This is a genomic window from Streptomyces sp. XM4193, assembly GCF_023072595.1.
GTDB lineage: Bacteria > Actinomycetota > Actinomycetes > Streptomycetales > Streptomycetaceae > Streptomyces.
In genome coordinates this window covers 458,236-511,628 of record NZ_JALLGK010000004.1, presented here as the reverse complement: position 1 = coordinate 511,628, position 53,393 = coordinate 458,236, and the positions used below count along the sequence as shown (strand labels likewise).

General features: G+C 72.3%; 50 protein-coding genes and 1 pseudogene (1 of these 51 running past the window's edge). 23 read left to right on the top strand and 28 right to left on the bottom strand.

Annotated elements, in window-relative coordinates; genetic code table 11:
- Positions 1-220 precede the first annotated feature (220 nt).
- The 6 genes from MTQ01_RS15230 to MTQ01_RS15205 form a co-directional block, all read right to left on the bottom strand.
- Entirely contained in the window at positions 221-1,882 is a 1,662-nt protein-coding gene (locus MTQ01_RS15230; RefSeq protein ID WP_247490665.1) for a CdaR family transcriptional regulator, read from the bottom strand.
- Positions 1,879-3,000: a DUF917 domain-containing protein gene (locus MTQ01_RS15225; RefSeq protein WP_247490663.1), complete on the bottom strand. Its 1,122-nt coding sequence runs from the start codon at positions 2,998-3,000 to the stop codon at positions 1,879-1,881. The genes MTQ01_RS15230 and MTQ01_RS15225 overlap by 4 nt, the downstream gene beginning before the upstream one ends.
- Positions 2,997-4,607 carry a hypothetical protein gene (locus MTQ01_RS15220; RefSeq protein ID WP_247490661.1) on the bottom strand — a complete coding sequence of 537 codons (1,611 nt, stop codon included), beginning with the start codon at positions 4,605-4,607 and terminating at the stop codon, positions 2,997-2,999. The genes MTQ01_RS15225 and MTQ01_RS15220 overlap by 4 nt, the downstream gene beginning before the upstream one ends.
- 48 nt (positions 4,608-4,655) lie before the next feature.
- A complete protein-coding gene (locus MTQ01_RS15215) occupies positions 4,656-5,153 on the bottom strand; it encodes a hypothetical protein (RefSeq protein ID WP_247490659.1) in 498 nt (165 codons plus the stop codon).
- A 584-nt stretch (positions 5,154-5,737) separates the two neighbouring features.
- The gene (locus MTQ01_RS15210) at positions 5,738-6,265 is read right to left on the bottom strand and encodes a DUF309 domain-containing protein (RefSeq protein ID WP_247490731.1); all 528 of its coding nucleotides are present in this window, start codon (positions 6,263-6,265) and stop codon (positions 5,738-5,740) included.
- Positions 6,266-6,272: 7 nt separating this feature from the next.
- Positions 6,273-7,043, bottom strand: coding sequence for a TetR/AcrR family transcriptional regulator (locus MTQ01_RS15205; protein ID WP_247490657.1), 771 nt, complete (start codon positions 7,041-7,043; stop codon positions 6,273-6,275).
- Positions 7,044-7,146: 103 nt separating this feature from the next.
- On the opposite strand from MTQ01_RS15205, the gene MTQ01_RS15200 reads away from it, so the two are divergent.
- Positions 7,147-8,700, top strand: coding sequence for an ATP-dependent DNA ligase (locus tag MTQ01_RS15200; RefSeq protein WP_247490655.1), 1,554 nt, complete (start codon positions 7,147-7,149; stop codon positions 8,698-8,700).
- Positions 8,701-8,780: 80 nt separating this feature from the next.
- On the opposite strand, the gene MTQ01_RS15195 is transcribed toward MTQ01_RS15200, so the two are convergent.
- A complete protein-coding gene (locus tag MTQ01_RS15195; RefSeq protein ID WP_247490653.1) occupies positions 8,781-9,212 on the bottom strand; it encodes an HIT family protein in 432 nt (143 codons plus the stop codon).
- A 200-nt stretch (positions 9,213-9,412) separates the two neighbouring features.
- Here MTQ01_RS15195 and MTQ01_RS15190 point away from each other — a divergent pair, with 200 nt between their 5' ends.
- The 5 genes and pseudogenes from MTQ01_RS15190 (at position 9,413) to MTQ01_RS15170 (ending at position 13,577) form a co-directional block, all read left to right on the top strand.
- On the top strand, positions 9,413-9,631 hold the full coding sequence (locus tag MTQ01_RS15190; protein WP_247490651.1) for a hypothetical protein: 219 nt from the start codon (positions 9,413-9,415) through the stop codon (positions 9,629-9,631).
- Positions 9,632-9,697: 66 nt separating this feature from the next.
- Positions 9,698-10,570, top strand: coding sequence for a (2Fe-2S)-binding protein (locus MTQ01_RS15185; RefSeq protein WP_247490649.1), 873 nt, complete (start codon positions 9,698-9,700; stop codon positions 10,568-10,570).
- Between the two features lie 53 nt (positions 10,571-10,623).
- A pseudogene (locus MTQ01_RS15180) lies at positions 10,624-10,876 on the top strand (DUF2277 domain-containing protein).
- 166 nt (positions 10,877-11,042) lie between these two features.
- Positions 11,043-11,846: a DUF6227 family protein gene (locus MTQ01_RS15175; protein ID WP_247490647.1), complete on the top strand. Its 804-nt coding sequence runs from the start codon at positions 11,043-11,045 to the stop codon at positions 11,844-11,846.
- A gap of 279 nt (positions 11,847-12,125) precedes the next feature.
- Complete coding sequence (locus MTQ01_RS15170; RefSeq protein WP_247490645.1) at positions 12,126-13,577, top strand: transglycosylase family protein; 1,452 nt, start codon at positions 12,126-12,128, stop codon at positions 13,575-13,577.
- Here the strand turns inward: MTQ01_RS15170 and MTQ01_RS15165 are convergent.
- Entirely contained in the window at positions 13,567-14,832 is a 1,266-nt protein-coding gene (locus MTQ01_RS15165) for an anhydro-N-acetylmuramic acid kinase (RefSeq protein ID WP_247490643.1), read from the bottom strand. The genes MTQ01_RS15170 and MTQ01_RS15165 overlap by 11 nt on opposite strands.
- Before the next feature lie 51 nt (positions 14,833-14,883).
- On the bottom strand, positions 14,884-15,234 hold the full coding sequence (locus MTQ01_RS15160) for a DUF6343 family protein (RefSeq protein WP_247490641.1): 351 nt from the start codon (positions 15,232-15,234) through the stop codon (positions 14,884-14,886).
- 400 nt (positions 15,235-15,634) lie between these two features.
- Here MTQ01_RS15160 and MTQ01_RS15155 point away from each other — a divergent pair, with 400 nt between their 5' ends.
- The 4 genes from MTQ01_RS15155 to MTQ01_RS15140 all read left to right on the top strand — a co-directional run bounded on the left by MTQ01_RS15155 (position 15,635) and on the right by MTQ01_RS15140 (position 20,536).
- On the top strand, positions 15,635-16,447 hold the full coding sequence (locus MTQ01_RS15155; protein WP_247490639.1) for an SAM-dependent methyltransferase: 813 nt from the start codon (positions 15,635-15,637) through the stop codon (positions 16,445-16,447).
- A complete protein-coding gene (locus tag MTQ01_RS15150; RefSeq protein ID WP_308294401.1) occupies positions 16,444-18,633 on the top strand; it encodes an EAL domain-containing protein in 2,190 nt (729 codons plus the stop codon). The genes MTQ01_RS15155 and MTQ01_RS15150 overlap by 4 nt, the downstream gene beginning before the upstream one ends.
- Before the next feature lie 220 nt (positions 18,634-18,853).
- A complete protein-coding gene (locus MTQ01_RS15145) occupies positions 18,854-19,504 on the top strand; it encodes a transketolase (protein ID WP_247490727.1) in 651 nt (216 codons plus the stop codon).
- Positions 19,505-19,612: 108 nt separating this feature from the next.
- Entirely contained in the window at positions 19,613-20,536 is a 924-nt protein-coding gene (locus tag MTQ01_RS15140) for a transketolase family protein (RefSeq protein WP_247490637.1), read from the top strand.
- A 143-nt stretch (positions 20,537-20,679) separates the two neighbouring features.
- Here MTQ01_RS15140 and MTQ01_RS15135 read toward each other — a convergent pair whose 3' ends face one another.
- From MTQ01_RS15135 to MTQ01_RS15105, 7 genes are all read right to left on the bottom strand, one after another.
- Entirely contained in the window at positions 20,680-21,615 is a 936-nt protein-coding gene (locus tag MTQ01_RS15135) for an alpha/beta hydrolase (protein ID WP_247490635.1), read from the bottom strand.
- Between the two features lie 480 nt (positions 21,616-22,095).
- Positions 22,096-22,668, bottom strand: coding sequence for a GAF domain-containing protein (locus MTQ01_RS15130; RefSeq protein ID WP_247490633.1), 573 nt, complete (start codon positions 22,666-22,668; stop codon positions 22,096-22,098).
- Positions 22,619-23,239 (bottom strand): ATP/GTP-binding protein, encoded by a 621-nt coding sequence (locus MTQ01_RS15125; protein WP_247490631.1) that lies wholly within the window; start codon positions 23,237-23,239, stop codon positions 22,619-22,621. The genes MTQ01_RS15130 and MTQ01_RS15125 overlap by 50 nt, the downstream gene beginning before the upstream one ends.
- Positions 23,217-23,591 carry a DUF742 domain-containing protein gene (locus tag MTQ01_RS15120; protein ID WP_247490629.1) on the bottom strand — a complete coding sequence of 125 codons (375 nt, stop codon included), beginning with the start codon at positions 23,589-23,591 and terminating at the stop codon, positions 23,217-23,219. Before MTQ01_RS15120 ends, MTQ01_RS15125 begins: the two co-directional genes overlap by 23 nt.
- Before the next feature lie 5 nt (positions 23,592-23,596).
- Positions 23,597-24,013: a roadblock/LC7 domain-containing protein gene (locus MTQ01_RS15115; RefSeq protein WP_247490628.1), complete on the bottom strand. Its 417-nt coding sequence runs from the start codon at positions 24,011-24,013 to the stop codon at positions 23,597-23,599.
- A 113-nt stretch (positions 24,014-24,126) separates the two neighbouring features.
- Entirely contained in the window at positions 24,127-26,097 is a 1,971-nt protein-coding gene (locus MTQ01_RS15110) for an ATP-binding protein (protein WP_247490626.1), read from the bottom strand.
- 500 nt (positions 26,098-26,597) lie between these two features.
- Complete coding sequence (locus MTQ01_RS15105) at positions 26,598-27,266, bottom strand: alpha-ketoglutarate-dependent dioxygenase AlkB (RefSeq protein ID WP_247490624.1); 669 nt, start codon at positions 27,264-27,266, stop codon at positions 26,598-26,600.
- 156 nt (positions 27,267-27,422) lie between these two features.
- Here MTQ01_RS15105 and MTQ01_RS15100 point away from each other — a divergent pair, with 156 nt between their 5' ends.
- Complete coding sequence (locus MTQ01_RS15100) at positions 27,423-28,214, top strand: tyrosine-protein phosphatase (RefSeq protein WP_247490622.1); 792 nt, start codon at positions 27,423-27,425, stop codon at positions 28,212-28,214.
- A 160-nt stretch (positions 28,215-28,374) separates the two neighbouring features.
- Here the strand turns inward: MTQ01_RS15100 and MTQ01_RS15095 are convergent, their stop codons facing one another.
- The 8 genes from MTQ01_RS15095 to MTQ01_RS15060 form a co-directional block, all read right to left on the bottom strand.
- Positions 28,375-29,445, bottom strand: a complete 1,071-nt coding sequence (locus tag MTQ01_RS15095) for a polyprenyl synthetase family protein (protein ID WP_374207750.1) — start codon at positions 29,443-29,445, stop codon at positions 28,375-28,377.
- Positions 29,446-29,813: 368 nt separating this feature from the next.
- Positions 29,814-30,647: an ABC transporter ATP-binding protein gene (locus MTQ01_RS15090; protein ID WP_247490618.1), complete on the bottom strand. Its 834-nt coding sequence runs from the start codon at positions 30,645-30,647 to the stop codon at positions 29,814-29,816.
- Complete coding sequence (locus MTQ01_RS15085) at positions 30,634-31,569, bottom strand: ABC transporter permease (protein WP_247490616.1); 936 nt, start codon at positions 31,567-31,569, stop codon at positions 30,634-30,636. The genes MTQ01_RS15090 and MTQ01_RS15085 overlap by 14 nt, the downstream gene beginning before the upstream one ends.
- A 93-nt stretch (positions 31,570-31,662) precedes the next feature.
- Positions 31,663-32,517 carry a glycosyltransferase gene (locus MTQ01_RS15080; protein ID WP_247490725.1) on the bottom strand — a complete coding sequence of 285 codons (855 nt, stop codon included), beginning with the start codon at positions 32,515-32,517 and terminating at the stop codon, positions 31,663-31,665.
- 71 nt (positions 32,518-32,588) lie between these two features.
- Positions 32,589-33,374, bottom strand: a complete 786-nt coding sequence (locus MTQ01_RS15075; RefSeq protein ID WP_247490614.1) for a CDP-alcohol phosphatidyltransferase family protein — start codon at positions 33,372-33,374, stop codon at positions 32,589-32,591.
- Positions 33,352-34,413 (bottom strand): iron-containing alcohol dehydrogenase family protein, encoded by a 1,062-nt coding sequence (locus MTQ01_RS15070; RefSeq protein ID WP_247490612.1) that lies wholly within the window; start codon positions 34,411-34,413, stop codon positions 33,352-33,354. Before MTQ01_RS15070 ends, MTQ01_RS15075 begins: the two co-directional genes overlap by 23 nt.
- Complete coding sequence (locus MTQ01_RS15065; RefSeq protein WP_247490610.1) at positions 34,401-35,153, bottom strand: sugar phosphate nucleotidyltransferase; 753 nt, start codon at positions 35,151-35,153, stop codon at positions 34,401-34,403. Before MTQ01_RS15065 ends, MTQ01_RS15070 begins: the two co-directional genes overlap by 13 nt.
- Entirely contained in the window at positions 35,150-36,958 is a 1,809-nt protein-coding gene (locus MTQ01_RS15060) for a DUF5941 domain-containing protein (protein ID WP_247490722.1), read from the bottom strand. Before MTQ01_RS15060 ends, MTQ01_RS15065 begins: the two co-directional genes overlap by 4 nt.
- Before the next feature lie 439 nt (positions 36,959-37,397).
- Between MTQ01_RS15060 and MTQ01_RS15055 the strand changes: the two genes are divergently transcribed.
- Together MTQ01_RS15055 and idi are read left to right on the top strand one after the other, a co-directional pair.
- Positions 37,398-38,336, top strand: coding sequence for a cation diffusion facilitator family transporter (locus tag MTQ01_RS15055; protein ID WP_247490608.1), 939 nt, complete (start codon positions 37,398-37,400; stop codon positions 38,334-38,336).
- A 52-nt stretch (positions 38,337-38,388) separates the two neighbouring features.
- Positions 38,389-38,949, top strand: a complete 561-nt coding sequence (gene idi, locus MTQ01_RS15050; protein ID WP_247490606.1) for an isopentenyl-diphosphate Delta-isomerase — start codon at positions 38,389-38,391, stop codon at positions 38,947-38,949.
- Between the two features lie 160 nt (positions 38,950-39,109).
- Here idi and MTQ01_RS15045 read toward each other — a convergent pair whose 3' ends face one another.
- Positions 39,110-39,583, bottom strand: coding sequence for an ATP-binding protein (locus MTQ01_RS15045; RefSeq protein WP_247490720.1), 474 nt, complete (start codon positions 39,581-39,583; stop codon positions 39,110-39,112).
- Between the two features lie 403 nt (positions 39,584-39,986).
- Here MTQ01_RS15045 and MTQ01_RS15040 point away from each other — a divergent pair, with 403 nt between their 5' ends.
- Positions 39,987-40,733 (top strand): enoyl-CoA hydratase/isomerase family protein, encoded by a 747-nt coding sequence (locus tag MTQ01_RS15040; protein WP_247490605.1) that lies wholly within the window; start codon positions 39,987-39,989, stop codon positions 40,731-40,733.
- A 115-nt stretch (positions 40,734-40,848) separates the two neighbouring features.
- Here the strand turns inward: MTQ01_RS15040 and MTQ01_RS15035 are convergent, their stop codons facing one another.
- Positions 40,849-41,751 carry a LysR family transcriptional regulator gene (locus tag MTQ01_RS15035; RefSeq protein ID WP_247490603.1) on the bottom strand — a complete coding sequence of 301 codons (903 nt, stop codon included), beginning with the start codon at positions 41,749-41,751 and terminating at the stop codon, positions 40,849-40,851.
- Between the two features lie 111 nt (positions 41,752-41,862).
- Between MTQ01_RS15035 and kdgD the strand changes: the two genes are divergently transcribed.
- The 7 genes from kdgD to MTQ01_RS15000 all read left to right on the top strand — a co-directional run bounded on the left by kdgD (position 41,863) and on the right by MTQ01_RS15000 (position 49,679).
- Complete coding sequence (kdgD, locus tag MTQ01_RS15030) at positions 41,863-42,789, top strand: 5-dehydro-4-deoxyglucarate dehydratase (protein WP_247490601.1); 927 nt, start codon at positions 41,863-41,865, stop codon at positions 42,787-42,789.
- Positions 42,790-42,835: 46 nt separating this feature from the next.
- Positions 42,836-44,473: an aldehyde dehydrogenase (NADP(+)) gene (locus MTQ01_RS15025; RefSeq protein ID WP_247490599.1), complete on the top strand. Its 1,638-nt coding sequence runs from the start codon at positions 42,836-42,838 to the stop codon at positions 44,471-44,473.
- A gap of 238 nt (positions 44,474-44,711) precedes the next feature.
- Positions 44,712-45,572 carry an ABC transporter permease gene (locus tag MTQ01_RS15020; protein WP_247490597.1) on the top strand — a complete coding sequence of 287 codons (861 nt, stop codon included), beginning with the start codon at positions 44,712-44,714 and terminating at the stop codon, positions 45,570-45,572.
- Positions 45,573-45,593: 21 nt separating this feature from the next.
- Positions 45,594-46,625 carry an ABC transporter substrate-binding protein gene (locus MTQ01_RS15015; RefSeq protein ID WP_247490595.1) on the top strand — a complete coding sequence of 344 codons (1,032 nt, stop codon included), beginning with the start codon at positions 45,594-45,596 and terminating at the stop codon, positions 46,623-46,625.
- 19 nt (positions 46,626-46,644) lie between these two features.
- Entirely contained in the window at positions 46,645-47,424 is a 780-nt protein-coding gene (locus MTQ01_RS15010; RefSeq protein ID WP_247490593.1) for an ABC transporter ATP-binding protein, read from the top strand.
- A 49-nt stretch (positions 47,425-47,473) separates the two neighbouring features.
- Positions 47,474-49,126: a M24 family metallopeptidase gene (locus MTQ01_RS15005; RefSeq protein ID WP_247490591.1), complete on the top strand. Its 1,653-nt coding sequence runs from the start codon at positions 47,474-47,476 to the stop codon at positions 49,124-49,126.
- Between the two features lie 61 nt (positions 49,127-49,187).
- Complete coding sequence (locus MTQ01_RS15000; protein WP_247490589.1) at positions 49,188-49,679, top strand: RidA family protein; 492 nt, start codon at positions 49,188-49,190, stop codon at positions 49,677-49,679.
- A gap of 287 nt (positions 49,680-49,966) precedes the next feature.
- Here the strand turns inward: MTQ01_RS15000 and MTQ01_RS14995 are convergent, their stop codons facing one another.
- Positions 49,967-50,623 carry a DJ-1/PfpI family protein gene (locus tag MTQ01_RS14995; protein ID WP_247490587.1) on the bottom strand — a complete coding sequence of 219 codons (657 nt, stop codon included), beginning with the start codon at positions 50,621-50,623 and terminating at the stop codon, positions 49,967-49,969.
- Positions 50,624-50,783: 160 nt separating this feature from the next.
- On the bottom strand, positions 50,784-51,758 hold the full coding sequence (locus tag MTQ01_RS14990) for a GlxA family transcriptional regulator (RefSeq protein ID WP_247490585.1): 975 nt from the start codon (positions 51,756-51,758) through the stop codon (positions 50,784-50,786).
- A 114-nt stretch (positions 51,759-51,872) separates the two neighbouring features.
- Between MTQ01_RS14990 and MTQ01_RS14985 the strand changes: the two genes are divergently transcribed.
- Together MTQ01_RS14985 and MTQ01_RS14980 are read left to right on the top strand one after the other, a co-directional pair.
- Positions 51,873-52,733, top strand: a complete 861-nt coding sequence (locus MTQ01_RS14985; protein ID WP_247490583.1) for a hypothetical protein — start codon at positions 51,873-51,875, stop codon at positions 52,731-52,733.
- Between the two features lie 59 nt (positions 52,734-52,792).
- On the top strand, positions 52,793-53,393 hold the 5' end (the start) of the coding sequence (locus tag MTQ01_RS14980) for a Tex family protein (protein ID WP_247490581.1). It continues 1,829 nt past the right edge of the window; 601 of the gene's 2,430 nt are visible here — the first part of the coding sequence; the start codon lies at positions 52,793-52,795; the stop codon falls past the right edge of the window.

Below are 53,393 nucleotides of genomic sequence, written 5' to 3'. Positions count from 1 at the left end.
ACGGCCCCGCGCCGCCCGCCGTGCCGCGCGCTGCCGCCTTCCCGCGCCCGGCGCGCCCCGCCGCCGTACGCGGGGTGCCCGGGGCGCGGCTGCCCGGGCGCGGCACTCGGGGCTCCGGCCGCGACGCGGCGCGAACCGCACACGGCTGCCCGTACGCGCCGGCGCGACCGGCGCGTACGGTACGGGCGGACCCGTCCCCGGGTCCCCGTACCGCCGCCGGTCAGAGCGGACGGGCGGGGCGGCCGTTGTCGCGGGCCTCGCCGGTGGCGAGCAGGGCGTGGCAGGCGACGTGCAGAGCCAGGCGCTGGTCGGGGCTGTCGAGATCGATGCCCTTGGCCCGGATGCGTTCCATCCGGCCCAGGACCGTGTTGCGGTGCACACCGAGCCGGGTGGCGGTCTGGCCGGTCGAGCCGGCGCAGTCCAGCAGCGCGGCCAGCGTCCGCAGCAGCACCTCGGCCTTGGGGTCGGCGAGCAGAGCGGCGAGCAACGTCCGTGCCGCGACCGCGAGTTCGGTCACCGGCAGCGCGGCGAGCACGGCGCGCGGCCCCAACTCGCCGTAGCACTCGACCCGTTGGTCGCCCCGCCCGCTCGCCGCTCCGGCCGCCAGTTCCGCCTCGCGCAGGGAGCGCCGGAGTCCGGCCATGCCCTCGCCCTCGGTGCCGATGCCGGCGCAGAGCGGCAGGGGGATGCGGCTGGAGGCGAGTCGGCGACGCACATTGCGCTCCACGGCCCGCGGGTGCGCGTCCTCGCCGGAGTACCAGGTGGCCCAGCCGTTCGCCAGCGGTACGAGCGGAGCCTCCGCCAGGTCCTCGCGCCAGGCGGCGGTGATCGCCGGGCTCGCCGCCTCCAGGTCGCGGTCCGGTTGGACGGGCCGCAGATGGACCGCCACCAGACGGCCGTCGATGGGCCAGCCCGCGTCCCGTGCCAACTCCTCCGGCGCCACCGCGGATTCGGGTCCGTGCGCCCCGTTCGCCCGCGGCTGGGGCAGCAGGCGCCGGCCGTGCTGCAGGGGCCCTTCGCCGAGCAGTGTCTCCATCAGCAGGCGGTCCCTGCTGCCCTGGTGGGCGAGGGAGAGCCGGCTGCCGGCTCCCGCGGAGGCCAGCGGCGCGCGGGCCAGGCGCAGGATCGTCTCGACGGTCTCCGTCCAGCTCGGGCCCGGTGCGCTCACCCGCGCGACGAGCGTGGCCCAGGCTCGGCCGTCCGCCGAGGGCACGGCCACGGCGACGCGGTGCTCCTCGACCTCACCGTCAGCGGTGGCGGCAGCGGCGGTGGAGGCTGACGCATCGCCCGCCGTCGCATCCACGGCGGGTACGTGCGGCCCCTCGGGCGGGAAGGTGTCGGCGGCTGCTCTGCCGGCGAGCAGATGGCCGTCCTTGGTCACCAACGCGGCGATCACACCCGGAACTTCGGCGTTGATCACCCCGACGATGCCGCGGAGACTGAAGCGTTCTCCGAAGAGCACCGCACAGCGGCTGATCAGCCGGGCGCGCGCGGCCTCGGTGTCGGCGATGGCGACCGCCATGTCCAGCGCGATGCGCGCCGGGTCGGCGACGGTCAGCAGCGGCAGCCGCAGTCGTTCGGCGAGCTGCGTGGTGGAGGCCCGCACCATGACGCTGTCCGGGGCGACCACGCAGGCGGCGTTGCGCTCCCAGGCGCAGCGCAGCGCGGCTTCCAGCGCCCAGACACCGTGGGCGGCGACCGGGTGCACAACCATCGCCGTCTTCGGCTCGCACTGCCGGGCCTCGTCGAGGTCGGAGACCAGGGTGACCCCGGTGACCTGACGGTCGAGGTGCGCCTCGGAGTAGCAGCGTGCGCTGCCGAGCGGGCCGAAGCGGATGAGCTGGGCCACGGTCAGTTGGCCGGTGACGCGCTGCGCGCTCATCGCGGGACCTCTTCCCCGGGGTGCCGGACCGGAAAGCCGAACGCTCGCGGCCCGGCCATGGCCAGGCCCTGCGGGGTGTGCCACATCGGCGCGGCGGGGACGACGAGCACATCGACGTGGTCGGCGAGCGCCACGTTCTCCAGGCTGACCGGCTGGAGCCGCTGCCGGTCCAGCAGACAGAGCACATCGGGCACGGCTGCGGTGACCGCGCCGTCGATCAGCGCGAGCAGGATCTCGTTCTGCGCCTCCAGCCGGACCACCGGGCCGTCGCCGGACGGATCGCTGACCACGATGCTGGTGGGCACCGAGGGGAAGTGCCGCGCGCCGGCGGACGGGGTCGGCAGATCGAGTGCGGTGACCTGCCCGCTGGCGAGCACCCGGGCGCCGACGGTGCGTGCGAGCCCCGCGAGCAGCGCGGCGTGCCGGTTCTCGCCGGTGAGCAGTTCGCCGACGCGCATCACCCGGCTGGTCGCCCCCTCGATCGCCACACCGCGCAACCGGCCGACGGTGGTGGGGTAGAGAGCGCAGAGCATCGCCCCGCCGGACGCCTCGACGATGCCGCGGAGCAACCGGTCCGAGCGGGCGGTCGAGCAGTCCAGCACGGCGGTGTCACCGGACTGGCTGACGGCGGCCAGCGGGGTGGCGGAGAGCCCGCCGAGCGCGTACGTCGTCATGTTGATCAGCGGCAGGATGCGGCCCATCCCGTCGCAGTCCACCAGCGGCAGGCCCAGCGAGGCCGCCGCTGCGATGGGGAAGAGCGCGTTGGGCCCGGCGGAGTTGAGGGCGACGACGGCGCCCAGCCGGTTGCCCGTACGCTCCTCCAGCGCGCGCACCGCGAGCACCGACTCGTCGCCGCCGGGCGGGAGTTCGAGCAGCGGGGCGAACCCACCGGCGAGGCCGACGGCCGCGCAGTGGGTCTCCGGCGGGAGCGCGTCCAGCGGTACCAGCTCCACCGGCCCGTGTCTGCGCAGCAGTTCGGCGACGCTCAGTGTCAGCCCGTCGATTCCGCCGCCACCGGAGCTGAGCAGTGCGTGCCCGGCGACGACGGCGGGCAGGTCGTCGGCGGTGATGCGGTGGACCACGTCGGTGGCCGGAGCCGGAGCGGATGCGCCGTTCATCGTGCCTCTCCCGAAGTGCCCCGGCCGCGGGCCGCGCCGGCGGCCGGGTCCGGTGTCGCGGCACCCTGTGCAGGGCGGCCGGTGTCCCCGCGGCCGGCCCCCGGACTGCCGGTGTCGGGGGTGCCGGTGTCGGGGGTGCCGTGGCTGCCCGCCCGTACCTGGAGCCGGTAGATCCGCAGGTAGCCCACCGCGGTGGCCGTGGAGCGCACCAGGTAGGCGCTGCCGGGGTGCGCGCCGTACGCGGCGACCAGCCCGAGGGCGCGCTGTTCGGCCTCGGCCTGGTGGCGGTCGAGCCCCTCCGGGGTGTCGGCGGGCACCAACAGGTCGATCCAGGCGCTCGGTTCGGTCATCGCGGCCCCCACCGCGGTGATGTCCGCGTCCGGCCGCACCTGGCGCGGCCCGCCCTCCGACTGTCCCGGCAGCGCCTCGGCGAGCTCGACGCCCTCGGGGCGGAGCGCCGCGACCACGTCCGAGGTGTGCCGGCTGCGGGTCGCCAACTGGGCGGCGGCGGAGGCGTGGTGGACGGGTATGCGGGTGGTGACGGACTGCGGGACCGAGGTGCGGATTCCGTTGCTGCCGACCAGGTCCGCCTCGATGTGCGGCAGTCCGTCGCGCACCTGCCCGATGGTCAGCGCCCGGTCGTCGGCCAGGGCGACGACCGCGTCCCCGACCCGGGCGAGCCGGGCCGCGCCGATCAGCGCCGCGGCGATGCCCGCCGCCAGCCCGGTCACCGGCGACCAGCGCAGTCTGCGGCCGGTGACCCGCCCGCCGTCGCCGGTGACGAACCAGCAGGACGGAGAACCGGCCAGCGCCTCGGTGGCCTCCTCGCACTGGCTGATCAGCCGGTCGGCGACCTCGAGCAGCGCGGCGTTGAGCACGGTGGCCGCCTCGCGCTCCAACAGCCCGAGCCCGCCCGCCTCGTGGGAGAGGCAGACCCTGATGTCCGGTCGGCGGCGCAGAAGTTCGGCCGCGACGGCGACCTCGTGGTCGGAGCAGGCGGCGGCACCGGTGCCGGTGACCGCGACCGCACGGGCGCCCCCGGCCAGCAGCTCGTCGACCGCGGCGCTCACCGACTCCGCCTCCAGCGCGACCAGTTCGGTGCCGAACAGGTCGTGCCCACCGGCCACGACGGCCCGTCGGGAGACCAGCGAGGTGATGACCGGCGAATGGTGCCCGCCGCCCGCGGGCGCCACCGGGACGCGGGGCAGCACCCGTACGGCGGCGACGCGCTGAGCGCGGTGTCGGCTGCCGCTCGGGGCGGTCAGCGCGGACTCCAGGATTCCGGAGATGTCCCAGGTCACCGAGGTCACCGACTTCGCCCGGGCGGGCTGTGCGGTGGGGGCGGACCGGTGCGCGGTGGCCGGAACCGCCGTCAACAGCTCCCGGAGCAGGGTGAGTTCGGGGGTGGTGCGGTCGCGCGGCGGGCAGTGGGGCGCGGCGGCGGAGTGGGACCGTTCGGGGAGCGGGGCCCGGTCACCGCGCGGGCCGGGCAACCGGTCGGCGGTGTGGTCCCCTAACGCCCGGGTGCTGCGGGCGCGGAGCACCCTTCCCCGGTCGAGCAGCGCGCCGTACACCCCACAGGTGTCCAGCCGGACGCCGATCCGCATGCACTCTCCCTGAGTGACTCATGACAACGGCGGCCTCCGCGCCACCCGTCACGCAAGCCAGCCCTCGTACAGCTCGTCCGGCACTTCCCCGGCCGCGGCAGGGCGCCGCCGATGCCGGGCCCCGGGGCTCGTACCGCCCAGGCGCCGCTGTGAACGGACTGTACACAGCACGTCGTACAGCGCGGCACCGTCAGTGACCAACTCGTTGCTCTCGTGCGGCAGCAGCCAGAACCGGCCGGGGCACGGACGGTATCCCACCGCGTTCCCGTCGGCCGAGGAGCAGCGGGTGGAACGGGCCCGACACAGCGTACGGGTCGGCGGCCAGCGCCAGGCTCCGTCGTCGGGCCCGATGGGCACCTGGAGCAGATCGTGGGAGAGACAGACGAGGACCGCACCGACGGCGTATCCGCCGAAGCGCATCTCCGTCAGGGCGTCCATGGCGGTGGGGCGCGGGGCCTGAACCACGCTGCCCGCGTATCCGGCCAGGCCCGCGGGGGGTTCCTCGCCGCAGCGGACGAGCCAGGGCAACTCGGCGGAGTGGGTCATGGTCTGCAGTCGGAGAGGACGACGGTCGCCTCGCAGCCGCCCTTCCGCTCCCCCTTCCGACTCGGCCCGCACAGTTGTAAGTTGATTGCTCAACGGTGGCGCTCTGGGCGCTCCTGTGAATGCCGCGGAGTTCGCTGGCACTGCTTGTCGGACGGTTCCTCGACGAGTCGAACGGTCCGATCAGTCGACTGGACGGTAGCGGGAAAGCGATCCAACCCGCTGTGCGCAGTGCACAGTTGGCAATCGCCGCACTGTGCACCCGGCACAGAAGAGACGTCCCCACCCCCTCTCCGAGCTGCAACGCCGCAGCTCAGCACCGCGAGCCGCACAGGGTACGGATAGATCAGGTACGGAGACTGTCCGTGACGGTCCCCGACCCGCGCACAGCCGCCCGGCCGCACGCCGACCACCGTTCCACCCGAACCGCCCCGCCACGCACGCCCGTTCACCGCGCACGGCAACGACGTGCCCGACGACGGCGCACGCGGGACGGCACGTACGGGCCGTACGGGCTGCCGCGCCCTGGCACACAGGGCCCGCCACGCGCCCCCCGGGCACGCGCGCGGGGCGCGGAGTTCGCGGTCTCAGCCCCGCAGACGCGGCGCCATAGAGGCCGCGGAGGGCGGCTGCTGCCCGTCCTGGAGACCGCTCGCCAGCTGCTCGGCCCAGGCCACCAGCCCGCCGAGGTCGAGCCCGTACGGCGGCTGCCCGCTCAGCGGCGCCAGTCCGGCGGCGGCGCGCCGCAACAGGGTGCGTGCACCGGTGACGTTGCCGCGCGCCGTGTGCGTCACGCCCACCGCGAGCTGTGCCAGCGCCCGCCAGAGCCGCTCCTCCTCGGGCGGTCCGCTCTTCCACGCGTCCTCGAAGACCTCGTGGGCGTGGAAGGGCTTGCCCTCGTCCAGCAGGCGCTGCGCCTCCTCGACCGACTCCAGCGGGGCACGCACCACGCCCTCGGGCTGGCGCTCCACGCCGGGCGATCCGTACGGCAGCGGCCGTCCGAGACCGTCCCGGGGCCTGGCGTTGCGGGCGCGGCCCTCCTCGTCGCGGTCCCGGCCGCCGCGCGCGGGGCGCCCCGAACTCCGGTCCGCCTTCGGCTGATCCCGCGCGGGCACTCGTTCGTCAGCCACGGTCTGCCGCCTCCTCCACCAGTGCCGCCGTACCCGCGAGCACGACGTCCAGTCCGAGCGCGAAGCTGTCCTGCACCTCCCCGGGCTCGTCGAAGGCACGAGCCGTGAGCAGTGCGGTGATCTCCGGGAAGTCCGAGGGGTTGGTGAGCCGGTGCAGCAGCACCCCGTAGTCGACCGTGGCGGCGGCGACGGTGGTGCCGTTGGCACGCGCGCTGTGTTCGAGGTCCGCCAGCAGCCGCGCCTCGCCGCGGATGTAGGACGAGAGCAGCGTCATCACGCTCAGCTTCACCTCGATCTCCAGCCCGGTGTCGCGCAGGCAGTGCAGCCCGCGCTCCATCCAGGCAAGGGAGTTGGGGGTCACCGGCGGCGAACCGATGGGGATGCCGAGCATCCAGACATGCCGTTGGAAGACCTCCAGCTGCGCGTGGGCCCAGGACTCCAGCGCGGGCCGCCAGCCCTCCTGCCGGCCGACGTCCTCGGGCGGTCTTCCGGTCGCGGCGTCCATCATCAGCACCAGCAGATCGCTCTTGGCCGAGACGTAGCGGTAGAGCGCCATCGTGGAGACGTCCAGCGCCGCGGCCACCCGGCTCATCGACAGGCGCTCCACGCCCTCCCGCGCCGCGCAGTCGATCGCCGCGGCCACGATGCGCTCGGTGCTCAGACCGCGTTTGGGCCCTTTCGACGGCGGGCTCCCGAGCCCCCACGCCACCGCGACACCCGGTGGCAGATTGGCCGGAAGACTGCTCTCCTCGTGTTGCGCCATGCCCTGTGTATAACAGACGCAGTACGGCCGGTACGCGGCCCGGCAACCGCCGCCGAACCGCCCGGACGCTGCGGAAAAGCCCCGCGGGGGTGACCATGGGGGCATGCTCCTGGCCGAACTCGCCCGCACCTCGCGGGAGATCTCGACCACTTCGCGGCGGTCGGCGAAAGTGGCCCTGCTCGCGGCCCTCTTCCGCACTCTCGAACCGGCGGAGGCGCCGATCGCCGTCACCTGGCTCGCCGGCCGGCTCGTCCAGCGCCGCACCGGTCTCGGTCCCCGCTCGCTCTCCGAGCACGTGCGGCCCGCCGCCGAGCCCGCACTGACCGTGCTGGAAGTGGACCGGGCACTGGAGCGGATCGCGGCGAAGGCCGGCAAGGGCGCGCAGAGCGCACGTCGGGACAGTCTGCGGGAGCTGCTGGGCGCCGCCACCGAGCAGGAGCAGCGGTTCCTCCGTGCGCTGATCGCGGGCGAGCTGCGGCAGGGCGCGCTGGAGGCGCTCGCCGTGGAAGGACTCGCCCGGGCGCTCGGGGCCGACCCGCAGGAGGTGCGGCGCGCGGTGATGCTGGGTGGCTCGCTGGGCGCGGTCGCGCGGCGCACGCTGGACGAAGGGCCGCGGGCGCTCGGCGAGTTCGGGCTGACGGTCGGACGCCCGGTGCAGCCGATGCTGGCGCACTCGGCGCAGAGCGTCACGGAGGCGCTGGAGCAGCTGGGACCGTGCGCGGTGGAGGAGAAGCTCGACGGGATCCGCGCCCAGATCCACCGGGACGGCGCCGACGTCGCGATCTACACCCGCAGCCTGGACGACATCACCGACCGCCTGCCCGAGGTGGTGCGACTGGTGCGCGGGCTGCCCGGGCGCACGGCGGTGCTCGACGCGGAGGTGGTCTCCCTCGATCCGCAGGGCGTGCCGGTCGCCTTCCAGGAGCTGGCCGGCAGGGTCGGCTCGCGGCTCGACGTCTCCTCGGCGAGCACCACGCTGCCGGTGCTGCCCGTCTTCTTCGACCTGCTGGCCCTGGACGACGAAGACCTGCTGGACAGACCGCTCGCCGAGCGGCGGCAGGCGCTGGAGTCCTTCGTGCCGCCCGAGTTGCTGGTGCGCAGGCTGCTGGTGCCGGACCCGCACGCCGAGGACGGCCCGGACGGCCGGAGCGCGGCGGACGCGGCAGAGGCGTTCGCGGCGCAGACGCTGGCACACGGGCGGGAGGGAGTGGTGGTCAAGGCGCTGGACGCGTCGTACCGGGCGGGCCGGCGCGGACGCTCGTGGCTGAAGGTCAAGCCCGTGCACACGCTGGATCTGGTGGTGCTGGCGGCGGAGTGGGGGCACGGGCGGCGCACCGGTCTGCTGTCCAATCTGCATCTGGGCGCGCGGGCCGAGGACGGCACGTTCACCATGCTCGGCAAGACGTTCAAGGGGATGACGGACGCGATGCTCGCCGAGCAGACCGGGCTGCTGGGCGAGCTCGCCGTCGAACGGCACGACTGGGGTGTGGTGGTCCGGCCCGAGCTGGTGGTCGAGGTGGCGTTCGACGGGGTCCAGCGCTCGACCCGCTACCCGGCGGGGGTGACGCTGCGCTTCGCGCGCGTACTGCGCTTTCGCAGGGACAAACCGGCGGCCGAGACCGACCGGGTCGACGCGGTCCGCCGGCTGCTCCGCTGACGGCGGCGCATCCTCCCGGGCGTGGGCAGGTGCACCGCGCTGACCCGGCGCGCCCGCGCTGCCGGGCGCCGGAAGCGTCGCTACGGCCGGTCCGGCGCCGGCTCCCCCAGCGCGGTGCGCAGCCGGGCGGCCGTCTCCGCGGCCTCCGACCCGTCCCGGTATCCGCGGCGCGGCCAGAAGAACCCGCGGAGCCCGTCGCCCCTGTTGCGCGGCACCACATGGGTGTGCAGATGCGGCACCGACTGGCTGACCCGGTTGTTGGAGGCGACGAAGCTCCCCTGGGCCGGCGTCGCGCGCTCCACCGCCTCGGTGACCCGGCGCACCGCCGAGTAGTACGGGCCGATCTCCTGGGGAACGAGGTCGGTGAGGGTGGGCACGTGGCGTGCGGGCACCACCAGGACGTGTCCGGGGAAGAGCGGCCGACTGTCCAGGAAGGCGAGGGTGTCGCCCTCCCGAAGCACCCAGTGCGCCGGCTCGTCGCCCGCGATGATCGCGCAGAACACACAGCTCATCCGGCAAGTGAACTACGTCGCCCGGCTGTTCGCCCAGCCCGCCGCGGTCCGGCCGCACCGCTCCCGGGCCTTGCTCCCCGCGTTCCCCGCGTTCCGCGCGCCCGGCTCCCGTCGGCCGCGGAGCTGCGCCGCCCGCCGTGCACCGGCGCGGTGGCGGGCGCGGGAGGAGCGGCGCATGCTGTTTGCCGGAGGTGGCGCTCATGAGACACGAGATGCGGGCCGAGTACGCGCCGGGCGCGGAGGCCACCGCCGGCGCCCCGGTCAAGATCTGGCACATGGTGCGCGGCGAGACGACCACCGCGCTGTGCGGACGGAGTCTGGGCGACCGGGCCGCGACCCAGTCCGAGGACCTGTGGGGCAGTACCACCGAGCCCTTCTGTCACAGCTGCGGCGCGGTCTATCTGCGCGAGGTGCCCTGAGCGGTCGCGCCGACTGACGGGCACGGGGTGCCGGCCGGTATCGACGGGGCTCTACAGTGTGGCGCGATGCCCAGGCGAGACGATCCACCGCGCTCCGGCCCGCCCCTGACTTCCGGGACCGCGCCGGCCCCCGGGCGCGCGGCTTCGCCCGCGGCGGACCTCGGCGGGTTCTTCGCGTTGCGCACCGACGGCCCGGTTCCCGGTGCGGCCGTCGCGCTCGCCGAGGTCTACGCGGGCAACCGCGCTCCGCTCGCCGCGCGCATCGCCCGGGTCGGCGCCCGCCTGGACGCGCGGGAGCCACGGGTCGCCGCGTCCATCGCACAACTGGGGTTGGCTGCGCGGCTGTGGTCCCTCGCGCTGGCCGTCACGGTGGTCGAACGCCGACCGCCCGAGGAGTTCGACCCCGTACGGCTGCGCTGGGACTCGGCCGGCAGCACCCCGGACGACCTGTGGCTCGTCCCCGCGCCGGAGGGTCCGGTGCCACCGGCTCCGGCCGCCGACCGGCCTCGCGTCGCGGCCCCGGAGCCGTCGCGCGAGGAGCTGGCGGCGGGGCTGTTCTCGCTCGTCGCCGAGCGGCACCTGGTGCCACTGGCCGCCGCGGTGCGCACGGTCACCCCGGTCTCCGAGCGTCTGCTGTGGGGCAACTCGGCCTCGGCGCTGGCCGGTTCGCTCCAGCAGCTCCGCGTCTGGTGCCAGGAGCGGGACCGGCCCGACGACGCCGCCCTCGCCCGCTCGCTGGTCGGCGACGTCCTGCGACACCGGGTGTTTCGCGGCACGGGCACGCTGACCGGTGCGGAGTTCCGCAGGACCACCTGCTGTCTGTACTACCGGGCGGGCGGCGGACTCTGCGGGGACTGCGTCTTCCGCGGCGAGGGCGGCCCACGGCCCCCGCAGCGCCCGCGACCCGCGCGGGACTCGCGGTCCTCGCGTCCCGGCTGAGTCCGGGCGCCGGCCGGAGGCGGCTGTCAGTGGCCGGGCGTAGCGTTTTCGGTATGTGCCGAAGCATCAAGACGCTGCGCCCGCCGTATGCCGAATCGGTCACCGAGGAGGACATGCGCGCGGCTGCGCTGCAGTACGTACGCAAGGTCTCGGGATCACCACCCCGCCGCCCACAACACCGCGGCTTTCGACCGCGCGGTGGAGCAGGTGACGGCCGCCACCGTCGAGCTGCTCGACTCGCTGACGGTACGCGGCAGTAACCCCCAACGGGGCGGCGCCGTCAAGGAGAACCATCACAGAAAGTGACTCATAGTAGTCATTTCGCATCGCAAAGTTCCGGCCAGATCGGAGAATAGCCAGGCCAGCGATGCGCACACGGTAGAAAGTCAGCCAATATTCCACGGCGAGGGGCAAGCAGCGCTACAGAGGGTATTCAAGGGTGGACGGCGAATACCCGGCTGGAGGCGCGCCAATGAGCAAGCTGCCGCGGATCAGGGACTACGCCGCGCCCAGCGAGCACCTGGCGCGGCTCCTCGATGACGCACGCAATCCCTTCGAGGTGAGTGACGCACTGCTGGCGAGGCTGGACTGCGCCCGGCTGTGCCGGGTCCGCCTGCGGTCCTGGCGCCAGCGCAACTCACCACCGCCCGCGCTGCGTTGCCGCAGCTACCGGCACACCTTCGTGCTGCCCGACGCCGTGGAGCTGACCCTGTGGGAGCTCCAGCACGACGCCGACGGCGGCAGCAAGCTGGTCTCGGAGGTCTACCCGGACCTGACCGCACTGCGTCACGCCGAGCAGCGCGTGCACCGCCGCATGGGCGACGTGCCCGACGATCCGCACGGGGTGGTGATCGCCGCCAACGTCACAGGACTCACTCCCGAACTCCTGGCAGGGACAGTGGAGATGCCGCATCAGCGCCAGTTCACCGAACGAGACTCCGCCGACCACGTCCGCCGGCTGCTGCGCCGCGCACGCAACACCGGCCAGCCCGGGGAACCCGACCCGGACACACTGGAAGAGCTGCGCACCGCGTACCGGCACACCATCGCCCAGGTCGCCCGCCGCTTCTCCGACCTGGGTCAGCACTCCTTCTGCTCCGTCTACGAACACACCTTTCTGCTGCCCGACAACCGCGAGGTCAGCCTCTACGAGCTGGAGCACGACTACACCGAGGACGGCCAGCTGATCTGCGAGCTCTACGCCGACGAGGACTCGGCCGCGGATGCGGCGGAGCGCCACGGACATCTGCGGCACGCGGACATACGCCAGGGCTGACCGCCCGGCCCGGCGGCCGGGCGCAGCGACCGTGTGCGCACTCCCGCACATCTGACGACCCGTCAATCGACCGCCGTGTGCGGCGGTTCGGGCCACCCGCCCGTCCGGTGGCGCCGGGGCACCGATGCCACCGGAATACCCGGAACCGGTTGCCGCTGCCGAGCGACCGCCTCTACCTTGGATCCGGCTGCCCAATCCGGCCGTGCTCCAGGAGGCCAAGGAACGGGATCGTATCCGCGCACCGCTCGCGCGGGCTCTCAGGAGGAGGACACGACCCTCATGGCTCCTCGTGGACGTCATCGGCGCATCAAGCCCTCACCCATCGCCCGCGTCTCCCGCGCCTCGCTCACCGTCACGGCGGGCGGTGCGGGCATAGCGCTGCCGCTGGTGGGGGTGAGTCATGTGCAGGCGGCCCCGGTCGACATCTGGGACAAGGTCGCGGCCTGCGAAAGCACCGGCCGCTGGCAGATCAACACCGGCAACGGGTACTACGGCGGGCTGCAGTTCAAGCAGACGACCTGGCAGGCGTTCGGCGGCACCTCCTACGCGCCCCGCGCCGATCTGGCGACCAAGGAGCAGCAGATAGCCGTCGCCGAGAAGGTCCTCGGCAAGCAGGGCCCGGGGGCCTGGCCGAGTTGCTCCGTGCGCGCCGGCCTCACCGGCGACATGGCCAACACCAGCCCCCAGCGCGCCACCATCCCCGCCCAGCCGGCGCCGAGACCTGCCGCCTCGCGCACGACGACCGACACTCCGGAGCGCTCGGCCGCGAGCGGCGAGAAGAAGCGGGTCGCGCAGAAGCCCGCGCGCGGGTCCGGCACCTACGAGGTGGAGCGCGGCGACAGCCTGTTCGCGATAGCCACCGACCAGGGCGTGGACGGGGGTTGGCAGCGCCTGTACGAGAACAACACCGGGGTCGTCGGCTCCGACCCAGACCTGATCATCCCCGGTCAGCGCCTGTCGCTCGACGCGGGCGGGTCGGGAGCGAAGAAGAGTTCCGGGGACGCGTCCGCCTCCGACGGCGCCCGGAAGGCCGAGGACGCCGAGCAGAAGGCGGCCGCCGAGCAGAAGAGCGCAGAGGAAGCGGCGGCGAAGGCAGCAGCAGCGGCGAAGGCGAAGGAAGCCGAGAAGGCGGAGAAGAAGGCCGCGGCCGAGCGGGAGCGCAAGGCCACGGAGGCGAAGGCCGCCCAGATCAAGGCGGCGCAGGTCAAGGCCGCCCAGGAGAAGAAGGCGGCAGCTGCCCGGGCCGCGGAGAAGAAGGCGGCGGAGGCGAAGGCCGCCAAGGCACGCGAGGCGGAGCGCAAGCGCCAGGCCGCGGCGAAGGCGCCCGGCTATCTGACGCCGGTAAAGGGCTACTCCCCCACCACCTCCTACCGTGCCTCGGGCGCCTCCTGGGCCTCCGGGTACCACACCGGCGTGGACTTCGCGGTGCCCACCGGCACCGCCGTGCGCTCGGTCACCTCCGGCACCGTGGTGTCAGCCGGCTGGGCCGGTTCCTACGGCTACCAGGTGGTGGTCCGGCACCACGACGGCCGCTTCAGCCAGTACGCGCACCTCTCGGCGATCTCGGTGCGCGGCGGCCAGCAGGTCAACAGCGGCCAGACGCTGGGGCGTTCGGGCAACACCGGCAACAGCAGCGGTCCGCACCTGCACTTCGAGATCCGCACCGGCCCCGGTTACGGCAGCGACGTCGACCCGTTGGCCTATCTGCGCGGCAAGGGCGTCACAATCTGAGCTGCTGCTCGCCCGGCGGGGTGCGCTCGATCCGCAGCCGCCGCAGCGGCTCGGTGACCGGCGCGGGCAGTGTCAGCGGCGCCGAGCCGGGCGTCAGCGAGCCGAGGACGGCCGGGCCGCGCGCTCCGGTCGCCGACGGCACGTTCGCCGGTACGCCGTGCACGCTCAGAAAGCCGAGCAGCGCGAAGAGGCACGCCTCCTTCTCCTGCGGCGCCACGCCGAGCACCTCGCTGTCCCGCACCCGTACGCCGTCCGCCAACGCGCCGATGCGCGCCATCAGTTGCGGATTGCGCACGCCGCCGCCGGAGACCGCGAGCTCCGCCAGCCCGTGTGCGTGGCAGGCGTCGGCGACCAGTCGGGCGGTGAGCTCGGTGACGGTGGCGACCAGATCGTCCGGCGCCGGCCGCACTCCGGCGGCCAACTGCTCGCGCAGATACGCCGCGTGGAAGTGCTCCTTGCCCGTGGTCTTCGGCGGCGGCAGCCGGTAGTAGGGGTCGGCGAGCAGCCGCTCCAGCAGCGGACGGTCGACGCGCCCTCGGGCGGCCCGCGCTCCGTCGACGTCCATTCGCTGCGCGCCCTCGCTCGCCCAGCGCGCGCTCTCGTCGATCAGCGCGCAGGCAGGCCCCAGGTCGTACGCGGTCACACCGGCGCCCGGGCCGACCGGGCCGGCCACCTCGAACGGGTCGGGCCGGCCGGAGGCGTCGGCAGTTCCGTCGGCGGCGACCCGACGCACCGTCAGATTGGCGATGCCGCCCAGGTTCAGCGCGCCCCAAGTCTCGTCGGGCAGCAGCAGAGCGTCGAGGAGCGCGACCAGCGGAGCGCCCTGGCCGCCGCGCGCGATGTCGGCGGTGCGCAGATCGCTCACCACGGGCAGTCCCGCCGCTTCGGCGATCCAGGCGGCGGCGCCCAACTGGAGGGTGCCGAGGGCCTGCCCGTCGCGCACCCAGTGGTAGACGGTCTGGCCGTGGGAGACGACCCACTGCGCCCCGCCCCCACCCAGCTCGTCGCGCGCGCGGGCCGCCACGGACCCGAAGAACTGCCCCAGTTCAGTGTCCAGTTGACACATCTCGGCCAAATTTGTGTGCGCGGGTGGGAGCCGGTCGGCGAGGTCGGCTCGCAGCCGCTCGGGGAAGGGCACACTGACCATCCCCCGGCTGTGCAGCGCCACTTCTCCCGGCGCCGTCCACCACAGGTCCGCCACCACCGCGTCGGCCGCGTCGTGGGAGGTGCCGCTGAGCATCCCGATGATCCGCATCACCACATTGTGCGCTCTCGCCGCCCACCGGGCACGGCCCTGCGCCGCGTCTCACCGCCCGCCGCGCGGAGCGGCCCCCGCCCGCCGGGCGCGCGAGATCCGCCACAGCACCACGGCGAGGTCGAGCACCGCGAAAACGGCCAGCGCCGTGCTGATCCAGGCAAGCGTGCGCAGCGAATCCGCGCTGGGTACGTCGTCGGGCGACGCCCGGCCGGACCAGATCCAGAAGAGCACGGCCCCGGCCACGAAGAGTGGAGTGAAGAGCAGCGAGAGGATCAGACGCAGCTTGAGTGCGCTGCGCGCGGTCAGCGGTTCGGTGCCGGTGCGCGGCAGGATGCGGCCGAGGATTCCCTCCCGGTCGGGGTCGGGGGCCCGGGCGCCGCCGCCCGCTCGCTCCGCCATCGGCCACCTCCGGTACGCCGTGCGCAGGTACTCCCCTTCGAGGCTCCGCGCACCGCCGTCGGCTCGCAACCCGGGCCGCCGGCGCCTCTGCGCCCGGCGTCCGGAGGCGGTGCGCGGCAGCTCTCCGGGAGCCTGCCGACAGGGCGTCCGACACCACGCGTTCTCACGGATCGTCAGCACATCTCACGGACCGTCAGCGATTCCGTGCGGGTCCATCGCGGAATGGGGCTGAAACCCATCGGTCGCTTCGAGGATTCCGTCTCCACGAACCGGGCATATAGCTCAACAGTAGGACAGCGTCGGGAGGTTGAGTGTTCATTTCCTTACTCCCATCCGCTTCAGGTAAGTAGCCTCATCCCTCGAACGTCAATGCGTCGGCGATCGCGATGAGGAGTACGAGATGGAACGTCCCGATTGGGCCCCGCAGGGCATCGACCTGTCCCGACCGAGTGTGTCGCGCATCTACGACTTCTATCTGGGTGGCTCACACAACTTCGAGGTCGATCGCGAGGCCGGCCGCAAGGCGATCGTGGCGTTCCCCGGGCTTCCGAAGATCATGCAGGCCAACCGCGCTTTCATGCGCCGCGCCGTGCGCCATGCGGCAAGCCGGGGCGTCACGCAGTTCCTCGACATCGGTTCGGGCATCCCGACCTTCGGCAACGTCCACGAGGTGGCCCAGGAGGCCAATCCGGACAGCAGGGTCGTCTACGTGGACAACGACCCGGTAGCCGTGGCCCACAGCCGTGCGGTACTCAAGGGGAACACCAACGCGGCGGTGCTCTCGGCGGACTTCCGTGCGCCGCAGGACATTCTGAACAGCCCGGAGGTCCGCGCCCAGCTCGACCTGGACAAACCGGTCGCCCTGCTGCTGGTGGCGCTGCTGCACTTCATCCAGAACAGTGAGGAACCGGCCAAGACGATCGAGACCTTCCACCAGGCGCTGCCCTCGGGAAGCTTCCTCGTGCTCACCCATGCCTCGACCGACGGCGGACCGCGCACCTCCGAGGAGGGCGACCGGATCCAGGACGTCTACCGCAACGCCAGCTCGCAGCTGGTGATGCGCTCGCGCTCCGAGGTGGAGGCGCTGTTCGGCGGCTTCACCATCGAGGAGCCGGGGATCGTGGCCATGCCCAACTGGCGCCCCGACGGGCCGGTCGACAATGACGATCCGGTGATCTTCACCGGCTTCGCAGGAGTGGGACGCAAGGCGTGAACCTACCGGCACAGGGTCCGGCCGGGGCGGGGGACGCCGACCCGGCCGGTTCCGGACGGCAGCACGACGGGGTGCGCCGCTTCGCGACGATCTGGTCCAGAGCCGTCTATCCGACGACCGCGACCTCCATGACGCGCCAGGAGTTCGAGCAGCATCTGGTGCCGCTCACCGAGAAGCTCTGCACCGCGCTCCACGAGCGGCCCTTCGATCCCGGCCCGGCGCGCGAGGTCGGCATGGCGCTGGTCGCCGCGCACTGCACCTCGCCCGAGGCCCTGCCGCAGATCCTCGGTGTGGTCGACGCCTATCTGCTGCTCTACTGCTCGCACCCGCAGGAGCTGCCCACCGAGGAGGGCAGGGCACGCTGCGCGCGGCTGCAGCACGGCATCGCGGCCGGCTTCGCCCGGGCGCTGCAGGAGCGCACCCTGGCCGAGCAGGAGTCCCTCTCGCGCGCGGCGCTGGCGGCGCAGAACGAGATCGAACGAGCCCTGTACGACAGCCAGACCCGCTTCCGCACGATCTTCGAGGAAGCCACGCTCGGCATCGGCATCGCCACCATGGACGGCGAGGTCATTGATGTGAACGCCGCACTCACCAGAATGTTCGGCGGGAACGAGGCGCTGCTGCTCAGCAGGAACGTCACCGCCTGGGTGCATCCGGACGACGCCCCCGGCGTCTGGCGCAAGTACAACGAGCTGGTGCGCGGCGAGCGCGAGCACTTCCACACCGAGAAGGCCTACCACCGCGCCGACGGCACCGTGCTGTGGACCAATCTCACGGTCTCGCTGCTGCGGGACGCGGAGGGCTCCGCCCGCTACATGCTCGCGCTCATGGAGGACATCACCGAGCGCCGTCTGCTGCATCTGCGGCTGCGCTACGAGGCCACCCACGACGCGCTGACCGACCTGCCCAACCGCACGCTCTTCTTCGAGCGCCTGGAGCACACCCTGGCCCGCTCCGCCGAGGACGCCCGCTTCGGTCTGTGCTACCTGGACCTGGACGGTTTCAAGACGGTCAACGACAGCCTGGGCCACTCCGTCGGCGACCAGCTCCTGGTGGCGGTGGCCGAGCGGTTGCAGAGCTGTGTGACGGGCCAGGGCCAGCTGGTCGCCCGTATCGGCGGGGACGAGTTCGTGGCGCTGGTCAGCGACCCGAGCAGCCGCACCGAGGTCACCGACCTCGCGGCCAGGGCGCTGGAATCGCTGTCCACGCCCGTGCTGGTGGACGGCAAGGAGCTGTCGGTGCGCACCAGCATCGGCATCGTCGAGGGCCCGATCGGCAATCTCACGGCCGCCGAGGTGCTGCGCAGCGCCGACATCACCATGTACCGCGCCAAGGCGCAGGGCGGCAACAGGTACGAGCTCGCCGACCCCGACCTGGACGCCCGCGCGATCAGCCGGCACAGCCTCACCAACCGCCTGCCCACGGCGCTGGAGAGCTCGGAGTTCTTCATCGAGTACCAGCCGCTGGTGCGCATGGCCGACAGCTGTGTGGAGGGAGCCGAGGCCCTGGTGCGCTGGGACCACCCCCGGCACGGCGTACTGGGCCCCGACCGCTTCATCCCGCTGGCGGAGCACACCGGGCTGATCGTCCCGCTGGGCCGCTGGGTGCTGGAGGAGGCCGTCCGGCAGGCGTGCGAATGGCAGGTCCGCGGCATCGGCGGCACCCGCCAGCTGCGGGTGAACGTCAATCTCTCGCCGCGCCAGCTGCACCACCCCCACCTGGTCTCCGACACCGTCTCGGTGCTGCGCAACGCGGGCCTGCCGCCGGAGTCGCTCTGCCTGGAGGTCACCGAGTCCGCGCTGATCCGGGCGGACGACGACGAGCTCAAGCCGCTGCGGCAGCTGGCCGACCTAGGGGTCGGCATAGCCCTGGACGACTTCGGCACCGGGTACTCCAATCTGGCCTCGCTGCGCAGACTGCCGGCCAACACGTTGAAGCTGGACCGCTCGTTCACCCAGGGCCTCCAGCAGCACCCGGTCGATCCGGTGGATCTGCGGGTCGTCGAGGGCATCGTCTCGCTGGCGCACGCGCTGGAGCTCTCGGTGACCGTCGAAGGCGTCGAAACCGCTTCGCAGGCCGACCAGTTGCGTTCGCTGGGCTGTGACTCGGCACAGGGCTGGTACTACGCCAGGCCGGGCCCGCCGGAGCGTTTCTCCACGGACATGGCGCTCGCCTCGGGAAGCTGAGACGGCGGCCGACTTGCGCCGCAGGAGGTGCCTCCGCGCGGGAGGCACGTCCGACGACGCTTGACTTGAACCGAACTTCAAGTAGCACTCTGCCGTCATGACGACGACACCGCACACCAGGACCACCGCGCCCCCACCGACCACCGCGCACGCCGGCCGGCAGGACTCCCCCGCTCCCCGCGGGGACGCCCCGTTCGGCTTCCGGGACCTCCCGCGCCTGATGAGTTTGATGACGGGCGCGGAGAAGCACAGCCCCGCGGCCACCTCCACCGCCGACGCGGTGTGGGTGCTCCACGACCGCGTGCTGCGGCTCTCCCCCGACACCGCGGACCACCCCGAGCGGGACCGTTTCCTGCTCTCCAAGGGCCACGGCCCGATGGCCTACTACGCCACCCTCGCCGCCAAGGGCTTCTTCCCGGTGGAGTGGCTCTCCGGCTTCGGCGGCTACGACTCGCCGCTCGGCCACCATCCCGACCGCACGCTCGTACCGGGGGTCGAGATCAGCAGCGGGTCGCTGGGACACGGGCTGCCGCTGGCCGTCGGCACCGTTCTCGGCCTGCGGGCACAGCGGCTGACGAACCCGCACGTCTGGGTGCTGGTGGGTGACGCCGAGCTGGACGAGGGCAGCAACCACGAGGCGATCGACTTCGCCGGCGCCCTGGGCCTGGACTCGCTGCACACCGTGGTGATCGACAACTCCTCCGCCACGCACCGCAGTTCGGACGGCATTCCGGAGCGCTTCCGGGTCGCGGACTGGGCGGTGCGCACCGTGGACGGGCGCGATCACGACGCCCTGTACGAGGCGTTCACCGCGCCCCACCCAGGACACCCGCTGGCCGTGGTGGCCCGCGTCGAGCCCAAGAACGGCTGACCCGCGCGTCCGGCCCGCGCGGCCGGCCCGCGCCCGGTCTGTCCCGACCCGCGACGCCCCGCCCCGCGACGCGGACCACGCCCACGTTCGCACCACGAAGGAGATCCCATGGACACCATGCGCGAACGCTTCACCACCGTCACCTCCCAACTCCTGGACGAGCAGCCCCGGTTGGCCGTTGCGCTGGCCGAGATCAGCGCGGACGGCTTCACCGAGGCCGCACGGCGCCACCCGGACCGTGTCGTCAACGTCGGCATCAGGGAGCAGTTGCTCGTCGGCGTCGGCGGCGGACTGGCGCTCAGCGGAATGCGGCCGATCCTGCACACCTTCGCCAGCTTCCTCGTCGAGCGGCCCTTCGAGCAGCTGAAGCTGGATCTGGGCCACCAGGGCGCGGAAGCGGTGCTGGTGAGCGCCAACGGCTCCTACGACTGGCCCGCCGGTGGCTACACCCACATGGCACCCGGCGACGTCGCGCTGCTGGACACCCTGGAGGGCTGGACCGTCCATGTGCCCGGTCATCCGGACGAGGCCGAGACGCTGCTGCGGCAGGCGGCGCAGGGCGCGGGCAGGGTCTATCTGCGCCTGTCGAACCAGGCCAACTCCGTGCCGTACGACGTCGGTTCGGCCCGGGACGGCACGCCGGGCGGGTTCCTCACGCTGCGCACCGGCAGCGCACGGGCCCCCGTCGTGATCGCCGTCGGGCCGATGCTGGACGCCACCCTCGCCGCCCTGGAGGACACGGACGCCACCGTCCTCTACGCCGCGACCGTACGACCCTTCGACCACCGGGCGCTGCGGCGGGCGGTCGAAGGGCGGGCGAGCGCCGACGTGGTGCTGGTGGAGCCCTATCTGCGCGGCACCTCCGCCGCCCGGGCGGCCGAGGCCCTCGAATCGGTGCCCCACCGCCTGCTCGCCCTGGGCACCGCGCGTGAGGAACTGCGACGCTACGGCGAGTGGGAGGAGCACGTCGCGGCCCACGGACTGGACCCGGCGGGGCTGCGCCGGCGGATCAACGCCTTCTCCGCCCCCTGACCCGCGGCGCCCGCCCCCGACCGGCACCGGAGGCAGAGCCGGGACGGGGCGGGACGGGGCGGGACGGGGCGGGACGGGGCGGGCAACCGGCCGGGGTCGTCGGACCGCCGGGGTCGTGGGGCTGAGGGCGGCAAGTGCCGGTGCTAGGCGAAGCGTTGGTCGAGCCAGGCCAGCAGGTCGGCGAAGACCTCCCGGCGGTTCGTCTCGTTGAGGATCTCGTGCCGGGCGCCCTCGTAGGCACGCCAGGTCAGATCGCGGGTGCCGAGGTAGCGGAAGTCCTCCAGCAGCTCGTACACCAGCGTCATCCCCTGGTGGCAGGGGTCCTGGTCGCCGACGGCGACGTGCACCGGGAGGGTGCGCGGGATACGGCCGAAATGAGCCGGGTCGTTGATCTTGCGCGAGCCGAGCACCCAGTCCATCGACAGGCCCGCGCTGAACGGGAAACCGCAGCGGGGATCGTCGGCGTACCGGTCGACCTGCTCGGGGTCGCGGGAGAGCCACTCGAAGCCGGTGCGGTGCTCGTAGGGGTCGTTGAAGGCGCCGAAGAGCTGCGGGACGAAGTCGGACGGCGCGTCCCGGCCGTTCTTCTCGATCTCCGTGCCCAGGGCGCGCACCACCGACTCCGACTCGCAGCCCGGCAGCGAGCGGAAGGTCCCGGAGAGGATCAGCCCGGCCAGCTGATTGCCGTACTCCTGGGCGTAGTCGCGGGCCAGCTGGGAACCCATGCTGTGGCCGAGCAGCACCAGCGGCACACCGGAGAACTCGGCGCGGGCGCGTTCGCCCACGGTGTGCAGATCGCGCACCACCGCGGGCCAGGCGTCGTCGCCGGCCGCGCCGAAGCCGCCGGTGTACTGGGCGGTGGCTCCGTGGCCGCGGTGGTCGGAGGCGACGACGGCGTAGCCGTGTGCGGTCAGCTCACGGGCGAAGCCGTCGTAGCGCAGGGCGTGTTCGGCCGCTCCGTGGGCGATCTGGATCAGCGCCCTCGGGGTGCCGCCGCGTGGTCGCCAGCTGTGGGTGGCCACCGGCACACCGTCCGACGCCTGCGTGAACTCCTCGGCTACTCCTGCGGCTTCCTGCACAGGTCCTCCTCGAACGGGGGCACGGGCACCGGGCGGGGGCGCGATGCCTGGACGGGTCGACCTCGACGGGAGTATCCCCACTTCCCCCGCACACCACCACTGTTGACGGAGCGTCGGTTTCACCGCCGGTTCGCGGTCGGTTGCCCGGTGTGGTCGGCCGTCCGAACGGGTCGAGCCCGGCGGTCAGCCAACACTGCCCGGCCACGGTACCGGTGAAGCCTCCCGGTACCGCCTGATTTCCCCGACGCGCGCGGCTTCGGTCGCGATGCACCTTTTTCGGCCATGCTGCCGAGGCAGGCGCGCGGACACCGGTACGCGCCCCCGCGCACGCCCTCGCTGCCGGCCGGCGCTGCGGCTCCGCGGCCCGTACCGGCGAACCGTCCACTGCACCGGCCACTGCACCGGCCGCCTCCCGGGGATCGCCGGACCGGCAGCCGCGTCGGCCCGGGGGCCGCTTCCCCGGACGACCGCCAATTCGGCTCAGGGCGACCGCCGTTCCCTCCGCAGAATTCCGGCGACCAGGTCCGCGGCCTTCGCCTTGATGGTCTGCAGCCCCTGCAGTCCCCACGGCCGCGGCTCCTGGGCGACCACGCAGACGGTGCCGAGCGCCATGCCCGTACGGTCCATCAGCGGCGCCCCGAGGTAGGAGCGGACACCGATCTCGTCGACCATCGGGTTCCCGGCGAACCGGGGGTAGTCGCAGACGTCCTCCAGCACCAGCGCCCTGCGTCGCGCGATGACGTGCGGGCAGTAGCCGTGGTCCCGGGGCATCACCCGGCCCGGGACGCTCCGCCCCGGCGCGGTGCCCGGCTCCGCACCGGAGGCCGGCGGGGTGTGCAGCCCGGCGAAGAACTGGCGGTGCTCGTCGATGAAGTTGACCATCGCGTAGGGCGCTCCGGTGAGCCGCGCGAGGTCGCGGGCGAACTCGTCGAACTCCGCGACCGGCGCCCCGCCGATGCCCAGTTCGCGCAGTCGCACGACCCGGTGGGGCGCCTCGCTGTCCTCAGGAGTGAGGAGCAGATGGCTCGTGGCGTCGTACGCCTTGGGTGGCATGCTCGTTCCTCGTTTCGATCAGATGCCGGACCAGGTTCACCAGGACTTCGGTCGTCGAGCTGGCGTGCCGCGCGTCGCACATCACCAGGGGTACGTCCGCGGCGAGGTCGACCGCGGCACGCACCTCCTCGTGGGTGTAGCGGTGCGCGCCCTCGAACTCGTTGACGGCCACGATGAATCCGAGCCCACGCCGCTCGAAGAAGTCGACCGCGGCGAAGCACTGGTCCAGGCGCCGGGTGTCGGCGAGCACGACCGCGCCGAGCGCCCCCTCGCACAACTCGTCCCACATGAACCAGAAGCGCTCCTGGCCCGGGGTGCCGAACAGGTAGAGGACGTGCTGCGCGCCGAGGGTGATGCGGCCGAAGTCCATGGCGACCGTGGTGGTCGCCTTGCCCTCCACACCCTCCAGACTGTCGGTCGCCCTGCTGATCTGGGTGAGCAACTCCTCGGTGCTCAGCGGCTCGATCTCGCTCACCGCGCCGACGAAGGTCGTCTTGCCCACGCCGAACCCACCCGCGATCAGCACTTTGACCGCGGTGGGAAAGGGGTCACAGTCGTGCGCGTAGTCCATGCAACACCGCCTCCAGGAGGGCGAGGTCGGGAGAGTCGGGGCCGAGCAGCGTGGGTTTCCTGGTGGCCACCGCACCGCAGTCGAGCAGATCGGAGAGCAGCACCTTGGTCACCACGGCGGGCTGCCGGATGTGCGCGGCGATCTCCGCCACCGAGACCGGACGGCCGCACAGACCGAGCACCTGGGCGTGGTCGGGGCCGAGTTGGCTGTGCGGGCGGCTGCCCGTCGCCATCACCAGGGTCAGCAGGTCGAAGCTGACCGTCGGCCGGGTCCGTCCGCCGCTCACGGTGTACGGACGGATCAGCCGGCCGGCGTCCCCGTCCAGCCACGGGTCACCCGCGGTTGCCGCCACCGGGCTCAGTGCCCGGCCGGCAGGCGCGCCGGCGTGCCCAGATAGGGCCGGACGCTCTTGACCAGCATCGCCATCTCGTACCCGAGCACAGCGGCGTCCGCCTCCCGCCCGGCGAGCACCGCCAGACAGGCGCCCTGCCCCGCGGTGGAGACGAACAGCAGCGCGGTGTTGAGTTCGACCACCACCTGCCGCACCTCTCCCCCGTCCCCGAAGCGCACACCCGCGCTGCGGGCCAGCGAGTACAGGCCGGAGGAGAGCGCGGCCAGATGGTCCGCGGTGTCGGTGTCCAGGCCGTGCGCCGCCTTGACCAGTCCGTCCGAGGACAGCAGCAGGGCGCTGCGGGAGTGCGGCACTCGCTGGACAAGTCCGGTCAGCAGCCACGAGAGGTCGGTGCTGTGTCCGACGGGGGCTTCGCTCACCATGATGGGTTTCTCTCCTTGCTGTGTGGTGCCTGACGGGTTCCACGAAGGTGACGCATACGCGCCGTACGTGCCGTACGGGTGCGGGCGGGCGACTTCCGGGCCCGGTGCGGGGGTCAGGGCCGGCCGCCCTCGTCGGGCCCGGAGTCGGCGCCGAGGACCGGGCCGGTGCTGCCGGAGGGAGGGGCTGCGAAGTGGACGGGGCCGCTCGGCTCGTCGAGGCCCAGGAGGCGCTCACGGCCACCGAGGGTGTCCGTGCTGCGGGTGCCGTCGGCCAGGCTGGTGCCCCGGCGGAACGCCGCCATCAGATCCGGGTCGTGGAAGTCGAACTCGCCGGAGGCGTCCCGGTGCGGCGGCACCTCGCGCAGCTCGGGCACCAGGTGCTCCTGCTTGCGGCGGCGCGGCAGCATCGGCCGGTCGTGTTCGGCCTCGGAGGAGTACGGGCGTGGTTCCCCGAGCGCGTCGTCGTACCGGTGCGCGCCGTGGGGCGCGCCGGTCCCCGTCCGGTCGTCGGCGGCAGCCGGGTCGGTCGCGGCCGCGCTCTGCGCCGAAACGACCGGACCGCTGGTGGCCGGGTGGTCGGCGTCGGTGAAGCCGCCTCCGAACGCCGCCTCCGCAGCGGCCTCCGCTGAGGTGGCGGTCGCCCCCGGGTGGGCTGCGAAACCGTTCAGCGGCACGGAGAGGTCCAGCGGGTCGACGGCGTCCGACCCGCCCCGGGCTGTCGGCGGCTCGGCGGTCTCCGGCTGCGGTGCCGGGGCATTGGGCGGGCTCCCGGCGCCGTGCGCCGCGGTCGCGGTGTCGGTCTGCTGGGCCGGAATCGGCCTGCGGGCGGGACCGGGCTGCGCGCCCGCGTCCTCGGCGCCCTGATCCCGTCGCATGATGACGGGCTGCGCACCGGTGTCGGCCGGGTCCTCCCCGAGCACCGTCCGCGGCAGGATCAACACCGCCTGGATGCCGCCGTAGATGTTGCTCTGCAGCTGTACGACGATGCCGTGCCGGCGGGCGAGCTGCGAGACGACGAACAGGCCGATGCGGCCGTCCCGCAGCAGATCCTGGACGTTGACGTGCTCGGGGTCGGAGAGCAGCGAGTTCATCCGGCTCTGCTCGCCTGCGGTCATGCCCAGCCCGCGGTCCTCGACCTCGACGGCCAGACCCGCCGTCACATGCTGGGCCCTGAGCAGCACCTGCGTCTGCGGCGCGGAGAACACCGAGGCGTTCTCGATGAGTTCGGCCAGCAGGTGGATCACGTCCGCGACCGCGTGGCCGCGGAGGTTGCCCTCGATGGGCGGTACGAGCTTGACCCGCGGATAGTGCTCGACCTCCGCGATCGCCGAGCGCAGCACCTCGGTCATGGTGACCGGGCGCGCCCACTGGCGCCGCGAGACCGCGCCGCCGAGCACCGCGAGGTTCTCGGCGTGACGGCGGATGCGGGTCGCCAGGTGGTCGACGTGGAAGAGGCCCTTGAGCAGGTCGGGGTCCTCGACCTGGTTCTCCAGCTCGTCCAACAGCTCGATCTCGCGGTGGACGAGGGACTGGAGGCGGCGGGAGAGGTTGACGAAGACCTCGACCCGCTCCTCGCTGCCGCCGGCGGCGGGCTGGCCGAACACCGTCGAGTCCACGACGGCGGTCTCGGCGCTCCTGGCCGCCGCCACGACCTCGCGGTTGAGCAGGGCGAAGGCGTCGTCCGCGGCGGCGTCGGGAAGCGGGCCGTGCGCGGGGCGCGGGGGCCGCTCGCCCTGCTCCAACCGCTGGATCAGCGCCTGGAGTTCGGCCTGGTGCCGAGCGGTGGTGCGACGCAGCGCGGTGTAGCGGTCCACGGTGGCGCGCGCCGTCGCCATGGCCTGGAGGACGGCCCCCGCGACCGCTGCCGCGCACAGCAGCACCGCGAGAGCGAGCACCAGCCAACCGTCCGCGCCGACGGCGCCGAAGCCGGGCCCGGTGGCCAGCACGTAGACGAGTGCGAGGAGGGCCACTGCGGTGGCGGCAGCGGCGGGCGCCACCGCGAGGCGTACGAGGGGACGTCGGGAGGCGCCCTCGGTCGCGGTCAGCCGGACGGCCGGACGGCCCCGTCGGCGGCCCTCCCCCACCGGCGTACGCCCCGGGGTTCGCCCGCGCCTGCGGGCGCCGGCCGCGGACTCGTTCCGGGAAGGTGCGCCGGAAGAGACGGAACCGACCGGTGCGGTGGCGCGCGCGGAAGCGGATTTCCCTCTTCCGTTGCGCACCGCACAGCTCTCAGATTCAGGCATCGCAGTCCTCGGAGGTCGGGTCAACCCCGCCTGGGCACGCGGGGAAACGGTTCAGCGCACGTCGACGCCGGGGTTGCGTTTCACGCTAGCGGCGCACTTCGGGGCGGCAGGGTGCACTCGGTTCATTCGCCACCCCGCGCCACCTCCCTACGGGTGAATCTCGCGTGTCCGGCCTCTTTGCGGGAGCACCGCCGGGTACCGCGCTCCCCCGGCGCGCGCCCGCGCTCGCTCCCCAACTCCGTACGCCGGTGCGCGAGTCGGGCGAGCCGGTGAAGCCGGCCCGAGGGGCGAAGACCCAGGAACGAGGGCCGAGGTGCCGGGGTTGGTGGGTTCGAGGCGGATCAGGAGGGTTCGAACTGCCGGACGGTCACGCTGAGTCGGCCGCGCAGCCCCAGCCAGGCGGGCGCCGTACCGGGCCGGGTGCGCGGGACGCCGTGGTACGCCAGCCGCGCCGGCCCGCCGAAGACGAAGGCGTCGCCGCCGGCCAACTCGGTGTCCGTGTAGGGCGATCCCCGGTCATCGGCGTCGCCGAAGCGGAAGACGCAGGTGTCCCCGAGACTGAAGGAGACCACCGGGGCAGACGACTGCTCGTCGCTGTCGCGGTGCATCCCCATCCGGGCGCGGTCGTCGTAGAAGTTCACCAGGGCGATGTCGTACGCGAGCCGCTCGGGCTGCCCGCCCGGCACCGGATGCGCGTCGTACGCCGCGGCCACCGCGCCGCGCGCCCACTCCCCCAGCCAGCCGGGGAACTCCTTGACCGGGGAGCCGTCTCCGTCGACCACGGTCCGGGCGTAGCCGTAGGGGTACCAGTGCCAACCCAGGCAGACCTGGCGCACCGACATCCGGCCGCCCCGCGGCATCGCCACCGTCCGCAGACCCGCGGGCGGCAGCGCCCACCGGCGGCAGGCAGCCAGCAGCTCGCGCTGCTCCTCGCGACCGAGCCGGCCCGGCAGGTGCACCGCTCCCGGTGCCACCTCCCGCGGCTCGGCCGGAAAGAGTCCCTCGGTCATCGCTCCAGGGTAGGAGCCGGGTACGACAACCGGCTCCGGCGGCCGGGTACGACAGCCGCCCCCGGGCCGCCCCGGTGCGCTCCACGGCCCATGGTTGCCGGAGGCATCGTTGTCGTATCGTCGGGGGCGCCGCACCGTCGAACACGAGGAGTTCATGTGACGTCCGAAGCCGTCGAGCCCAGTCTGACCGGCGTGCGCAACTTCCGTGACGTCGGCGGGCTCCCGACGACCGACGGTCGGCGGGTCCGCGAGGGCGTGCTGTTCCGCAGCGGGCATCTGGCACACGCCACCGCCGAGGACACGGCGTTCCTCACCGGCCTCGGGCTGCACACGGTCTTCGACTTCCGCAACGCCGCCGACCAGGCGCTGGAGGGCCCGGACGTCGAGCTGCCGGGCGTGCGGAACGTGAACATACCGCTCACCGACCCCGCGCACGGCGCCGACTTCTGGCAGCTGGTGCGCGACGGCGCGCTGCCCGAGCTGCGGGCCGCGCTCGGCGACGGACAGGCCGCCGCCAACATGGAGGCGACGTACCGGACGATCGTCACCGAGCGCACCGCCGACCACAGCCGGGTGCTGCACAGCATGGCCGAGGGCGGTGTGCCCGCGCTGATGCACTGTGCGGCCGGCAAGGACCGGGCGGGCCTGAGCGTCGCCGTCACCCTGCTCGCCGTCGGGGTCGAGCGGGACGCGATCGAGTCCGACTACCTGCTCTCCGGAGACCCGCGCAGGCGCTACAAGGTCCATCGGGGCGACCCGACGCAGCCGGGCATCGAGCCCGAGATCGCGGAGCTGCTCTCGCCGCTGTTCGACGCACGTGTGAGCTATCTGAGCGCGGCGTACGCGGCGATCGAGGAGACCTGGGGCGGGGTGGACAGCTATCTGCACGACGGGCTGGGGCTCTCCGAGGCCACTCGGGACCGGCTGCGGGAGCAGTTGCTGATCTGAGCCGCCGCCGGGCGGTGGCCGGTCCTCCAGAGGCGTCCGCCCGCTGCCGCTCGCACCGCACGCAAACCGGCCGGCCGCGGTCCTCCGCAGCCGGCCGGTCCGGGAACACGCGGTGGTCGGGCGCGGGCGCCGAGTCGGCGCCCGCGCCCGACCACCGGGCTCAACGCCGCCGCTCGATCACGAACTTCGCGAGTGCGGCGAGCTGGTCGCGCACTTCCTGCGGCAGCTCGACGCTCTCCAGGGCGTCCAGCGCGAGTTGATGCTGGCGACGCGCCTCCTGTGCGGTCCACTCCCGCCCGCCGGCCTGCTCGATCAGCGAGGCACGCAGAGCGAATTCCGCCTCGTCGAAGTCGGCCATCAGATCGGAGGCGGGGTCCGTCCCGCGGGCCGCGGCATGCTCGGCGGCCAGCCGCCCGTACTGCTCCCCGGGGCCGGAGACCTCGGTGCCGACCCGCAGATGGGCGTCGGTGGCCAGCAGCTCGCCGAGCTGCTTGGCGGCCTCGCCGCCCGCCTCCAGGGCCGCCGCGACCGGCAGCGACTTCTTGCGCTGCCGCAGGTCCGACCAGGTCTGCTTGCCGGTCGACTCCGGGTCGCCCCAGATCCCGAGCAGATCGTCCACGGCCTGGTAGGCGAGACCGAGATGGTGCCCGAACGCCTCCAGCGCGCCGGCCGTACGGTCGTCCGCGCCTCCGAGCACGGCGCCGATGGAGACGGCGCAGGCCAGGAGGGCGCCGGTCTTGTTGCCCTCCATCTCCAGGCACTCCGCGACGGTCACCCGGTCGCGGGTCTCGAAGGTGATGTCCTGGGCCTGCCCGTCGATCAGCTTGCGGGTCGCCGCGGTCAGCCTGGCGGCTGCTCTGGCGGCCTCGACGGTGCCGAGCTCCAGCAACACCTCGTTCGCCAACGCGAAGAGGGCGTCGCCCACCAGGATCGCCTGGGCCGGTCCGTGCACCTTCCACACGGTGTCGCGGTGGCGGCGCTGCTCGTCGCCGTCCATCAGATCGTCGTGCAGCAGCGAGAAGTTGTGGACGAGCTCGACCGCCACCGCTCCCGGGATGCCCGTCTCCGGCGGAGCGCCCGCCGCGGCCGCGGACAGCATCGCGAGCGCGGGGCGCACCGCTTTGCCCCCGTCACCGTCGGCCGGCTCCCCAGCGGCGTCTATCCAGCCGAAGTGGTAGGCGGCGACGGTGTCCATGGGGGGCGCCAGGCGGGCCACAGCCTCGCGCAGCATGGGTTCAGCGAGGCTGCGTCCGCGTTCCAGCAACGGGAGCACTCCTGCTGCGTCGACGCCGACGTTAGCCGGTCGAACCGGGTTCACTAGGTCTCCTCTGCGTCTCAAGTGGCGGTAGCGCAAAGGCACTTGGCGGGTGCCGTCACCAACCGCCGGAACTCGTTCCGGCGGCCCGCGCGGTGGTCGGGCCTGCGCCTACCGTGCCCCCATGGTCACCCGCCGACTCATGAAGTCGCACGCGCCCGGGGCACACTCACCCGGCGCACAGGCGCACTCGCCCCGGCGCCGCGTGATCTACAACGAGTGCGCGGGCAAACACCCGCGGTACCGAAACGGGCACCGCGGGAGCTCGTCCGGGCACACCGGGCTCACTTGCCGGTGAACTTCTCGTACTCCTTGAGGACGTCGGCCGTCGGCCCGTCCATCCGCAGCTCGCCGTGCTCGAGCCACAGCACCCGCTCGCAGGTGTCCCTGATCGACTTGTTGTTGTGGCTCACCAGGAAGACCGTGCCGGCCTCCTTGCGCAGCTCCCGGATACGGGCCTCCGAGCGCTTCTGGAACTTCTTGTCGCCGGTCGCCAGCGCCTCGTCGATCATCAGGACGTCGTGGTCCTTGGCCGCGGCGATGGAGAACCGCAGCCGCGCGGCCATGCCCGAGGAGTACGTGCGCATCGGCAGCGTGATGAAGTCGCCCTTCTCGTTGATCCCGGAGAAGTCGACGATGTGCTGGTAGCGCTCCTGGACCTGCTCCCGGCTCATTCCCATGGCCAGTCCGCCGAGGACGACGTTGCGCTCGCCGGTGAGGTCGTTCATCAGCGCGGCGTTGACACCCAGCAGCGAGGGCTGGCCGTCGGTGTAGACCGTGCCGCGCTCGGGCGGCAGCAGTCCGGCGATGGCCCGCAGCAGCGTGGACTTGCCCGAACCGTTGGAGCCGATCAGGCCGATGGCCTCGCCGCGGTAGGCGGTGAAGCTGACGCCGCGCACCGCGTGCACCTCGCGCAGCGCGCGGTTGGCCTTGCCGCGCCGCACTATCCGGTTGAGCGCCGCGGTCGCGCTGCCCTTGCCCTTGGTGCCGCCGTAGACCCGGTAGACGATGTGCACCTCGTCGGCGATCACCGTCGGGATGCCGCCGGTCGCGGGGCTCGGGGCGTTCGGGGAGTCGGCGGGACCGGTGTCCGCTTCGGTTCGCTCAGCCACGGCCATAACGCTCCTCCGCCTTCCAGAAGTACACAAATCCAACGGCCGCCATCAGCAGGGCCCACCCGATCGCGACCGGCCAGACCAGCGGCGGGAGGTTCTCCGTGCTGTACCCGTCGATGAGGGCGCAGCGGATGAGGTCCATGTAGATCGCCGCCGGGTTCCACTGGAGCACGTCCACGACCCACAGGGGCACGTCCCGGTCCTCCAGCATCAGCGGGATGCTGAAGAGCACGCCCGAGGCGTACATCCAGGTGCGCAGCACGAAGGGCATCAGCTGCGCGAGGTCGGGGGTCTTGCTGCCCATCCGGGCGAGGACCAGCGCCAGCCCGGTGTTGAAGACGAACTGGAGCACCAGCACCGGGACGATCAACAGCCAGGACCAGCGCGGCCAGTTGCCGAAGGACAGCACGAAGATGAAGACGATCACCATCGAGTACAGCAGCTGCTGGAGCTGCTGGAGCGAGAAGGAGATCGGCAGCGAGGCCCGGGGGAAGTGCAGCGCCCGCACCAGCCCCAGGTTGCCGGAGATCGCGCGCACACCGGCGAGCGCGGAGCTCTGGGTGAAGGTGAAGACGAACACCCCGATGATCAGGAACGGGATGTAGTCCCTGATGTCCATGCCCCGGCCGGCCCTCAGGATCAGGCCGAAGATCAGGAAGTAGACGCCCGCGTTCAGCAGCGGGGTCATCACCTGCCACAGCTGGCCGAGCTTGGCCTGGCTGTACTGGGCGTGCAGCTTCGCCCGGGAGAACGTCAGGATGAAGTGGCGCCGTCCCCACAGCTGCTTGACGTAGCCGCTCAGTGACGGCCTTGCTCCTGACTGCGACAGCCCGTACTTGGCCGCGAGTTCGGCCGGGGACAGGCCTTCGTCGCTTCCGGGTCGGGGACTGACAGCGACCGCACCGTCGTGCGTTGACTCGCTCACGTTGAAACTTTCGTCCTCACTCTGCAAGGGCTCACAAAAGCTGAGATCCACCGTGAGATGGGGTGGGACCCGATGTTCTCAGATCCGAGCCTGTCAGATGACCGGCGGTCGGCCCAGACGGGCCATCCGCCACACGGTACGCCACCTCATGGCCCGCCTGGGGCCGCTGGAAGTGGTCCAACCCTCCTTGAAACCGCCCAGCCACGCCTTCAGCGCCTGCCAGGAGGGGCGGCGGGCCAGGGTGAGCAGCACCCACACCCCGAGGTAGACCGGGATCAGGGGCAGCGGGAGGTTCCGCCGGGCCAGCCAGACCCGGTTGCGGGCCACCATCCGGTGGTAGACCGCGTGCCGGGAGGGCGAGGTGGTGGGGTGGTGCAGCACCATGTCGGCCCGGTACTCGATGCCCCACCCGCCGTCCAGCGCCCGCCAGGCGAGGTCGGTCTCCTCGTGGGCGTAGAAGAAGTCGCCCGGCAACCCGCCGACCTGCGCCAGGACCTCGGTGCGCACGGCGCTGGCGCCGCCGAGGAAGGTCGTCACGCGCGAGGAGCGCATCGGGTCGGCCGCGCGCAGCCGGGGAACGTGCCGGCGCTGGGTCTCGCCCGTCTCCGGGTCGGCGATCCGGAAGCTGATGATGCCCAGCTCCGGGTCGGCGGTGAACGCCTCCCGGCACAGCCGGGCGGTGTCGGTGCCGGGCAGCAGCCCGTCGTCGTCCAGGAAGAGGACGGCGTCGACCTCCCGGCCGTCGGCTCCGAACGCCTCGACACCGGCGTTGCGGCCACCGGGGATGCCGAGGTTCTCCGGCAGTTCGACGGTGCGCAGCCCGCCGGGCACCTCGGGGAGGTCGGGCAGCGGCGCGCCGTTGCCGACCACCACCACCTCGACCGGCGGCCCCTCCTGCTTGGCTACCGACTCCAGCAGCTCGGCGAGCTCCGCGGGCCGGTTGCCCATGGTGATGACGACCGCGGCGAGGCGGAAGGACTCCGCCGTCCGCGGCTCGGTCTCCCCGTCGGCCCCGGTGCTCACTTCAGCCTCCGGGAGGCGAGGATGGACACCAGGTGGAGCACGGTCTGCAGGACCGCGATAGCGGCGAGCAGCGCGATGCCGAAGCGGGTCCAGAAGATCCCGCCCGCGACCGTGTCGACGATCGCCAGCACCAGGATCAGCAGTGACGCCTCGACCCCGCCGACCAGCCGGTGGAACTTCAGCGCCGCCGCCGCCCGTCGGGCGAGCGCCAGTCCGGAGGAACGGGGCGTGGCCGCCTCGTCCTTGGCCGTCTCCAGTCCGCTGCGTGCCCGTGCGACGTCGACCAGGTCCGTCTCGGCCTTGATGAGGATCGCGCCGAGCGCCGCGACGGCGCCGAGGAAGGCCCACATCCAGTTGGCCGAGGCGCCCTCGCGGGCGAAGAGGTCAGCGCCCCGCAGTCCGAAGCCGACCAGCAGCGCGGCCTCGGCCAGGTAGTGGCCGACCCGGTCCAGGTAGACGCCGGTCACCGAGGTCTGCTTGCGCCAGCGGGCCAACTCGCCGTCCACGCAGTCCAGCAGCAGATAGAGCTGGATGAGCAGGGCTGCGACCAGTGCGCCGGTCAGGCCCGGCACCAGCAGTGCCGCGCCCGCCAGCACACCGGCGACGACCATCAGGTACGTGAGCTGGTTCGGAGTGATCCGGGTGTTCACCAGGTACCTGTCACAGCGAAGCGAAATCTCGCGCATGTACAGGCGGCCTGCCCAGTGCTCGCCGCTGCGCCGGTCCTTGACCCCTTCGGGGTGGACGACCGGTCGGAGTTCAGCTACCGATGGCTTTTGCATAGTCGGCGTACGCGTCCCTGATCTGTTCGGTGGTCAGGTCCAGGTGCTCCAGGATCGTGTAGCGGCCCGGACGGGTCTTGGGTGCGAACTCGACGACGCGGACGAACTCCTCGACGGAGAAGCCGATGTCGGACGGCAGCACGGGCAGCCGGTGCCGTCGCAGCACCTCGGCCATCTGCGCGGACGCCTCGCGGTCACCGCGCAGGTGCATCGCGAACACCGCGCCCAGACCGCACTGTTCGCCGTGGCTCGCGGCCCGCTTGGGGAACGTGAGGTCGAAGGCGTGGTTGATCTCGTGGCAGGCGCCGGAGGCCGGACGGCTGTCGCCGGCGACCGACATCGAGATGCCGGTCAGCACCAGGCCCTCGGCGAGCACCTGCAGGAAGGCGTCGTCGCCCACCCCGCCGGGGTGGCGCAGCACCGCCTCGCCGGCCTGGCGGGCCATGGCCGCGGCCAGACCGTCGATCTGCTCGCCGGTCTCGCGGGCGGACAGCTCCCAGTCCGCCACGGCGGAGATGTTGGAGAGCGCGTCGCCGATGCCCGAGCGCACGAAGCGTGCCGGGGCCTCGCGGATGACGTCCAGGTCGATGACGACGGCGATCGGGTTCGGCACCCCGTACGAGCCGCGCCCGGCGTCGTTGTCGAGAGTGGCGACCGGTGAACACAGGCCGTCGTGCGAGAGGTTGGTCGCCACCGCGACGAGCGGCAGGCCGATGCGGGCGGCGGCGAACTTCGCACAGTCGATGATCTTGCCGCCGCCGAGTCCGACGACCGCGTCGTAGCGGCCGGACTTCATCGCGTCCGCGAGCTGGATCGCGTCGTCCAGAGTGCCGCCGCTCACCTCGTACCAGCTGGCGCCGGGCAGCGCCGGGGCCAGCCGCTCGCGCAGCCGGGCCCCGGAGCCGCCGCTGATCGCGACAGCCAGCTTGCCGGAGGCGGAGATTCGCTGGTCGGCGAGGACGCTCGCCAGGTCGTTCAGCGCGCCCGGACGGATGTCGACGACGACCGGCGAGGGGATGAGCCTCGTCAGTACTGGCACGCGATCTCCCTGCCCTTGGCGAGGTCCTCGTGGTTGTCGATCTCGACCCACCGGACATCGCCGATCGGCTCGATGTCGATGCGGAAGCCGCGGTTGACCAGCTCCTGGTAGCCGTCCTCGTAGTAGAGGTCCGGGTCGCGCTCGAAGGTGGTCTTCAGCGCGTCCGCGAGCTCGTCGGCAGCCTCGCCCTCGATGAGCGTGACGCCGATGTACTCGCCGGTGGCCTCGGCGGGGTCCATCAGCTTGGTGATCCTGCTGACGCCGGTGGCCGGGTCGACGACGACCTTCATCTCCTCGTCGGCCAGGTCCTTGACGGTGTCCAGCGCGAGGATGATCTTCTGGCCCTTGCCGCGCGCGGCGAGCAGGGTCTTCTCGACCGAGACCGGGTGCACGGTGTCGCCGTTGGCGAGGATGACGCTGTGCTTGATGGCGTCACGGGCGCACCACAGGGAGTAGGCGTTGTTCCACTCCTCGGCCTTGTCGTTGTCGATGAGAGTGAGGGTGACGCCGTACTTGGCCTCCAGCGCCTCCTTGCGCTCGTACACGGCCTCCTTGCGGTAGCCGACGACGATCGCCACCTCGGTGATGCCGACCTCGGCGAAGTTGCCGAGCGTGAGGTCCAGGACGGTCAGCGACTCCTCCTGGCCCTCGGGGCCGACCGGCACCAGGGCCTTGGGCAGGGTGTCGGTGTAGGGACGCAGACGCCGTCCGGCGCCGGCGGCCAGCACGAGGCCGATCATGCGGGTTCTCCTGTTTCGTCGTGTACTGCGGGTGCCGTGGAGGACATCCAGAAGCGGATGGACTCCACCAGCACGATGAGTGCCAGCGCCACGGCCAGGGCCGAGATCACCAGCGGGAAACCTTGTCCGTCGAGCCAGTCGGTGCCGAAGGTCGCTGCCGCGACGACCGCGATCAGCACGGTACGTCCCTCGTGCCCCCCGGTGGCGCGCACCAGACCGCGCGGCGGCGCGCCGGTGCCGCCGCGGATGCGGTACACCGTGTCGTAGTGATGGTAGGCGAGAGCCGACACCAGGCCGAAAGCGGCAGGCAAAGCGCCGTTCACCGGATCGTCGGCGTGGGCGAAGCGGTGTGCCAGCAGCAGAACGGTGAGGTACTCGGCGGTGCGGAAGAGCGGCGGCAGCAGCCAGTCCAGTGCGCCCTTGAGTGGACGGGCCGCGGCCAGGCCGGCCAGCACGGCGTACACGAGGGCCACCAGCGGGAGTTGCCAGCCGCCCAGCGGGGCGAACAGCGCGGTGGCGAGCAGTGCGACCGTGCCTGCTCCGGCGAGCACGGGGGCGGGGGCGGGACGGAAGCGGAAGCTGCCCGCCGCCTCGGCCAGCGGCCCCTCGCCGCTCAGCTCCCACAGCGCCCGGGCGGCCCGATCGGTGCGCACCGCCCGGCGGTTGACCGAGCGCAGCACGCGACCGGCCAGGGTGTAGCAGCCGGCCAGCGCACCGGCGACGAGCAGCACGGTGAGGGTGACGCGGGGCGTGGTGAGCGCGGTGAGGACGGCTATCAGCGCCCAGCGTTCGCCGATCGGCAGGATGACCATGCGGCGGGCCCACACGGTCCAGCCGACGCCGTCCAGCCGGTCGGAGAGCGAGGCGGTGGGACTGGTGTTCGCGGTGGCGTCGTGGTTGGCCTCGTTGAAGGCGAAGTCGATGACGTGGCGAACGGTCTGGAGGACCATCGCCCCCAGCGCCAGCCCCCACACGTCCTCCCCGCCGCGGGCGGCGCCGAGCGCGAGGCCGGCGAGGTACGCGTACTCCTTGGCGCGGTCGAAGGTCGCGTCCAACCAGGCGCCGAGCGTGGAGTACTGGAGCGAGTAGCGGGCCAACTGCCCGTCCGCGCAGTCCAGTACGAAGGAGGCGAGCAGCAGCAGGCCGGCCGCCACGAAGCCGGGCCGGGTCCCGGTGGCCGCGCAGCCGGCCGCGACCAGCGCGGTGAGCAGCGAGGCGGTGGTGACCTGGTTCGGGGTGAGCCCGCGGCGGGCGCACCAGCGGGCGACGTAGCGGGAGTACGGGCTGATGCAGTGCGTGGTGAAGAAGCCGTCCCGCGACTTCACCGAGGAACGCAGCCGCACCGCCTCGTCGTCGACGGCGTCCACGGCGTGCAGCGCGTCCAGCCGCTCCTGGCTGTCGGCGGGCGCAGTGGCGACCAGGGTGCCGAACTCGGGGCGGTGCACGGTCAGTTGCTCGCGCTCCAGGGCAGCCGCCAGCTCACCGGTGGGATCGTCGGAGACGGCGGTGTCGACGCTGCGCAGCGCGGTCGTCAGCGCTCCGCGCGCCTTGGTCGTGACGGTGAGCAGTCCGGGCGCCGCGGCGGCCGGGAAGCGGGGGTCGGTGAGGGCCAGACGCAGACTGTGCCGGTGGCCGATGAAACGGGCGTCCACCAGCGCGACGCGGTCGGCCAGGGGGGTGTCGGCCACCAGGGCGGGCACCTCGGCGGGCGCGTTCGCGACGTGCACCGTGAAACCCAGCAAGCGCAGGTCGTCCGCCAGTGACGACCCGGCCACCGGCGGACCGGTGAGAATGGCGGTCGACAGTCGAACTCACTCCTTGGCTGCTGGATCGGACACGGGCCGCGGGCTGCGGCGCCGGGAGCCCGTGGACCGGGTCGGCGCGCGGCGGCCGGTCACCGGCGCCCTGAAAGGGGCGCGGGACATGTCGGCAGAGGCTATCCGATCAGCGCAGGAGTCCATTCACCGCAGGTTCACTCCACCCTCCTTGTCAGGCCACAGACAAGCCGGACGGGCTGCCGCAAGGGCGGCCGGCGGCGGACTCCCCGCGGGCGCGCCCGGGCTCTGACCTGCACCACAAACACGCAGGTCAGAGCAGATGACAACGGTGTTCAGCGTCGCGTTGCAGATACCCCCCACCCGTAGTTCACTGGGGCGCACACCGGGCCGCGGACAGGCCCGCGCAGTCGGCCGATAACAGGCCGGGAACCGACGCAGCCGAACCGACAGCAGGGAGGCGCTCCTCATGGGTGCGGGACACGACCACGGCGGACCGCGACCGCACGGCACCACCGGTACGGCCGCCGCCGCGTACCGCGGTCGGCTGCGGATCGCACTGGGCATCGCACTGGCGCTGCTGGTGGCCCAGGCGGTGGGAGCGTGGCTGACCGGCTCGCTGGCGCTGCTGGCTGACGCCGGCCACGTGGCCACCGACGCCGTGGGGGTCGGCATGGCGCTGCTCGCGATCCACTTCGCCAACCGGCCGACCAAGGCCCGGCGCACCTTCGGCTTCGCACGCGTGGAGATCCTGGCCGCGCTGCTCAACTGCCTGCTACTGCTCGGGGTGGGCGGCTACATCCTCGTCGAGTCCGTCGAGCGCTTCCGCAACCCGGTCGAGGTCCCCGGCGGACTGACGATCGTCTTCGGTGTGGTCGGCCTCGTCCTCAACCTCGTCTCCCTCGCCCTGCTCATGCGCGGGCAGAAGGAGAGCCTCAACATCCGCGGCGCCTTCCTGGAGGTGCTGGCGGACGCACTCGGCTCACTCGCGGTCGTCGTCGCGGCGCTCGTGATCATCACCACGGGCTGGACCCAGGCCGACCCGGTCGCTTCGCTGCTGATCGCGCTTATGATCATCCCGCGTACGCTGAAGCTGGCGCGCGAGGCGGTCGACGTACTGCTGGAGGCCGCACCCAGGAACGTCGACCTGGACGAGCTTCGAACGCACATCCTCGCCGTGCCGGGGGTGGAGGAGCTGCACGATCTGCACGTGTGGACGATCACCTCGGGCATGCCGGTGCTCTCCGCGCACGTCGTCGTCAGCCGCGAGACGCTCAACGACAAGGGGAACGAGCGGGTGCTGCACGAGTTGCAGGACTGCCTCGGCTCGCATTTCGACGTCGAGCACTGCACGTTCCAGCTGGAGCCGCACGGCCATGCCAGGCACGAGAGAAGAGTTTGCCACTGAGCTGGGTAGGACGTCCGCGTCAGCCCACCAGGACAAGGACGAAGGTAGACAGATGGCACAACAGCCCGCGGCTCCGATCATGCTCGAACTGGTCGACGAGAGCGGCACCACGACCGGTACGGCCGAGAAGCTCGCCGCTCATCAGGCCCCGGGGCAGCTGCACCGCGCCTTCTCCGTCTTCCTCTTCGACGAACGGGGACGGCTGCTGCTCCAGCAGCGGGCCCTCGGCAAGTACCACTCCCCCGGCGTGTGGTCCAACTCCTGCTGCGGGCACCCGTATCCGGGCGAACCGCCGTTCGTCGCGGCGGCCCGGCGCGTGGGCGAGGAGCTGGGGATCGCGCCCTCGCTGCTCCAGGAGGCGGGCACCGTCCGCTACAACCATCCGGACCCGGCCTCCGGGCTGGTGGAGCAGGAGTACAACCACCTCTTCGTCGGCCGGGTGACCGCGCCCGCGAAGCCGGCGCCCGAGGAGATCGCCGACCTGGCCTTCGTCACGCCCCAGGAACTCAAGGAACGCCACGACCGCGACGTCTTCTCGGCCTGGTTCATGACGGTGCTCGACGCCGCACGCCCGGGCATCCGCGAGGTCACCCCGTCCGACGCGGGCTGGTAGCGGGCGGAGCGCGGCGGCCACGGGGGCGCCGCGCACCGACTCGCTCACGGCGGGGCGGCAGCCGTACGGATCGGGGCGCACGAACGGGCGGGGCGACGTACGGGGCGGCGCAGGCGTACGGGCTCACGGGGCCGGGCGCCGACCGGCGCGCACCGGAGGGTCAGAGCGTCAGGGGCAGCGGGAGAGCCGCCCAGATGATCTTGCCGCCGGCCGCCGTCTGCTCGACGTCGCAGATGCCGCCGGACTCGTCCACCACGCTCTTGACCAGCAGCAGTCCGCGCCCACCGGTGTGCTGCTGGTCGGGGTCGGCTGCCAGCGCCTTGGGGCGGTAGGGGTGGCTGTCCTCGACGGCGACCTTCACCCACCCGCGGCTCAGGGCGACCTCGACGCCGAGCTCGGGCGACAGCAGGGCCGCGTGCCGCACCGCGTTGGTCACCAACTCGGAGACGATCAGCATCAGTCCGTGCAGCTGGTCGTCCGTCACCGGTGCTTGCTGGCGCTCGATCAGCTCCCGTACGGCTCGCCGTGCACGCGGCACCGACGAGTCCGTCGCCGGCGCGGTGAAGCGCCAGGCACCTTCGTACGGTGCCGGAGGCGGAGCTGAGGTCTGCGACAGCGGAATCCCGCTCTCCATCGTTTCCGGCACCCACCCTCACTACGCGGTTGTCCAGGGACTGGCGCCCGGTCCCGCACCTCGGCGGTACGGCGTCGCGGGCTCTGTCTGACTTCGAGTGTTGGCTGATGCCTCGCCCGCCGGGGGTACTGACCGCAACTGGCGCGGTTTTGCGCCTTCTTGACCTGTCTCGATCATCTGTGACGCCTCAATGGCAGATCACGATCGCTGAGCGTCGGATCTCGGGACCACCCCCTCGATCCATTCGCCCCGGTCGCCCCGATTCGACACGCTCGGTCCACCCGTACCGGCCCCGCCGGAGCACCGATTGCGTGTCTACTGGCAGTAGACGCGCAATCCGCGGTGGAACACCGGATCCGGCGGCCGGTTCAGGCCACCCGACGCGCCAGTAACATAGGCGTCCATGGAGCCAGGTCTGGACTGTTCGACGGCTGAGGGCATCGCCACCATCACTCTGCGCAACCCCGCCAAGCGCAATGCCATGACCCCGTCGATGTGGCGCGAACTCCCGCCGCTGCTGGCGGAGTTGGCAGACTCGCCACAGGTGCACGCGGTGGTGCTCACCGGGTACGGCGCCACCTTCTGCGCGGGCGCCGACATCGGCAGTTTCAGCCCGGACGTCGATGTCCAGGACCTCGCGGTGCGCGCCGAGGAGGCGCTGGCCGCCTTCCCCGGCCCGACCCTGGCCGTGGTGCGCGGCCACTGCGTCGGCGGCGGGGCGCAGCTCGCGGTCGCCTGCGATCTGCGGTTCGCCGACGAGGACGCCCGGTTCGGCGTCACCCCGGCCAGGCTCGGAGTGGTGTACGCCGCCTCCTCGACGCAGCGGCTGGTGCGCCTCGCGGGCCCTTCGGCGACCAAGCACCTGCTGTACTCCGCGGAGTTGATCGGCGCCGCCCGCGCGCTGCGGATCGGACTGGCCGACGAGGTCCTTCCGGCGGGGGCGCTGGAGGCCAGGGTCGCGGAGTTCACCGCGCTGCTCGTCTCGCGCTCCCGGCTGACCCAGTTCACCGCCAAGGAGTACGTCGACGGACCGCCGGATGCGGCCCGGCAGCGGCACTGGGAGCAAGTCGCCCGCGAGAGCGGTGAGTTGACGGAGGGCGCCGCGGCGTTCCTGGAGCGTCGTCCGGCTCGTTTCCCCTGGTCGCCCTAGGGTCCGCCGACCGCGTCCAGCCGGCTCGCAAGCGCGACGCAGGACCCGGCGACGGGCCGTGGACCCGCCACGACCGATCCCGCCGCGCGGTTTGTCGGCGCCACGTCCACCGCAGTCAGCCGGCCTCCCCGTCGACCAGATCGATCACCAGGTCCCGGACCGCGTGCAGGGCCGGATTGCCGTCGTTCGCCCGCCAGGCGGCGACGAGTTCGACCGGTTCGCCCTCCACCCCGGCCACCTCGCGCAGCACCACTCCGTCCAGGCCGAGCGCCTCGGCCGCGCGCGGCACCAGTGCCAGGCCCAGCCCCGCGCGCACCAGCGCGAGGATCGTGTGCACCTGGCTGACGTGGTGCACGTACCAGGGCAGGACCGCGGCCCCGCGGAAGACGCCGGCCAGCACCTCGTAGAAGTAGCGGGCCTCGGCGGGTGAGTACATCACGAAGGGTTCGCCGTCCAGATCGCGCACATGCGGCCGGCGTCCGGGATCCGCGAGCGGGTGGCCTGCGGGGATCGCGGCCAGCAGGGCCTCCCGGTGGAGCGGACGGTGGGCCAGGCCGGTACCGGGGACCGGGGGGCGGACCAGTGCGAGGTCGAGCTCTCCCGAGCGCAGCTCATCCAGCTGCACCCCGGACACCCGCTCGCGCAGCACCAGGTCGACTCCGGGCAGCCGCTCCTGGATCCCCCCGACGATGCTGTCCAGCACCGAGTGCGCCGCGGAGGCGGTGAAGCCGAGCGCCACCGTCCCGATCTCCCCCTCGGGAACCCGGCGGACCGAGAGGGCCGCCTGTTCGGAGAGGCCCAGAATGCGCCGGGCGTCGCCGAGGAACGCCCGCCCGGCGGCAGTGAGCCTCACCGAGCGCCCGGCGCGGTCGAACAGCTCGACGCCCAGCTCGCGCTCCAGCAGCTGAATGCGGCGCGAGAGCGGCGGCTGGGTCATGGAGAGCCGCTCCGCCGCCCTGCCGTAGTGCAGGGTTTCGGCCACGGCCACGAAGCTTTCCAGCTGACTCAAGGTGAACATCGATCCATTATGGGCATCGATCGATGCCCAAGAAGTGTTGGACGTGCATCGGTTTCGTTCCTATGGTCATCGCAATCGACCGTCTCGCACGTTCCGCGGAAGGAAACACCGATGCCCTCCACCACCCCGACCGAGCTTGCCGAACGCCTTGGCAAGGGGCTGCTGTCGTTTCCCGTCACGCACTTCACCGAGGACCTGGAGTTCGACGAGCCCGCCTACCGCGAGAACATCGCCCGCATGGGCCGGTACGACGTCGCCGCGCTCTTCGCCGCCGGCGGCACCGGGGAGTTCTTCTCCCTCACCCCGCAGGAAGTCGGCCGGGTGCTGCGCGCGGCCGTGCAGAGCGCCCCGTCCGGCACCCCGATCCTCGCCCCCGCCGGGCACGGCACCGCACAGGCGGTCGCGATGGCCCGCGACGCGCAGGACGCCGGGGCCGACGGGCTCCTCCTCTTCCCCCCGTACCTGACCGAGGCCTCCGCGGAGGGCCTGACCGCACACGTGCGGGCCGTCTGCGAGGCGACCTCGCTGGGCGTGGTGCTCTACAGCCGGGCCAACGCGGTCTACTCCCCGGAGACGGTCGCCGAGCTCGCCGAGACCTGCCCCAACCTCATCGGGCTCAAGGACGGCGTCGGCGACCTCGAACTGATCACCCAGATCCACTCCCGGCTGGGCGAGCGGCTCGTCTACGTCGGCGGACTGCCCACCGCGGAGACCTTCGCGCTGCCGTACCTCGAGCTGGGCGCCACCACCTACAGCTCGGCCATCTTCAACTTCCTCCCCGAGTTCGCGCTGGCCTTCTACGACGCCGTGCGGCAGCGGGACCGCAAGAAGGTCCGCCTGCTGCTGGACCGGGTGGTGCTCCCCTACACCGCCATCCGCGACCGCAGGTCGGGCTACGCGGTGAGCATCGTCAAGGCGGGCATGGACCTGACCGGACACCCTGCCGGCCCGGTGCGACCGCCGCTGACCGATCTGGACGAGTCCGAGCGCGAGTTGCTCGCCGACGTCATCGCCGCCGCCCGCGCCGCCCTGGACTGAGCCACCGTCCCGGACGACCACCAGCCACCCACCAAGGAGAGATCCCGTGTCCACACCCCTCGGGCCCAGGCCCACCGGCTCGATGGTCATCGGCCCCGAGCCCGTCCGCGGTACGGGCGAGGAGCTGCGGTCCGCCGACCCCCGTACCGGTACGGACCTCGAACCGGGCTTCCCCGCGGCCTCGCAGGAGCAGATCGAACGCGCCTGCGCGCTCGCCGAGAGCGCAGCCGCGCCCTTCCGGGCGGCCGGCGCCGAGCGGCGTGCCGCCTTTCTCGACCGGGTCGCCGAGCTGCTGGACGAGCGTCGCGAGGCGCTGGTGGAGCGCGCGCACGCCGAGACCGCGCTGCCACTGCCCCGGCTCAACGGTGAAGTCGGCCGCACCAGCGGTCAGTTGCGGCTCTTCGCCACCGAGCTGCGGTCCGGCGACTGGCAAGGTGCACGGATCGACCCGGGGCAGCCGGGCCGCGAACCGCTGCCGCGCCCCGACATCAGGCAGCGCCGGATCGGCGTGGGTCCGGTCGTGGTCTTCGGCGCGAGCAACTTCCCGCTCGCCTTCTCCACTGCCGGTGGCGACACCGCCTCCGCGCTCGCCGCCGGATGCCCGGTGATCGTCAAGGCGCACCCCGCCCATCTGGGCACGGCGGAGCTGGTGGCCCGCGCGGTCGGTGAGGCCGCCGTGGAGACGGGGATGCCCGCGGGTGTCTTCTCCCAGCTGGTGGGAGCCGGGCACGCGATCGGCAGCCGTCTCGTCGGCGATCCGCGGATCCGTGCCGTCGGCTTCACCGGTTCGCGCGCGGGCGGACTGGCGCTCGCCGCCGTCGCCGCGGCCCGGCCGGTGCCGATCCCGGTGTACGCCGAGATGTCCAGCGTCAACCCCGTACTCCTGCTGCCGGCGGCGCTGGAGACGCGCGGCGCCGAGCTGGGCGCGGCCTTCGCCGGGTCCCTGACGCTGGGCGCGGGGCAGTTCTGCACCAACCCCGGTGTGGTCCTGGCCGTGGAGGGGCCGGCGCTGGAGGCGTTCATCTCGGCCGCCGTCGAGGCCGTCGCCGCGGACCCCGGGGCCACCATGCTCACCACCGGGATCGCCGAGCACCACCGCACCGCCGGGGACACGCTCGCCGGTGCCGAGGGCGTGACGGAGCTGGCCCGCGGAGGCATCGCCGACAGCACGGCGTCCGGCAGCGCCCGGCTGCTGAGCGTCGACGGCGCGCGGTTCGCCGCCGATCCGGCGCTGCAGCGGGAGGCGTTCGGTGCCACCTCGCTGGTGGTGCGCTGCGCCGACCTCGCCGAACTGACCGCAGCGGTCGAGTCCCTGGAGGGGCAGCTGACCGCGACCGTGCACGCCGACGAGGCCGACCACGGGCTCGCGGCGGAACTGCTGCCGCTGCTGGAGGAGCGGGCCGGACGCATTCTGTTCAACGGCTGGCCGACCGGTGTGGAGGTGGGCCACGCGATGGTGCACGGCGGTCCGTTCCCTGCCACCACCGATCCCCGCACCACCTCCGTCGGGACGCTCGCCATCGAGCGCTTCCTGCGCCCGGTCGCGTACCAGGAGGTGCCGGCCGCGCTGCTGCCCCCGGAGCTGCGCGACGACAACCCGCTCGACGTCCGGCGCCGGGTCGACGGCGAATCCGCACAGGGTCCGCTCGGCGCTCGGGGCGGTACGCCGGAAAGCACCCGGTAGAAGTCCGCTCGCGGACCGAACCGATGTCCGACCGGCCTTGTTCGCCACCACCCCCAGGGGTGATCCTTCCAGTGTTGTGAGGACGAAATGACACCACGACGGCATACGCCGTTCCGCTCCAAATCCGGAATGCGGACCGCCACGCGGACCGGAGCCGAAACCACCGCTCCGCATTCGCACTTCCGGACAGCCACCGCGCCGCTGCTCCCGCGCGACGCACTATGTGACGGGTGCTGCCATGGCCACTCCTGAAATCAGCAGTTCCGGCGCCGAGCGCGCCCGCCCGGTGCAGCAGCCGCCCGCGCCCGTCGAACCGGAGAGTCCGCGGCCGAGCAGATTCAACCGCGACGCCGTCGTCGCCGCGGCGAAAGCGGCAGCCGGCATCGTCGGACTGTTCACGGTGTGGCAGATCCTGGTGATGGTCCTCGATCCGCCCGACTATCTCTTCGTCGGTCCGGTGTCGGCTTTCGCCGAACTCGCGGAACGGCCCGGGTACTTCGCCGAGAACACTTTCGTCACCCTGCAGGAGGCGCTCGCCGGATTCGCGCTCGGCACGGCGCTGGGCATTCTGTGCGGGGCCGCGCTGCACTACTCGAAAACGATGCGGAGTTTCCTCTACCCGGCGCTCATCGCGATCGACACCATCCCCAAGGTCGCGCTCGCCCCGCTGTTCATCGTCTGGTTCGGGTTCGGTTTCGAGTCGAAGGCCTTCGTCGCCATGGCGATCGCGTTCTTCCCGCTGGTGATCAACACCTACGACGGCCTCAGCTCCGTCCCGCACGAACTCCAGGAGCTGGCGCGGATCAACCGGGCCTCCCGCTGGAAGAAGATGACGAAGATCGACTTCATCTACGCGGTCCCCTCGATCTTCTCCGGCGCGAAGATCTCCATCTCGCTCGCGGTCGGCGGCGCGGTCGTCGGTGAGTTCATCGCCGGTTCCAAGGGGTTGGGGTACGTCATCCTCCTCGCCAACAGCCAGGTCGACCTGCCGTCGATGTTCGCGGCCTTCATCGTGCTCTCCGCCATCGCGCTGGCGCTGTTCTTCATCGTCGATCTCACGGGGCGGAAGCTGGCCCCGTGGAAAAACCACGCGAAGTGACCGCGCGGACAGGAGGCACGAATGCGTAGACCCACTCGCACCATCGCCGCGCTGGTCGGAATGGCGGTGCTGGCCACCGTCTCGGGCTGCACGGGCGGCGGCGGAAAGAACTCCATGACCCTGATGCTCGACGTCGGGTACCTGCCCAAGCACGCGCCGTTCATAGCGGCTGCCAAGCGCGGGTTCTTCAAGGAGGAGGGCCTCGATCTCACGGTGATGCCGGGATCGGGCTCGACCAACACGGTGACCTCCGTGGTCACCGGGAAGGTCGACGCCGGCTGGGCCGACTTCGGCGCCACGGTCACCAGCCAGGGCAGGGGCGCCGAGGTCAAGCAGGTCAATCTGCTCCAGGCGAGGTCCGCGTACGCGGTGGTCGCGCTCGCGGGAACCGGCATCGAGGACTGGTCGGACCTGCGCGGCAAGACCGTCGCCACCGAGGGCGGCGGCGCCATGACCGCGATGTGGCCGCTGGCGCTGCGCAAGCTCGGGTTCGACAAGAAGGACGTCGACATCGTCGCCGCCTCCAGCGCGTCGAAGATCCCCGGCCTGCTCGCCGGCCAGTGGGACGCCAACCTCGCGCTTTACGTCTCCGACGAGCCCGCGGTCGACGCCCTGGACCGCGAGTCCGTGGTGCTGAAGTGGTCCGATCTGGGCATCGACCTCTACGGCAACGGAATCGTCATGTCCGACGAGAAGCTGAAGAAGGACCCGGAACAGGCTCGGAAATTCAACCGAGCCATGCAGAAAGGGTTTCTCTGGTCCTGCCAGAACCCCGAGAAGGCCGCCGAGGACTTCCAGAAGGAGGTCTCGGGATACGAGACCTCCACCATCACCCTTGCCATCGACGCACAGTGCGGTCTGAACTGGAGCAAGGGAAAGAGCGGGACGCCGAAGAAGTACGGCGTGATGGACGACACCGGCGTCGGCGAAGCCATCGACATCGCCCGCAAGTACCTCGGACTTCCTGCCGGGAGCAAACTCTCACCGGCGGACGTCTACAGCAATTCCTACATCGATCCGCTGCGCTCCGACGAGAAGATCCAGGCCCCGTGACGGCCGGACGGGAAGTCTCATGAAGAACGAGTACGCCATCTCGGTCAACAACGTGGGAAAGACCTACCGTTCGCGCGGAGGTCGTGGGAACACGGTGCTGAAAGGGCTCGACTTCCATGTCGAACCCGGCCAGTTCGTCTCGATCGTCGGCCAGTCCGGCAGCGGCAAAACCACTCTGCTCAAGACGATCTCGGGTCTCCAGGAGCCCACCGAGGGCGAGATCCTCGTCCAGGGCAGGCCGATCCGCGAAGGGATCGAGGACATCGCGATGGTGTTCCAGGGGCCGGTACTGCTGCCCTGGCGCAACAACATCGACAATGTGCTCCTGCCGCTGGAGTTCCGCGGCACCCGCACCGCGGAATCGCGCCGGTACGCGCAGGAGTTGCTGGAGATGGTGGGCCTTGGGAACAAGGCCAAGGACTACTCGTACGAGCTCAGCGGCGGAATGCAGCAGCGGGTGGCGATCTGCCGCGCACTGGTCTCCCATCCCAAACTGCTGCTCATGGACGAGCCGTTCGGCGCGCTCGACGCCATGACCCGCGATTCGATGAACTTCGAGATCCAGCGGATCTGGCAGAACACCGGATGCAGCGTCCTCTTCGTCACCCACAGCATTCCCGAGGCCGTGTGGCTGGGAGACCGCGTGGTCGTCGTCGGAGACCGGCCGGGCCGGATCGTCGCCGACATCACCATCGACATTCCGCGACCGCGCGGCAAGGAGCACCGGTTCTCCCCCGCGTTCTCCGACTACACGACACAGATCGAATCGCACATCGGCGTCGTGACCGGAATCAGCTGACCGCCGCACATTCGCTCGCCGCCACCGAAACAGACATCGAAGGAGCCCCATGCTGCGCATCACCGCAGACGTGTCACAGGTCGAGGAGAGGTACGGGCTCGACGCCCGCAAGAGCCTGCTCTTCTCGGCGATCCGCCTCGACTCCCGTCCCTTCGTCGCTCCGCTGATCGCCCGCGACGACCGGGGCGAGGAAGTCCTGCTGGTCCGCCAGCAGGAACAGGGCAACGCGCTCTCCGCCGGGGTGCCGAAGGAGCGGATGAGGTTCTACGCCCCCTGGGTCACGATCGACCCCCGCATCGTCGCCGACACCCCCGCGGCCGAGTCGCTGACGAGCCTGGTGCGCGAACTGGCGGGCGGCGAGCCGGTCACCCTCGCCGCCGACGTCGTCCTCAGCCACTTCCGCGCGCTCTCCGGCGAGGTCGGGCTCGTCGTCGAGGACCGGGAGGAGGTGCCGGTCACGGCGTACGAGATCGACCGCGAGGAGGTTCTGAACCGGTTCGCGGCCTGGCGCGAGACCGGAGTGCGCACGGCGCGCAGGCTCATCGAGGGCGTCGGGCATCTGGACGGCCTGGCACAGGAGTTCACCCATGACCGGGACACCCGCTACTCGGCGCTGGCGAGCCTCGCGGCGCAACGCTCGGTGGACGCGGTGCTCCTCGCGGCAACCCCGAACTTCACCGAGGTGACCGGCTTCGCCCAGCCACCGGGCGCGCTCGCCCTGTGGACCGCGCCGGAGGGCAGGTTGCTGGTGCTGGCGCCGGAAGGCGCCGGCGAAGTGCCGGGCACGGTGGTCGGCCGGTACGCGGGTACGGGCGCCGCGGTCCGCGAGCTCGCGCCCGGCCTGCGGATCGGGGTCGAGGAGGAGTGGATCGACGTCGGTCTCGCCCGGGAGCTGGAGCGCGCGGGCGCCGAGCCGGTGCCCGTCTCGGGCGACCTCGCCCACTGGCGCGACACCCGCGACGACGAGGACCTCGCCTTCCAGGTCGTCGCCGCCCGCGCCAGCGTGTTCGCCATCGAGGAGGCGCTCGCCTGGGCCGAGGAGGGCCTGGCGGGCGGCAGCTCCTTCACCGAACTGGACATCAACGCCGTCTACCTGGAGAAGATCGCCGAGTTCCGCACGGCCAACGACATCCCCTTCGGGATCGAGCCGTACTTCACCAACCTCCACTCCTCCAACCGGATGCTCTTCCCCGGACCTCCGGTCGACTTCCCGATCAACGACGAGACGACCTGCATCCAGCTCGACGCCGGAGTGCGCATCGTCTTCGACGGGGTCAACGTCGCCACCTCCGACATGGCCCGCTCGCTGCCCCGCACCCCGGGCGCGAAGGAGGCGTACCGCTTCTTCTTCGACGTGGTGCGCGAGGGCATCATCGGCCAGCTCCGGCCCGGAGTGGTCTGCGAGGACGTGCACGAGGGCACCCTGCGCTATCTGGCACCGCATCTGGAGCGCATGGTGGAGATCGGGATGCTCGGCCGGGACGTCGACTTCAACACCGAGTACCGCAAGCGCAACGTCGGGCATCTGATGGGGAAGCAGGAGTCGTTCGCCAACGAACTCCGGCCGGGCTACAAGCACGTCCTGCAGGTGGGGTCCTACGGGGCGGCGGAGATCCCCTGGCGCTACGAGAACGCGGCGATCGGCACCGAGGACCTCTGGTACATCGGCCGGGACCGCACCTACATCCTGAGCATGCGATGAGCGCCCGCCGCGAGCGCGACAGCGCCCGGACGCCCGCGTTCGAGCGTCGGGGGAGGCAACTGTGAGCGAGTCACCGGACAGGACCCGGATCCGGGAGCGGCTCACCGCTCTCGGGATCGAGCTGCCGACCCTCGGCGCACCCCGCTACGCGTACGAGGCGACCACCCGATGGGGTGAACTCCTCTTCGTCTCCGGTCAGATATCCCGCACCGGGTCCGGCGAGATCCTGCGCGGGCGGCTCGGCGAGGACGCCACCGTGGAGGAAGGAGTGCGGGCGGCACGGACCGCCGCGCTCAACCTCCTGTCGCGGGTGGAGGAGGCGATCGGCCTCGAACGGGCGCGCGTGCTCAAGCTCAATGCCTGGGCGGCGAGCGCACCGGACTTCGTCGACCAGCCCACCGTCGTGGACGGCGCCTCTGGGCTGCTGATCGAGGTGCTCGGCGACGCGGGACGCCACGCCCGTACCGCCCTGCCCACCCAGGTGCTCCCCCAGGGAGCGCTGGTGGAGCTGGACGCCACCGTCGCGATCCTGCCGGCCGCGGGCTCGCGGTAGCAGGCTCGCAGCAGCCGGCCCGGCGCCGGTGGTTCGCCCGGCCCGCGCGGCACCTCGCCGCAGCGGCCGGACAGCCGGCCCGGCGCCGGTGGGGCCCGACGGTCGGTCCCCCCCCCCTGCGCCGGACGCGGACGTCCGACCCAGGGGACGGCGGCCGGTCGGGCGCCCGCGGTCCTGTCCACCGCGGGCACCCGACCGGTCGCGCCATCTCTTCGGCCGCCCGAAATCGCCGCGTCCTCCGGGCCGTTGACCCGCCCCACCGCTCGGGCGCCGCTCGCGCCCCGAGCTCAGAGACCGAGGCCGACCTCGCGCAGCTCCCGGACGATCTCCGCCGGAGCAGTGGCCGGCGAACCGGCGCGAAACGGCGGCGCCGGGTCGTACTCGATCATCAGCTGGATGCGCTGGGCGACGTGCGCGCCGGCGAGTTCGGCGGCGAGACCGAGCCCCATGTCGATACCGGCCGAGACACCCGCCGCCGTCACGTACTTCCCGTCGGTGACCACCCGTTCGGAGACCGGGAAGGAGCCGAGTGTGGCCAGATGCTCCAGCGCGAGCCAGTGGGTGGTGGCGCGCCTCCCCTCCAGCAGCCCCGCGTCGGCGAGCAGCAGCGAACCGGTGCACACCGAGGCGGTCACCGTGGTGTACGGGTCGACCGCACGCAGCCAGGGCACCACGTCCTCCCGGGCCGCGGCGACGTTCTCCGGCGGGCCGCCCGGCACCACGACGACGTCGGGGCGCGGGACCTCGTCGAAGCCGGCGCCCGCGACCAGGGTCAGCGCCCCGCCGTCGTTGGTGACCGGTCCGGGGCGCGCGGCGACGAAGACGGTACGGGCGCCGGGCAGATTGCTCAGCGTCTCGTAGGGGCCGACGGCGTCCAGCGAGGTGAAGCCGGGGTAGAGCACGATGGCGACAGTGGGCTCCGCGGGGAGCTCCGAGAACGTCATGGAGTGTTCCTTTCCTCACGATGGGTGACAACCCGACCGCTGGGCGCGGCAGGGCCGTTGACGACTGGTCGGGTGCGTCGGACGGGTCGGACGGCCGGGGTGGGTGGGCCCGTGGCTTCGGCGGCTGGACGGAAGCGGGGGCCGCCGCGCCGCGCACGGGTCAGGGGCCGGCTGCCGGGCTGTCGAAGCGACGGCGGTACTCGGCGGGCGGCAGCCCGAGGGCGGCGAGGAAGGCGCGCCGCATGGCCTCCGGCGTGCCGTAGCCGCAGGAACGGGCGATCTCCTCGACACCGTCGCCGGTGTCCTCCAGCCGTTGCCTGGCGAGTTCGAGTCGTACGCCGGCGACGTAGCGCGCGGGAGTGGTGCCCACCTCCTCGCGGAAGGCGCGGGCGAAGTGGCGCGGGGAGAGGGCGGCGCGCTCCGCCAGCGCGGGCACGCTCAGATCCGCCTCGGGGTGCTCGGAGATCCACGACTGGACCTCGCGGAGCGGCTCGCGCGCGGCGGTCTGGGCGGCGAGCTGCGCGCTGAACTGGGCCTGGTTTCCCGGCCGGCGCAGGAAGACGACGAGCATCCGCGCGACGGTCAGCGCGATCCGCCGCCCGAGATCCTCCTCCACGAGGGCGAGCGCCAGGTCGATTCCGGTGGTGACCCCGGCCGAGGTGGACACCCGGCCGTCGCGTACGAAGATCGCGTCCGGCTGGACGTCGATTCCGGGGTTCGCCCGTGCCAGGCCCTCGCAGTGGGCCCAGTGCGTGGTGGCGCGCCGGCCGTCGAGCAGCCCTGCCCGGTCGAGGACGAAGGCGCCGGTGCAGACCGAGGCGAGCCGTTCGATCCTGGGCGCCCGACGGCGCACCCAGTCGGCGATCTCCGGCTGCCCGCCCCTGGTTCCGGGGCCGCCGGGGACGATCAGGGTGTGCGGGGTGCGGGCCGAGGGCAGCGCCCCGTCCGGCTCCAGGCGCACCCCGCAGGTGCTGGTGACCGCACGGCCGTCCCAGGAGGCAGTGCGGACGGTGTACCCGGGCCGCCCCTCGGCCGCGGCGAAGTCGTTCGCCGCGGCGAAGACCTCCAGGGGGCCGATGACGTCGAGGCTCTGCACCCTGTCGAAGAGGGCGCACAGCACGGGGCGGGAGCGCATACGGACATCCTTGGGGCCCGGTCGCGTTGGCGGCAAGGACGAGCTCCCCACCTTTTCGGCCATCGACGAGGCCGGCCGTGCCGAACTAAGCGACCGCTGCGTAACATCCGCACCATGACTCTCCAAGACGAGCGCGCCGGCCGCCGCTGCCACAGCGTGGTCAACCCGATCCACTCGGCGATCTACTTCGCGAAAGAGATCAACGAGCACTACGCCGCCGCCGGTGTGAGCGACCCGCTCTCCGCCTATCTGGCCGCCCGGGCGGCTCCGATGGGCGCCGTGGGCGCCGGCACGGTCACCGCGACCTTCTACTCCTTCGGCCACCGGGTGATCTCCGAGCGGGTGCCTCGGCTGTGGGAGACGATCACCCCGCAACAGGCTCTGAAGACCCGGCTGGAGGCGGTGGACGCACTGCTGCGGCGCCTCTGGGGCGAGGACGGTGTCGCCTCCGACGAGGTCTCCGAGGCTGCGGAGCTGGCGCTGCGCGCTGCCGAGGCCTGCCGCCGGGAAGCACGTCCGCTGTACGCGGGCAACGCCGACCTGCCGGTGCCCGAGGCGCCGCACCTGGCGCTGTGGCACGCCTGCACCCTGCTGCGGGAGCACCGCGGCGACGGCCACCTCGCCGTACTCGCGGGCGCCGGTCTCAGCGGCCTGGAGGCCCAGGCCACCCACACGGCCAGCGGTCGGGGCATGAGCACCGGCTGGGTGCTGCGCACCCGCGGTTTCACCCGGGAGGAGTGGGAGCAGACGCTGGAGGGCCTGACCGCCCGCGGACTGCTCACCGCCGACCACGAGTTGACGGAGGAGGGGCTCGGGCTGCGCAAGGAGATCGAGCGCCGCACGGACGAGCTGGACCGTGCGCCGTACGAGCACCTGGGCGCCACCGGTGTGGCCCGGCTGACCGAGCTGGCCGGCCAACTCACCCTGAAGGCCGCCGAGTCGGGGGCGTTCCCGCAGGACCTGATCGGCAAGTAGCCGGACGCGGCGGCCGAGGGAGGCCGCCGCTGTCGGTGCCGCCTGCCACAATGCGGGGCGTGAGCGCATCAACAGTGTCCATCGAAGCCAGGATCGCCGACGAGCTGGAAGTACGGGAGCGGCAGGTCCGGGCCGCCGTCGAGCTGCTCGACGGCGGCTCGACCGTGCCCTTCATCGCCCGGTACCGCAAGGAAGCAACCGAGATGCTCGACGACGCGCAGCTGCGCGCGCTCGAGGAACGGCTGCGGTATCTGCGGGAGTTGGAGGAGCGCAGGACGGCGATCCTCGAATCGGTGCGGAGCCAGGGCAAGTTGGACGAGGCGCTGGAGTCCCGCATCCGGGCCGCCGAGTCCAAGGCCCGACTGGAGGACATCTACCTCCCCTACAAGCCCAAGCGCCGTACGAAGGCCCAGATCGCCCGCGAAGCCGGCCTGGAGCCGCTCGCCGACGCACTGCTGGCGGACCCGGGCACCGAGCCGACGGAGTCCGCACAGGCCTATGTGGACGCCGAGCGGGGAGTGGCCGACCCGGCCGCGGCCCTGGAGGGCGCGAGGTCGATCCTCACCGAGCGCTTCGGTGAGGACGCCGACCTGATCGGCGAGCTGCGCGAGCGGATGTGGCGCCAGGGGCGGTTGACGGCCTCGGTGCGGGAGGGCAAGG

Excerpts from the sequence above, each read along its gene's own strand:
- MTQ01_RS15215 (WP_247490659.1), bottom strand. The coding sequence starts at position 5,153 with ATGACCCACTCCGCCGAGTTGCCCTGGCTCGTCCGCTGCGGCGAGGAA.
- MTQ01_RS15130 (WP_247490633.1), bottom strand. The coding sequence starts at position 22,668 with ATGCCACCCAAGGCGTACGACGCCACGAGCCATCTGCTCCTCACTCCT.
- MTQ01_RS15205 (WP_247490657.1), bottom strand. The coding sequence starts at position 7,043 with ATGGCGCAACACGAGGAGAGCAGTCTTCCGGCCAATCTGCCACCGGGT.
- MTQ01_RS15160 (WP_247490641.1), bottom strand. The coding sequence starts at position 15,234 with ATGGCGGAGCGAGCGGGCGGCGGCGCCCGGGCCCCCGACCCCGACCGG.
- MTQ01_RS15040 (WP_247490605.1), top strand. The coding sequence starts at position 39,987 with ATGGAGCCAGGTCTGGACTGTTCGACGGCTGAGGGCATCGCCACCATC.
- MTQ01_RS15005 (WP_247490591.1), top strand. The coding sequence starts at position 47,474 with ATGCTGCGCATCACCGCAGACGTGTCACAGGTCGAGGAGAGGTACGGG.
- MTQ01_RS15190 (WP_247490651.1), top strand. The coding sequence starts at position 9,413 with ATGAGACACGAGATGCGGGCCGAGTACGCGCCGGGCGCGGAGGCCACC.
- MTQ01_RS15195 (WP_247490653.1), bottom strand. The coding sequence starts at position 9,212 with ATGAGCTGTGTGTTCTGCGCGATCATCGCGGGCGACGAGCCGGCGCAC.
- MTQ01_RS15080 (WP_247490725.1), bottom strand. The coding sequence starts at position 32,517 with ATGGGCAACCGGCCCGCGGAGCTCGCCGAGCTGCTGGAGTCGGTAGCC.
- MTQ01_RS15175 (WP_247490647.1), top strand. The coding sequence starts at position 11,043 with ATGAGCAAGCTGCCGCGGATCAGGGACTACGCCGCGCCCAGCGAGCAC.
- MTQ01_RS15095 (WP_374207750.1), bottom strand. The coding sequence starts at position 29,445 with ATGCTGCGCGAGGCTGTGGCCCGCCTGGCGCCCCCCATGGACACCGTC.
- MTQ01_RS15145 (WP_247490727.1), top strand. The coding sequence starts at position 18,854 with ATGAGTTTGATGACGGGCGCGGAGAAGCACAGCCCCGCGGCCACCTCC.
- kdgD (WP_247490601.1), top strand. The coding sequence starts at position 41,863 with ATGCCCTCCACCACCCCGACCGAGCTTGCCGAACGCCTTGGCAAGGGG.
- idi (WP_247490606.1), top strand. The coding sequence starts at position 38,389 with ATGGCACAACAGCCCGCGGCTCCGATCATGCTCGAACTGGTCGACGAG.
- MTQ01_RS15090 (WP_247490618.1), bottom strand. The coding sequence starts at position 30,647 with ATGGCCGTGGCTGAGCGAACCGAAGCGGACACCGGTCCCGCCGACTCC.
- MTQ01_RS14990 (WP_247490585.1), bottom strand. The coding sequence starts at position 51,758 with ATGCGCTCCCGCCCCGTGCTGTGCGCCCTCTTCGACAGGGTGCAGAGC.
- MTQ01_RS15065 (WP_247490610.1), bottom strand. The coding sequence starts at position 35,153 with ATGATCGGCCTCGTGCTGGCCGCCGGCGCCGGACGGCGTCTGCGTCCC.
- MTQ01_RS15010 (WP_247490593.1), top strand. The coding sequence starts at position 46,645 with ATGAAGAACGAGTACGCCATCTCGGTCAACAACGTGGGAAAGACCTAC.
- MTQ01_RS15055 (WP_247490608.1), top strand. The coding sequence starts at position 37,398 with ATGGGTGCGGGACACGACCACGGCGGACCGCGACCGCACGGCACCACC.
- MTQ01_RS15115 (WP_247490628.1), bottom strand. The coding sequence starts at position 24,013 with ATGGTGAGCGAAGCCCCCGTCGGACACAGCACCGACCTCTCGTGGCTG.
- MTQ01_RS15230 (WP_247490665.1), bottom strand. The coding sequence starts at position 1,882 with ATGAGCGCGCAGCGCGTCACCGGCCAACTGACCGTGGCCCAGCTCATC.
- MTQ01_RS14995 (WP_247490587.1), bottom strand. The coding sequence starts at position 50,623 with ATGACGTTCTCGGAGCTCCCCGCGGAGCCCACTGTCGCCATCGTGCTC.
- MTQ01_RS15140 (WP_247490637.1), top strand. The coding sequence starts at position 19,613 with ATGGACACCATGCGCGAACGCTTCACCACCGTCACCTCCCAACTCCTG.
- MTQ01_RS15165 (WP_247490643.1), bottom strand. The coding sequence starts at position 14,832 with ATGCGGATCATCGGGATGCTCAGCGGCACCTCCCACGACGCGGCCGAC.
- MTQ01_RS15075 (WP_247490614.1), bottom strand. The coding sequence starts at position 33,374 with ATGCAAAAGCCATCGGTAGCTGAACTCCGACCGGTCGTCCACCCCGAA.
- MTQ01_RS15200 (WP_247490655.1), top strand. The coding sequence starts at position 7,147 with ATGCTCCTGGCCGAACTCGCCCGCACCTCGCGGGAGATCTCGACCACT.
- MTQ01_RS15185 (WP_247490649.1), top strand. The coding sequence starts at position 9,698 with ATGCCCAGGCGAGACGATCCACCGCGCTCCGGCCCGCCCCTGACTTCC.
- MTQ01_RS14985 (WP_247490583.1), top strand. The coding sequence starts at position 51,873 with ATGACTCTCCAAGACGAGCGCGCCGGCCGCCGCTGCCACAGCGTGGTC.
- MTQ01_RS15170 (WP_247490645.1), top strand. The coding sequence starts at position 12,126 with ATGGCTCCTCGTGGACGTCATCGGCGCATCAAGCCCTCACCCATCGCC.
- MTQ01_RS15125 (WP_247490631.1), bottom strand. The coding sequence starts at position 23,239 with ATGGACTACGCGCACGACTGTGACCCCTTTCCCACCGCGGTCAAAGTG.
- MTQ01_RS15045 (WP_247490720.1), bottom strand. The coding sequence starts at position 39,583 with ATGGAGAGCGGGATTCCGCTGTCGCAGACCTCAGCTCCGCCTCCGGCA.
- MTQ01_RS15105 (WP_247490624.1), bottom strand. The coding sequence starts at position 27,266 with ATGACCGAGGGACTCTTTCCGGCCGAGCCGCGGGAGGTGGCACCGGGA.
- MTQ01_RS15020 (WP_247490597.1), top strand. The coding sequence starts at position 44,712 with ATGGCCACTCCTGAAATCAGCAGTTCCGGCGCCGAGCGCGCCCGCCCG.
- MTQ01_RS15015 (WP_247490595.1), top strand. The coding sequence starts at position 45,594 with ATGCGTAGACCCACTCGCACCATCGCCGCGCTGGTCGGAATGGCGGTG.
- MTQ01_RS15155 (WP_247490639.1), top strand. The coding sequence starts at position 15,635 with ATGGAACGTCCCGATTGGGCCCCGCAGGGCATCGACCTGTCCCGACCG.
- MTQ01_RS15225 (WP_247490663.1), bottom strand. The coding sequence starts at position 3,000 with ATGAACGGCGCATCCGCTCCGGCTCCGGCCACCGACGTGGTCCACCGC.
- MTQ01_RS15035 (WP_247490603.1), bottom strand. The coding sequence starts at position 41,751 with ATGTTCACCTTGAGTCAGCTGGAAAGCTTCGTGGCCGTGGCCGAAACC.
- MTQ01_RS15220 (WP_247490661.1), bottom strand. The coding sequence starts at position 4,607 with ATGCGGATCGGCGTCCGGCTGGACACCTGTGGGGTGTACGGCGCGCTG.